The 56,221-nt window shown below is 71.0% G+C and carries 57 protein-coding genes and 1 pseudogene (2 of these 58 only partly in view); 25 read left to right on the top strand and 33 right to left on the bottom strand.

Annotated elements, in window-relative coordinates; translation table 11 throughout:
- The 20 genes from pyk to CT688_RS06820 form a co-directional block, all read right to left on the bottom strand.
- Window positions 1-960: the 5' portion of a pyruvate kinase gene (pyk, locus tag CT688_RS06910; protein ID WP_107756295.1), read on the bottom strand. The gene continues 459 nt to the left of window position 1, outside the view; 960 of the gene's 1,419 nt are visible here — the first part of the coding sequence; its start codon is at window positions 958-960; its stop codon lies off the left edge, out of view.
- A gap of 46 nt (window positions 961-1,006) precedes the next feature.
- Window positions 1,007-1,900, bottom strand: coding sequence for a prolipoprotein diacylglyceryl transferase (gene lgt, locus CT688_RS06905; protein ID WP_107756294.1), 894 nt, complete (start codon window positions 1,898-1,900; stop codon window positions 1,007-1,009).
- Complete coding sequence (trpA, locus tag CT688_RS06900) at window positions 1,897-2,688, bottom strand: tryptophan synthase subunit alpha (protein ID WP_107756293.1); 792 nt, start codon at window positions 2,686-2,688, stop codon at window positions 1,897-1,899. Before trpA ends, lgt begins: the two co-directional genes overlap by 4 nt.
- On the bottom strand, window positions 2,685-3,980 hold the full coding sequence (gene trpB / locus CT688_RS06895) for a tryptophan synthase subunit beta (RefSeq protein ID WP_107756292.1): 1,296 nt from the start codon (window positions 3,978-3,980) through the stop codon (window positions 2,685-2,687). The genes trpA and trpB overlap by 4 nt, the downstream gene beginning before the upstream one ends.
- Window positions 3,981-4,047: 67 nt before the next feature.
- Window positions 4,048-4,860 (bottom strand): indole-3-glycerol phosphate synthase TrpC, encoded by an 813-nt coding sequence (gene trpC, locus CT688_RS06890; RefSeq protein ID WP_107756291.1) that lies wholly within the window; start codon window positions 4,858-4,860, stop codon window positions 4,048-4,050.
- A 100-nt stretch (window positions 4,861-4,960) separates the two neighbouring features.
- Window positions 4,961-5,605, bottom strand: coding sequence for a TIGR02234 family membrane protein (locus tag CT688_RS06885; RefSeq protein WP_107756290.1), 645 nt, complete (start codon window positions 5,603-5,605; stop codon window positions 4,961-4,963).
- Window positions 5,602-7,170 (bottom strand): anthranilate synthase component I, encoded by a 1,569-nt coding sequence (locus CT688_RS06880; protein WP_107756289.1) that lies wholly within the window; start codon window positions 7,168-7,170, stop codon window positions 5,602-5,604. The genes CT688_RS06885 and CT688_RS06880 overlap by 4 nt, the downstream gene beginning before the upstream one ends.
- Window positions 7,167-7,346, bottom strand: coding sequence for a 4-oxalocrotonate tautomerase family protein (locus tag CT688_RS06875; RefSeq protein ID WP_017836066.1), 180 nt, complete (start codon window positions 7,344-7,346; stop codon window positions 7,167-7,169). The genes CT688_RS06880 and CT688_RS06875 overlap by 4 nt, the downstream gene beginning before the upstream one ends.
- 4 nt (window positions 7,347-7,350) lie before the next feature.
- A complete protein-coding gene (gene hisI, locus CT688_RS06870) occupies window positions 7,351-7,704 on the bottom strand; it encodes a phosphoribosyl-AMP cyclohydrolase (RefSeq protein ID WP_107756288.1) in 354 nt (117 codons plus the stop codon).
- Entirely contained in the window at window positions 7,701-8,474 is a 774-nt protein-coding gene (hisF, locus tag CT688_RS06865; protein ID WP_107756287.1) for an imidazole glycerol phosphate synthase subunit HisF, read from the bottom strand. Before hisF ends, hisI begins: the two co-directional genes overlap by 4 nt.
- A 7-nt stretch (window positions 8,475-8,481) precedes the next feature.
- Window positions 8,482-9,396, bottom strand: coding sequence for an inositol monophosphatase (locus CT688_RS06860; RefSeq protein WP_107756286.1), 915 nt, complete (start codon window positions 9,394-9,396; stop codon window positions 8,482-8,484).
- Between the two features lie 60 nt (window positions 9,397-9,456).
- Window positions 9,457-10,212, bottom strand: a complete 756-nt coding sequence (gene priA / locus CT688_RS06855; protein WP_107756285.1) for a bifunctional 1-(5-phosphoribosyl)-5-((5-phosphoribosylamino)methylideneamino)imidazole-4-carboxamide isomerase/phosphoribosylanthranilate isomerase PriA — start codon at window positions 10,210-10,212, stop codon at window positions 9,457-9,459.
- A complete protein-coding gene (locus CT688_RS06850) occupies window positions 10,212-10,541 on the bottom strand; it encodes a hypothetical protein (protein ID WP_107756284.1) in 330 nt (109 codons plus the stop codon). The genes priA and CT688_RS06850 overlap by 1 nt, the downstream gene beginning before the upstream one ends.
- Window positions 10,542-10,563: 22 nt before the next feature.
- Window positions 10,564-11,226, bottom strand: a complete 663-nt coding sequence (gene hisH, locus CT688_RS06845; RefSeq protein WP_107756283.1) for an imidazole glycerol phosphate synthase subunit HisH — start codon at window positions 11,224-11,226, stop codon at window positions 10,564-10,566.
- Window positions 11,223-12,107 (bottom strand): MFS transporter, encoded by an 885-nt coding sequence (locus CT688_RS06840; protein ID WP_234414854.1) that lies wholly within the window; start codon window positions 12,105-12,107, stop codon window positions 11,223-11,225. The genes hisH and CT688_RS06840 overlap by 4 nt, the downstream gene beginning before the upstream one ends.
- The gene (locus CT688_RS17690) at window positions 12,104-12,469 is read right to left on the bottom strand and encodes a hypothetical protein (RefSeq protein WP_234414853.1); all 366 of its coding nucleotides are present in this window, start codon (window positions 12,467-12,469) and stop codon (window positions 12,104-12,106) included. The genes CT688_RS06840 and CT688_RS17690 overlap by 4 nt, the downstream gene beginning before the upstream one ends.
- A 7-nt stretch (window positions 12,470-12,476) precedes the next feature.
- Window positions 12,477-13,100 carry an imidazoleglycerol-phosphate dehydratase HisB gene (hisB, locus tag CT688_RS06835; protein WP_107756282.1) on the bottom strand — a complete coding sequence of 208 codons (624 nt, stop codon included), beginning with the start codon at window positions 13,098-13,100 and terminating at the stop codon, window positions 12,477-12,479.
- On the bottom strand, window positions 13,097-14,233 hold the full coding sequence (locus CT688_RS06830; protein WP_107756281.1) for a histidinol-phosphate transaminase: 1,137 nt from the start codon (window positions 14,231-14,233) through the stop codon (window positions 13,097-13,099). The genes hisB and CT688_RS06830 overlap by 4 nt, the downstream gene beginning before the upstream one ends.
- Window positions 14,230-15,570, bottom strand: coding sequence for a histidinol dehydrogenase (gene hisD / locus CT688_RS06825; protein ID WP_107756280.1), 1,341 nt, complete (start codon window positions 15,568-15,570; stop codon window positions 14,230-14,232). Before hisD ends, CT688_RS06830 begins: the two co-directional genes overlap by 4 nt.
- 140 nt (window positions 15,571-15,710) lie before the next feature.
- Window positions 15,711-16,166, bottom strand: coding sequence for an ArsI/CadI family heavy metal resistance metalloenzyme (locus tag CT688_RS06820; protein ID WP_107756279.1), 456 nt, complete (start codon window positions 16,164-16,166; stop codon window positions 15,711-15,713).
- A 101-nt stretch (window positions 16,167-16,267) separates the two neighbouring features.
- On the opposite strand from CT688_RS06820, the gene CT688_RS06815 reads away from it, so the two are divergent.
- Complete coding sequence (locus CT688_RS06815) at window positions 16,268-16,627, top strand: Rv2640c family ArsR-like transcriptional regulator (RefSeq protein ID WP_107756278.1); 360 nt, start codon at window positions 16,268-16,270, stop codon at window positions 16,625-16,627.
- Here CT688_RS06815 and CT688_RS06810 read toward each other — a convergent pair.
- Together CT688_RS06810 and CT688_RS06805 are read right to left on the bottom strand one after the other, a co-directional pair.
- Window positions 16,624-17,370: an ABC transporter ATP-binding protein gene (locus CT688_RS06810; RefSeq protein WP_107756277.1), complete on the bottom strand. Its 747-nt coding sequence runs from the start codon at window positions 17,368-17,370 to the stop codon at window positions 16,624-16,626. The two genes, CT688_RS06815 and CT688_RS06810, sit on opposite strands and share 4 nt — an antisense overlap.
- Before the next feature lie 65 nt (window positions 17,371-17,435).
- Window positions 17,436-18,494: an FtsX-like permease family protein gene (locus CT688_RS06805; protein ID WP_107756276.1), complete on the bottom strand. Its 1,059-nt coding sequence runs from the start codon at window positions 18,492-18,494 to the stop codon at window positions 17,436-17,438.
- Between the two features lie 154 nt (window positions 18,495-18,648).
- On the opposite strand from CT688_RS06805, the gene CT688_RS06800 reads away from it, so the two are divergent.
- From CT688_RS06800 to CT688_RS06780, 5 genes are all read left to right on the top strand, one after another.
- A complete protein-coding gene (locus CT688_RS06800; protein ID WP_107756275.1) occupies window positions 18,649-19,875 on the top strand; it encodes a sensor histidine kinase in 1,227 nt (408 codons plus the stop codon).
- Entirely contained in the window at window positions 19,872-20,504 is a 633-nt protein-coding gene (locus CT688_RS06795) for a response regulator transcription factor (RefSeq protein WP_107756274.1), read from the top strand. Before CT688_RS06800 ends, CT688_RS06795 begins: the two co-directional genes overlap by 4 nt.
- An 82-nt stretch (window positions 20,505-20,586) precedes the next feature.
- Window positions 20,587-21,276 (top strand): YceI family protein, encoded by a 690-nt coding sequence (locus CT688_RS06790; RefSeq protein ID WP_107756273.1) that lies wholly within the window; start codon window positions 20,587-20,589, stop codon window positions 21,274-21,276.
- Between the two features lie 263 nt (window positions 21,277-21,539).
- Window positions 21,540-23,036: a lamin tail domain-containing protein gene (locus CT688_RS06785; protein ID WP_107756272.1), complete on the top strand. Its 1,497-nt coding sequence runs from the start codon at window positions 21,540-21,542 to the stop codon at window positions 23,034-23,036.
- Window positions 23,037-23,160: 124 nt separating this feature from the next.
- Complete coding sequence (locus CT688_RS06780; protein ID WP_107756271.1) at window positions 23,161-23,619, top strand: Hsp20/alpha crystallin family protein; 459 nt, start codon at window positions 23,161-23,163, stop codon at window positions 23,617-23,619.
- Window positions 23,620-23,727: 108 nt separating this feature from the next.
- Here the strand turns inward: CT688_RS06780 and CT688_RS06775 are convergent.
- Together CT688_RS06775 and CT688_RS17940 are read right to left on the bottom strand one after the other, a co-directional pair.
- A pseudogene (locus CT688_RS06775) lies at window positions 23,728-24,282 on the bottom strand (ATP-binding domain-containing protein); the annotation flags it as partial.
- Entirely contained in the window at window positions 24,272-24,406 is a 135-nt protein-coding gene (locus CT688_RS17940) for a hypothetical protein (protein ID WP_255412671.1), read from the bottom strand. The gene CT688_RS17940 and the pseudogene CT688_RS06775, both read right to left, overlap by 11 nt.
- Before the next feature lie 66 nt (window positions 24,407-24,472).
- Here CT688_RS17940 and CT688_RS06770 point away from each other — a divergent pair, with 66 nt between their 5' ends.
- From CT688_RS06770 to CT688_RS06760, 3 genes are all read left to right on the top strand, one after another.
- Window positions 24,473-25,600: an FtsX-like permease family protein gene (locus CT688_RS06770; protein WP_107756270.1), complete on the top strand. Its 1,128-nt coding sequence runs from the start codon at window positions 24,473-24,475 to the stop codon at window positions 25,598-25,600.
- On the top strand, window positions 25,597-26,301 hold the full coding sequence (locus tag CT688_RS06765) for an ABC transporter ATP-binding protein (RefSeq protein ID WP_107756269.1): 705 nt from the start codon (window positions 25,597-25,599) through the stop codon (window positions 26,299-26,301). The genes CT688_RS06770 and CT688_RS06765 overlap by 4 nt, the downstream gene beginning before the upstream one ends.
- A 77-nt stretch (window positions 26,302-26,378) precedes the next feature.
- A complete protein-coding gene (locus CT688_RS06760; RefSeq protein ID WP_107756268.1) occupies window positions 26,379-26,924 on the top strand; it encodes a TetR/AcrR family transcriptional regulator in 546 nt (181 codons plus the stop codon).
- 46 nt (window positions 26,925-26,970) lie between these two features.
- On the opposite strand, the gene CT688_RS06755 is transcribed toward CT688_RS06760, so the two are convergent.
- Window positions 26,971-28,218 (bottom strand): hypothetical protein, encoded by a 1,248-nt coding sequence (locus tag CT688_RS06755; RefSeq protein WP_107756267.1) that lies wholly within the window; start codon window positions 28,216-28,218, stop codon window positions 26,971-26,973.
- 168 nt (window positions 28,219-28,386) lie between these two features.
- Here CT688_RS06755 and CT688_RS06750 point away from each other — a divergent pair, with 168 nt between their 5' ends.
- The 8 genes from CT688_RS06750 to CT688_RS06715 all read left to right on the top strand — a co-directional run bounded on the left by CT688_RS06750 (window position 28,387) and on the right by CT688_RS06715 (window position 38,303).
- On the top strand, window positions 28,387-28,989 hold the full coding sequence (locus CT688_RS06750) for a biotin transporter BioY (RefSeq protein ID WP_107756266.1): 603 nt from the start codon (window positions 28,387-28,389) through the stop codon (window positions 28,987-28,989).
- Window positions 28,986-29,744, top strand: a complete 759-nt coding sequence (locus tag CT688_RS06745; protein WP_231750538.1) for an energy-coupling factor ABC transporter ATP-binding protein — start codon at window positions 28,986-28,988, stop codon at window positions 29,742-29,744. The genes CT688_RS06750 and CT688_RS06745 overlap by 4 nt, the downstream gene beginning before the upstream one ends.
- A complete protein-coding gene (locus CT688_RS06740; RefSeq protein WP_107756265.1) occupies window positions 29,745-30,344 on the top strand; it encodes an energy-coupling factor transporter transmembrane protein EcfT in 600 nt (199 codons plus the stop codon).
- Between the two features lie 143 nt (window positions 30,345-30,487).
- On the top strand, window positions 30,488-31,984 hold the full coding sequence (locus CT688_RS06735) for a DUF3375 domain-containing protein (RefSeq protein ID WP_107756264.1): 1,497 nt from the start codon (window positions 30,488-30,490) through the stop codon (window positions 31,982-31,984).
- Entirely contained in the window at window positions 31,981-32,694 is a 714-nt protein-coding gene (locus CT688_RS06730; RefSeq protein ID WP_370446337.1) for a DUF4194 domain-containing protein, read from the top strand. Before CT688_RS06735 ends, CT688_RS06730 begins: the two co-directional genes overlap by 4 nt.
- Complete coding sequence (locus CT688_RS06725; protein WP_159077994.1) at window positions 32,684-36,016, top strand: ATP-binding protein; 3,333 nt, start codon at window positions 32,684-32,686, stop codon at window positions 36,014-36,016. Before CT688_RS06730 ends, CT688_RS06725 begins: the two co-directional genes overlap by 11 nt.
- Entirely contained in the window at window positions 36,016-37,215 is a 1,200-nt protein-coding gene (locus CT688_RS06720) for a Wadjet anti-phage system protein JetD domain-containing protein (RefSeq protein ID WP_107756262.1), read from the top strand. The genes CT688_RS06725 and CT688_RS06720 overlap by 1 nt, the downstream gene beginning before the upstream one ends.
- Window positions 37,216-37,583: 368 nt before the next feature.
- Window positions 37,584-38,303: a phosphodiesterase gene (locus tag CT688_RS06715; RefSeq protein ID WP_187700890.1), complete on the top strand. Its 720-nt coding sequence runs from the start codon at window positions 37,584-37,586 to the stop codon at window positions 38,301-38,303.
- Window positions 38,304-38,316: 13 nt separating this feature from the next.
- Here CT688_RS06715 and CT688_RS06710 read toward each other — a convergent pair whose 3' ends face one another.
- Genes CT688_RS06710 through CT688_RS06690 form a run of 5 tightly spaced genes read right to left on the bottom strand, consistent with a single transcriptional unit; the run spans window position 38,317 to window position 43,392 of the window.
- Entirely contained in the window at window positions 38,317-39,240 is a 924-nt protein-coding gene (locus tag CT688_RS06710; protein ID WP_107756260.1) for a siderophore-interacting protein, read from the bottom strand.
- Window positions 39,237-40,121 carry an ABC transporter ATP-binding protein gene (locus tag CT688_RS06705; RefSeq protein ID WP_107756259.1) on the bottom strand — a complete coding sequence of 295 codons (885 nt, stop codon included), beginning with the start codon at window positions 40,119-40,121 and terminating at the stop codon, window positions 39,237-39,239. Before CT688_RS06705 ends, CT688_RS06710 begins: the two co-directional genes overlap by 4 nt.
- Window positions 40,121-41,182 carry an iron chelate uptake ABC transporter family permease subunit gene (locus tag CT688_RS06700; protein WP_107756258.1) on the bottom strand — a complete coding sequence of 354 codons (1,062 nt, stop codon included), beginning with the start codon at window positions 41,180-41,182 and terminating at the stop codon, window positions 40,121-40,123. Before CT688_RS06700 ends, CT688_RS06705 begins: the two co-directional genes overlap by 1 nt.
- A complete protein-coding gene (locus CT688_RS06695) occupies window positions 41,179-42,297 on the bottom strand; it encodes an iron ABC transporter permease (protein ID WP_107756257.1) in 1,119 nt (372 codons plus the stop codon). The genes CT688_RS06700 and CT688_RS06695 overlap by 4 nt, the downstream gene beginning before the upstream one ends.
- A gap of 3 nt (window positions 42,298-42,300) precedes the next feature.
- Complete coding sequence (locus tag CT688_RS06690; RefSeq protein ID WP_107756256.1) at window positions 42,301-43,392, bottom strand: iron-siderophore ABC transporter substrate-binding protein; 1,092 nt, start codon at window positions 43,390-43,392, stop codon at window positions 42,301-42,303.
- Between the two features lie 210 nt (window positions 43,393-43,602).
- On the opposite strand from CT688_RS06690, the gene CT688_RS06685 reads away from it, so the two are divergent.
- Genes CT688_RS06685 through CT688_RS06670 form a run of 4 tightly spaced genes read left to right on the top strand, consistent with a single transcriptional unit; the run spans window position 43,603 to window position 49,400 of the window.
- Window positions 43,603-45,093: a pyridoxal-dependent decarboxylase gene (locus tag CT688_RS06685; protein ID WP_107756255.1), complete on the top strand. Its 1,491-nt coding sequence runs from the start codon at window positions 43,603-43,605 to the stop codon at window positions 45,091-45,093.
- A complete protein-coding gene (locus CT688_RS06680; RefSeq protein WP_107756254.1) occupies window positions 45,090-46,520 on the top strand; it encodes a lysine N(6)-hydroxylase/L-ornithine N(5)-oxygenase family protein in 1,431 nt (476 codons plus the stop codon). Before CT688_RS06685 ends, CT688_RS06680 begins: the two co-directional genes overlap by 4 nt.
- Complete coding sequence (locus CT688_RS06675) at window positions 46,517-49,003, top strand: GNAT family N-acetyltransferase (protein WP_107756253.1); 2,487 nt, start codon at window positions 46,517-46,519, stop codon at window positions 49,001-49,003. The genes CT688_RS06680 and CT688_RS06675 overlap by 4 nt, the downstream gene beginning before the upstream one ends.
- 10 nt (window positions 49,004-49,013) lie before the next feature.
- The gene (locus CT688_RS06670; RefSeq protein ID WP_107756252.1) at window positions 49,014-49,400 is read left to right on the top strand and encodes an MmcQ/YjbR family DNA-binding protein; all 387 of its coding nucleotides are present in this window, start codon (window positions 49,014-49,016) and stop codon (window positions 49,398-49,400) included.
- 6 nt (window positions 49,401-49,406) lie between these two features.
- On the opposite strand, the gene CT688_RS06665 is transcribed toward CT688_RS06670, so the two are convergent.
- Window positions 49,407-49,979: a hypothetical protein gene (locus tag CT688_RS06665; RefSeq protein WP_107756251.1), complete on the bottom strand. Its 573-nt coding sequence runs from the start codon at window positions 49,977-49,979 to the stop codon at window positions 49,407-49,409.
- A gap of 198 nt (window positions 49,980-50,177) precedes the next feature.
- Between CT688_RS06665 and CT688_RS06660 the strand changes: the two genes are divergently transcribed.
- Window positions 50,178-51,323, top strand: coding sequence for an alkaline phosphatase family protein (locus CT688_RS06660; protein WP_107756250.1), 1,146 nt, complete (start codon window positions 50,178-50,180; stop codon window positions 51,321-51,323).
- Between the two features lie 13 nt (window positions 51,324-51,336).
- Here the strand turns inward: CT688_RS06660 and CT688_RS17685 are convergent, their stop codons facing one another.
- Entirely contained in the window at window positions 51,337-52,263 is a 927-nt protein-coding gene (locus tag CT688_RS17685) for a serine/threonine protein kinase (RefSeq protein ID WP_231750537.1), read from the bottom strand.
- 92 nt (window positions 52,264-52,355) lie between these two features.
- The gene (locus tag CT688_RS06650; protein ID WP_107756249.1) at window positions 52,356-53,831 is read right to left on the bottom strand and encodes an NAD(P)/FAD-dependent oxidoreductase; all 1,476 of its coding nucleotides are present in this window, start codon (window positions 53,829-53,831) and stop codon (window positions 52,356-52,358) included.
- Window positions 53,832-53,936: 105 nt separating this feature from the next.
- Between CT688_RS06650 and CT688_RS06645 the strand changes: the two genes are divergently transcribed.
- The 3 genes in view from CT688_RS06645 to CT688_RS06635 are tightly spaced (at most 40 nt apart) and all read left to right on the top strand, a layout consistent with a single transcriptional unit that may run on beyond the window.
- Window positions 53,937-55,118, top strand: a complete 1,182-nt coding sequence (locus CT688_RS06645) for a zinc-dependent alcohol dehydrogenase (RefSeq protein WP_107756248.1) — start codon at window positions 53,937-53,939, stop codon at window positions 55,116-55,118.
- A gap of 40 nt (window positions 55,119-55,158) precedes the next feature.
- Window positions 55,159-55,896: a histidine phosphatase family protein gene (locus CT688_RS06640; protein ID WP_107756247.1), complete on the top strand. Its 738-nt coding sequence runs from the start codon at window positions 55,159-55,161 to the stop codon at window positions 55,894-55,896.
- Window positions 55,893-56,221, top strand: partial view of an NAD(P)H-hydrate dehydratase gene (locus CT688_RS06635; RefSeq protein ID WP_107756246.1) — the 5' end (the start) only. The gene runs 565 nt beyond the window's last position; the window shows 329 of its 894 coding nt (coding positions 1-329); it begins with the start codon at window positions 55,893-55,895; the stop codon falls past the right edge of the window. The genes CT688_RS06640 and CT688_RS06635 overlap by 4 nt, the downstream gene beginning before the upstream one ends.

Below are 56,221 nucleotides of genomic sequence, written 5' to 3'. Positions count from 1 at the left end.
GATGGGGTACTTGCCCACCGAGGTCTCTCCCGAGAGCATCACCGCGTCGGCCCCGTCGAGCACGGCGTTGGCGACGTCCGACGCCTCCGCCCGGGTGGGCCGGGAGTTGGTGATCATGGACTCGAGCATCTGCGTGGCCACGATGACCGGCTTCGCGTTCTCCCGGGCGATCTGGATCGCCCGCTTCTGGACCAGCGGCACGTCCTGCAGGGGCAACTCCACTCCCAGGTCGCCTCGCGCGACCATGATCGCGTCGAAGGCCAGGACGATGGATTCGAGATTCTTGACCGCCTCGGGCTTCTCGAGCTTGGCGATCACAGGGACGTGCACCCCGACCTCATCCATGATCGCGTGCACCAGGTCGACGTCCGCCGGAGACCGGACGAAGGACAGGGCGATGAAATCGACGCCCAGGTCCAGGGCGAACCGGAGGTCCGCGACGTCCTTCTCGCTCAGCGCCGGGACCGAGACGTTCATCCCCGGCAGGGACACCCCCTTGTTGTTGGAGACCGTGCCGCCCTCGGTGACGACGCAGTGGACGTCGTCACCCTCGACCCGCTGCACGGTCAGACCGATGTTGCCGTCATCCACGAGCAGTCGGTCGCCGGGGCGGGCATCGGCCGCCAGCCCCTTGTAGGTGGTGGACACGCGCTCCTTGGTCCCCTCCACATCCGCGACGGTGATGGCGACCATGTCACCCTCCGCCCACTCGTGGCGGCCCTCGATGAAGCGGCCGAGCCGGATCTTGGGGCCCTGGAGGTCCGCGAGCACACCGACGGCGTGCCCCGACTCGTCCGAGGCCTGGCGGACCCAGCGGTAGTTCGCTTCGTGGTCGGCATGGTCCCCGTGGCTGAAGTTGAGCCGGGCGACGTTCATCCCGGCATCGACGAGTTCACGGATGCCGGCCTCCGAGGCGACGGCGGGACCCAGGGTGCAGACGATCTTGGTACGACGGTTCACCCGTACCAATCTAGACCCCTCGCCGGGATGACCGGTGAACGCGACGTCAACGACCGGCCAACGGGGGTGCGTCCCCCGGGGACTCCTCGGTCACGTCCTCGGGAGCACGCAGCTCGGACGGGTCCTCGCGGCCCCGGCGTGCCCGCCACACGTAGATCAGCGCGGCCAGCATGACGACGACGGAGACGACGGTGTTGATGCGCAGCCCGAAGATCTCGGTCGCCGCATCCGCACGGAGCAGCTCGACCCAGAACCTCCCGAAGCAGTACAGGGCCACATAGAGCGCGAAGAGTCGGCCGTGCCCGAGGCGGAACCTGCGGTCGATCAGCACCAACGCCACGGCCACCAGGACGTTCCACAGGAGCTCGTACAGGAACGTGGGGTGCACGGTCGAGAGCACCTGCCCGGTGGACCGACCGAGGGTCTGGGAGTATCCGTACGCCTCGTCGTACCGCTGGTAGATCTCCAGGGCCCAGGGCACGTCGGTCTCGCGACCGTAGAGCTCCTGGTTGAAGTAGTTCCCCAGTCGACCGATTCCCTGCGCCAGGACGATGCCCGGGGCGACCGCGTCGCCGAACGCGCCGATCGCCCGGATCCCCTGCTGCCGCAGGCCGATGTAGGCACCGATCGCGCCCAGCGCGACCGCTCCCCAGATCCCCAGACCGCCGTCCCAGATCTTCAGCGCGTCGACCGGGTTCCTGCCCTCCCCGAAGTAGCGGTACCAGTCCGTGGCCACGTGGTAGACGCGACCGCCCACGAGGCCGAAGGGGACGGCCCACAGCGCGGTGTCGAGAACGACCCCCGCGCGCCCCCCACGGGCGACCCACCGCTTCTCGCCCCACCAGATGGCCACGACGATGCCGAGGATGATCCACAGTGCGTACGCGCGCACGGGGAACGGACCGAGCTCCCAGACCCCCTGCGGAGGGCTGGGGATCACGAGTCGACTCCTCGCCGACGCACGCCCGACGCGAGATCGGCCGTCAACCGCGCGAGGGCGTCGCCTCCCTCGGTGGCGGCGGTGATGAGGGCGGAGCCCACGATCACCCCGTCGGCGTAGGAGGCGATCTCCGCTGCCTGGTCCCCGTTGCGCACACCGAGTCCGACTCCACACGGCAGGTCCGAGAGCTCGCGGACACGGGCGGTGAGGGTCCTGGGGGCATCCGAGACCACGTCCCGCGCCCCGGTGACCCCCATCACTGCCTGGACGTAGACGAATCCGCTCGTGTGGGACAGCGTCATGGCCAATCGTTCGGGCGTCGACGACGGCGCCACCAGGAAGACCCGGTCGACGCCGTGGGCGTCCGTCGCGGCGATCCACTCGTCCGCCTCGTCCGGGATCAGGTCCGGTGTGATGACCCCGGTCCCCCCGGCGGCCGCGAGGTCCGCCGCGAACCGGTCGACGCCGTATTGCAGGATCGGGTTCCAGTAGCTCATGACGACCGGGACCGCCCCGGCCTCGGCCACCGCGCGGACCACGTCGAAGGTGTCCCGGATGCGGAAGCCCGCCTCCAGTGCCACATCCGCGGCCGCCTGGATGGTGGGGCCGTCCATCATGGGATCCGAGTACGGGATCCCCACCTCGATGACGTCGCAGCCGCCGGCGACCATGGTGCGAACGGCCTGGACGGACCCCTCGACCGTGGGGTACCCCGCTGGGTAGTACCCGATGAGAGCGGCCCGGTTCTCCGCACGGCACCGCCCGAAGACCTCGCTCAGCGCGCTCATCCCTCGATCCCCCCGTCCGCGTACTCCCCCGCGCCGTCGTCCGCGCCCCGGCTCGAGTCCACCCCGGCCTCCGGGGGGGTCCCTCCGCCCAACAGGCCGAACCACCGGGCGGCGGTGTCGACGTCCTTGTCGCCTCGACCCGAGACGTTGACCAGTATCAGGTCGACGCCCTCGGCGGCGAGCTGCGCTGCTCCGGCGACCGCGTGGGCGGACTCGATGGCGGGGATGATCCCCTCGGTGCGGCACAGTTGGGCGAATGCGTCCATCGCCTGGGCGTCGGTCACCGGCCGGTATTCCGCGCGGCCGATGTCGGCGAGGTACGAGTGCTCGGGTCCCACACCCGGGTAGTCCAGCCCCGCCGAGATCGAGTGCGACTCGGTGGTCTGCCCGTCCTCGTCCTGCATGAGGTGCGCATAGGAGCCCTGGAAGACGCCCGGCCTGCCGGCGTTGACGGTCGCGGCGGTGCGACCGGACGCCACGCCGTCGCCGCCCGCCTCGCAGCCCACCAGGCGGACCGAGGAGTCGTCGATGAACGGGTGGAACAATCCGATCGCGTTGGACCCACCACCCACGCACGCCACCGCGGCGTCGGGCAGTCGTCCCACCCGCTCCAGCATCTGGGCGCGCGCCTCCGTACCCACCACCCGTTGGAAGTCGCGGACCATCGCGGGGAAGGGGTGTGGGCCGGCGGCGGTGCCGAACGCGTAGTACGTGTCGTCCGCACGGGAGACCCAGTCCCGCATCGCCTCGTTGATCGCGTCCTTGAGCGTCGCCGACCCCACCTCGACGGCCTCGACCTCCGCTCCGAGCAGCCGCATCCGGGCGACGTTCAGGGCCTGACGGCGGACGTCCACGGCACCCATGTAGATCTTGCACTCCAGTCCGAGCAGGGCGCACGCCGTGGCGGAGGCGACCCCGTGCTGTCCGGCCCCGGTCTCGGCGATCACACGCTTCTTGCCCATGCGGTGCGCGAGCAGCACCTGGCCGAGGACGTTGTTGATCTTGTGCGACCCGGTGTGGTTGAGGTCCTCCCGCTTGAGGAACACCCTGGCGCCGATCTCCGCCCCGAAACGTCCCGCCTCGTACAGGGGCGACGGCCGACCCGAGTAGTCGCGCTGGAGCCGGTCGAGCTCGTCGAGGTAGGCGTCGTCCGCGCGGGCCTTGGCGTAGGCGTCGGCGACCTCGTCGACGACCGCCATGAGCGCCTCGGGGACGTAGCGCCCACCGAATGCACCCCAGTGGCCCCGCTGGTCGGGCTCGTGTCCGGTGGTCGTCCGGAGCACGTCTCCCATCGAGGGCAGCGGTGTCAGCTCGTTAGAATTCACGGCTCCCAGTCTGCCGGAAGCGTGCGCCGGGGGCCTAGCGGGGTCCCTGCGGACACGACGGGTGGGAACCCGCCGTGGCCAGGGCGTTGCACGCCGCACGGGGGTCGCCTTTGGTCACCAGGCCCTCACCCACGAGGACCGCGTCCGCACCCACGCTGGCGTACGACAGGAGGTCGGACGCGTCACGGACGCCGGACTCGGCGATCTTGACCACTCCGGACGGCAGGCCCGGCGCGATGCGGGAGAACACATCACGGTCGACCTCGAGCGTCTTGAGATTCCGGGCGTTGACTCCGATCACGGTGGCACCGGCCTCGAGGGCGCGATCGGCCTCCTCCTCCGTGTGGACCTCCACCAGCGCCGTCATCCCCAGTGACTCCGTGCGGTCGAGCAGGGACACCAGGGCGTCCTGTTCCAGAGCCGCCACGATCAGCAGCACGAGATCGGCGCCGTGGGCCCGGGCCTCGTGGATCTGGTACGGCCCCACCACGAAATCCTTGCGGAGTACCAGGATGTCGACGGCCCGACGGACCGCGTCCAGGTCCGCCAGGCTGCCGTTGAAGCGGCGCTCCTCGGTCAGGCACGAGATGACGCGGGCACCACCCTCCTCGTACATCCGGGCGAGCACCGCGGGATCAGGGATGTCGGCGAGCGGACCCTTCGAGGGACTCGCGCGCTTGACCTCGGCGATGACGCCGACACCCGCCCCCCGGAGCGCCCTGAGCGCGTCCCGCGGCTCGGGCGCCGACCGGGCCGCCTTCTTGACCGCAGTGAGGTCGGTGACGGCCTCGCGGGCAGCGACGTCCTCGCGGACCCCGTCGATAATCGAGTCGAGCACGGTACCCACCGTGACCTCCCTCTGCAGTGTTCGGGCAGGAAGTGTGATCGAGATCAACAATAGAGGCAGCACATGGGGTTCTCAGAATCGGGACCCGCTCTCGCCGGGCTCACCCCGTGGGATCGCGACCCTCGTCGAGTTCCTGCCACAGGTCAGTGCCGGTGTCCACGGCGGACTCGCCGGTCCCCCGGCCCTGGCGACGTGCGGCGGGCGTCACGTAGCGATCGTCGCGCCGCACCCGACGGGTCGGCCAGATCATGGGGACGGCGCCCGCGGCGAGGAGTGCCGCTGCCCCGGCCCCGGTGAGCGCCGGCCCGGCCGAGCGCGTCGAGACCTCGGTGATCTCCGACCACTCCGGGATCGCCTGGGCGTCGGCGGAGCCCGGGCCGGCGTTGGTGCGTCCGAACTCCTCCTCGCCCGTCACCGTCGAGTGCACGCGGCCGGAGTCCACCCCGCCGACGGCCGAGAACAGCACCGCGCCGGTGGCCAGGCCGAGCAGGGCGATGACGGCGCCGACCACCCGAGCCCCCGTTCCCCTCACCAGGGCCACCGCGGCCACCGCGGCCAGAGCACCCAACGCCACCGCGACCAGCGCCGGCTGCCACTGGGAACCCGTCAGGGCCCGTCGGACCTCGCCCGACTGGTCGTTGAACGCGACCACGTCCACCCACACCATGCGGGAGGCGATCCACAACAGGGCGGCTCCGAGCACCAGCAGGACCACCGGGAGGCGGAGACGTGTGCTCTGACTCACCGGCCCTCCCCCGTGGGGTGGGTTCCACCCGTGGACCCCGCGGGCCGCAGGGTGTCCGCGGCCGCGACGGCCCGGAGGACGGCCATGGCCTTGTTGCGGCACTCCTGGTCCTCCGACGCCGCGACCGAATCGGCGACGATCCCGGCACCTGCCTGGACGTAGGCGGTGCCGTCCTTGAGCACGGCGGACCGGATGGCGATGGCCTGGTCGGTGTTCCCGGCGAAGTCGAGGTATCCGACCACTCCCCCGTAGACGCCGCGACGGGTGTCCTCGAGATCCTCGATGATCTGCAGCGCGCGGGGCTTGGGCGAGCCCGACAGGGTGCCCGCCGGGAAGCAGGCGGTCACGGCGTCGATGCCCGTGCGCCCCTCCGCCAGACGACCTGTCACGGTGGAGACCAGGTGCATGACGTGGCTGTACCGCTCGACCTGACGGAACTCGGTCACCACGACGGAGCCCGGCTCGCAGACCCGGCCGAGGTCGTTGCGGCCCAGATCGACCAGCATCAGATGTTCGGCGTTCTCCTTGGCGTCCTCCACCAGGTCCTTCGCGAGCAGGACGTCGTGCTCGTCGTCGTCACCCCTCGGCCGGGTTCCGGCGATCGGGTGGGTCGTGGCCAATCCGTCCTTCACCGTGACCAGGGCCTCGGGGCTCGATCCCACGATGGTGAACGCGGTGCCACCGAAACCGTCGTCTCCCGACCCGTCCGGCACCGTCATCAGGTACATGTAGGGACTCGGGTTGGTGGTGCGCAGGATGCGGTAGACGTCCCTCGGAGAGGCGGAGGTCTCCACCTCGAAGCGCTGGCTGAGCACCACCTGGAAGGCTTCGCCGGAGTAGATCTGCTCGATGATGTCGGCCACCCGCGCGTGATACGTCGACTCGTCGGTGCGACGGATCACCTGCGGGTCCGGGGTGTCGAACACGCTGACCCCGCCGCCGCCCGGCGCCGCGAGCCTCGCCGTCATCGCGTCCACCCTGGCCACCGCGTCGTCGTAGGCCTGCTCGATTCGATCGTCGCTCCCGTCCCAGTTGACGGCGTTGGCGATCAGGTGGATCCGGCCCTCGTGGTGGTCGAACGCGGCCAGGTCGGTGGCCAGCATCTGGACCAGCTCCGGAACGTGCAGGTCATCGGCGGTGTCAGGGGCGATCCGTTCGAGACGGCGCACGATGTCGTAGCCGAGGTACCCCACCAGCCCGGACGTCAGCGGTGGCAGGCCCGCGATCTGATCGGTTCGCAGCAGATCGAGGGTCCGGCGCAGGGCGTCGAGCGGGTCCCCTCCCGTCGGTGCGCCGGCGGGCACGTGTCCCCACCACATGGCCTCGCCCGTCTCGTCGACGGTCAGCGCGGCGGCCGAGCCACAGCCGATGAAGGACCACCGTGACCACGATCGACCGTGCTCGGCCGACTCGAGCAGGAAGGTCCCGGGTCGGTCGTCCGCGAGTTTGTCGTACGCGGACAGCGGGGTCTCGGAGTCGGCCAGCACCGTGCGCACCACGGGGACGACTCGGTGACCGGCGGCGAGCGCCCGGAACTGCTCGAAGGTGGTGGTCGTGGTACTCATCCGACGACCCGGCCGCCGATCCCGAACGAGTCGCGCGGCATGTCGTTGACGTGCACCCAGACTTTGGCCGGGTCCTTGCCCGAGGCCTCGGCGTAGGCGGCGGTGACGGCCTCGATCACCCGCGCCTTGGACTGCGGGTCCATCCCGTCGAGCTGGTTGATCTGGATGAAGGGCACAGGATCATTCCTCCCCGAGGAGTGTGTGGGTGTCAAAACAGCTCCGCGTGCCGTTGTGGCAGGCGGCCCCGGTCTGGTCCACCTTCAACAACACGGTGTCGCCGTCGCAGTCGATCTCCACGCTGCGCACGTGCTGGACGTGACCGGAGGTCTCCCCCTTGACCCACCGCGTCCCCCGCGAGCGCGAGAAGTACACCCCGCGCCGCGTGGCCAGGGTCTCGGCGAGAGCGGCGTCGTCCATCCACGCCATCATCAGGACCCGGCCGTCGGACGCGTCCTGCACCACCGCCGCGATCAGGCCGTCCGCGGTGCGCGTGAGCCGGTCGGCGACGGACGGGTCCAGGACCGGATCGCTCATCGGACCGTGACCCCCTCGGCCGCCATGGCCTTCTTGACGTCGCCGATGGTCATCTCACCGAAGTGGAAGACACTGGCCGCGAGGACCGCGTCGGCTCCGGCCGCGACGGCGGGAGCGAAGTGCTCCACCGCACCGGCCCCGCCCGAGGCGATCACGGGAATGGTCACCGCCGCACGCACCGCACGGATCATGTCCAGGTCGAATCCCGCCTTGGTGCCGTCGGCGTCCATCGAGTTGAGCAGGATCTCCCCCACCCCCAGGTCCTGTCCGCGACGGGCCCACTCGACGGCGTCGATGCCGGTGCCCCGACGGCCACCGTGGGTGGTGACCTCCCAGCCCGACGGCGTGGGTGGCTCTCCCTGGGGAACCGTTCGCGCATCGACCGACAGGACGATGCATTGCGAACCGAAGCGCCTGCTGAGCTCGTCGAGGAGCTCGGGACGCGCGATGGCGGCGGTGTTGACACTGACCTTGTCCGCGCCCGCCCGCAGGAGTTGGTCCACGTCCTCGGCGGTACGCACCCCGCCCCCCACCGTGAGGGGGATGAAGACCTGCTCGGCCGTGCGGGTGACCACGTCGAGCATGGTTCCGCGGCCCGAGGACGAGGCCGTGACGTCGAGGAAGGTCAGCTCGTCCGCGCCCTGCGCGTCGTAGGCGGCGGCCAGCTCGACCGGATCCCCGGCGTCCCGGAGGTCGAGGAAGTTCACGCCCTTGACCACGCGGCCCGCGTCGACGTCGAGGCACGGGATCACCCGGGTGGCGAGTGTCATACCCGGGTCACCGTTCCCCGTCGAGCCACGGGCGGTTGCCGTCCGGCCCGGGGGTGGCCCGGCGGCGTCCGGCCTCGAAGAAGTTCCCGGGCTCGCCCAGCTCGCGGATGGTGCCGAGCACCTCGGCGTGGGCCCGCGGGCCGGCCGCGAGGATCGACTGGGAGTCGATCGACCACGGCTCACCGGCCAGGTCGGTGACCACTCCACCCGCCGCGCGGATGTGGGAGGCGCCCGCCGCGTTGTCCCAGGCGTAGTTGCCGAAGCTCACGGCGGCGGACAACCGGCTCGAGCCCACGAACGACAGGTCGACTCCCGTCGACCCGAACTTGCGTGTGCGCGCGGCGTCGAGGGTGAGCTGCTCGAACACCTCCCGGCGGTAGGCCGGCGGATAGGTCGTGCGGGCCCCCGTGTTGAGCGACCCGAGGCCCAGCGCCACGTCGCGGATGGAGACGTCGGCGATCCGCGGGATCTCCTCGTCGTTCTCCTTGAGCGGACCCCCGGCGATCGAGGTGAACCGCATCCCGAGCAGCGGGAGCCAGGTCAGGCCCAGAACGGGCTGCCGCTCGTGAACCAGCGAGACGAGGATGCCGGTGGTGGGTATGCCGAGGGAGTAGTTGGCCGTGCCGTCGATCGGGTCGACCACCCAGAGGGTCCCCTCGTTGACCGGCGGCCCGCCGTACTCCTCCCCGTGGACCTCGAGGCCGGTCCCCTCGCGCAGGGCGTCGGAGATCCGGCGTTCGAGCTCGAGGTCGAGCTCGGTCGCGAAATCGTTGCGCGAGCCCTTGACGCGGGTGCCCTCGGCGCCGAGACCCTCGACGAAGCGGGGGGTGACCTCCTCGAGGACGCGGGCCGCCAGTGCCAGCGCCTCCGCGGGGTCGACGGACAGGTCCGTCGGCAGGGTGTTTCCGGTCTGATCGGTCATCTCGGGCCTCCTGCTCGAGGTCAAACGGTCGGATGGAGCCACCGGCTGGTCACCGGTGGCTCAGCGGGCGCTCACCGCGGCGAGCGCCTCGGGGAGGGTGAAACGGCCCGCGTAGAGGGCCTTGCCCACGATCGCACCCTCGACGCCCTGGGGCACCAGCGTCGCGATGGCCTCCAGGTCCGCCACGGACGACACCCCTCCCGACGCCACCACGGGCGCACCCGTGACCGCGCACACCTGGGAGAGCATCTCGAGGTTGGGGCCGTTCAGCATCCCGTCCTTGGAGACGTCGGTGACGACGTATCTCGCGCAGCCGTCCTTGTCGAGACGCTCCAGCACCTCCCAGAGATTGCCGCCGTCGGACACCCACCCGCGGCCACGGAGTCGGGGTTCGCCGTCGATCACGCGCACGTCCAGGCCCACCGCGATGCGGTCCCCGTGGCGGGCGATCGCGGAGGCGCACCACTCCGGGTTCTCCAGCGCGGCGGTCCCCAGGTTCACCCGCGCGCACCCGGTCGCGAGCGCGGCCTCCAACGAGTCGTCGTCGCGGATCCCCCCGGACATCTCGACCCTGACGTCGAGCGCGCCGACGACCTCGGCCAGGAGGTCGCGGTTGGTCCCGCGACCGAAGGCGGCGTCGAGGTCCACCAGGTGGACCCACTCGGCGCCGTCCCGCTGCCACTGCATCGCGGCCTCGAGCGGCGAACCGTACGAGGTCTCGGTTCCGGCCTCCCCCTGCACCAGACGGACGGCCTGCCCGTCGGCGACGTCCACGGCGGGCAGCAGTTCGAGGTAAGAAGCGTTGGTCACGGGCATCAGCGTAGTCCGTCCGCCCGGGGCGGCTCCCCATCGCCCTCGGCCGGTCCCGACGCGCACGGCGGCTCCTCGAGGTGCGTCTCGCCGCCGAACTCCGCCTCGTCACGTGGCTCATCCCCGGGCTCGTCTCCGTACTCGGCACGGATAGCCCGGTCGGTGAGCCGCGTGGACACCCCGCCCATCGCCACGACGGTCAGCAGCACACCGGCCACCGCGACCACGGCGCGACCGGCCGGCGGAAGCGGGAGCATCGCCACCGCCAGGGCGGTCAGACCGAGGGACACCACTCCCGCCCCGCAGACCCCCAGTGCGAGGGCCGCGAACGACACGGGCGCCGGGCGAGCCCGGCGGTCAGCCAACGGATCGGATCCAGTTCTCGAGCAGCTGCAGGCCGGCGTCACCCGATTTCTCGGGGTGGAACTGGGTGGCCGACAGGGGGCCGTTCTCCACGGCGGCGACGAACCTCGTGCCGTGCCGGGCCCAGGTGACATCCGGCGGGGTCAGGTGGTCGGACGGCTCCATCGCCCACCGTTGCACGCCGTACGAGTGGACGAAGTAGAAGCGCTCGTCCGAGGGCATTCCGGCGAACAGCACACTGTGCTCGGGCGCCTCGACGGTGTTCCACCCCATGTGCGGCAGCACCGGCGCCTCCAACCGCTCCACCACACCGGGCCACTCGCCGCATCCCGCCGCCCCGGACTCGGCGTGCTCGCCGTCCGAGAACTCGGTCCCCCGCTCGAACATGACCTGCATCCCGACGCAGATTCCCAGGACGGGCCGACCGCCGGCGAGGCGTTCGCCGATGATCCGTGGTCCCTTGACGGCCCGGAGGCCCTCCATACACGCCGCGAACGCTCCGACCCCCGGGACGACGAGGGCGTCCGCCTCGGTGGCCACCCCGGGGTCGGAGGTGAGCTCGACCCGCGCACCGACACGCTCCAGCGCGCGGTGGGCGGAGCGGAGGTTGCCCGAGCCGTAGTCGAGGAGCGCCACCTGCGGGGCCAGTGAGGTCATGACCCCACTTTATCGTCCCGATGCAGCACGGTCAGATCACGCGCGGGCCGGGTGCGCCGGGCGCCCACCGCCGCGGGGCCGCCCACGACGAGGACGATTCCCGCCGCCACCATGAACAGGACCACGTAGCCGAACCCGGCGACCGCTCCCATGACCACCGATCCGAGGCCCGTGCCGGCGTCGAAGGAGATGTTCCACGAGGCGGACGCGGTCCCCAGGCGCGAGCGCGGCATCCGCTCGAAGGACCCGACGAGCGCCTCGTTCTGCACGGCGCCGAACCCGAGTCCGAACACCACGGTGGGGGCGATGAACCACCACGGGTTCGCCGACAGCGTGAGCAGGCCGGCGATCCCGGCCATGCCGAGCGCCGAGAACGCGAGCCCGGGCCAGACCAGCGCGCCGGGCCCGCGCCGATCGGAGACGAGGCCGGCGAAGGTGCGGCCGACGATCACGCCCACCCCGAGGAGGCCGAGACCGACCCCCGCGACGACCGCTCCGCTCCCCGAGACGATCGAGTCCAGGGCGGGTGAGAGGAAGGACGCGGCGGCGCCGTAGGGCAGGGAGACCGCCACCATGACGAGGAACGGCCCGGCGAGCAGCACGATCATCGCCCGGCGGCCGAGCGCGGACGGGTCGGAGGGCCTCGCGGGGGCTGGGTGCACATCGGGGAGTCGTGCGGCGGCGAGCAGGCCGAGAACTCCGAAGGCCGTGGCGCTCCAGGCGACCGTGGCCAGACCGAACACCTCCAGCAGCCACAGCCCGACGGGCAGGAAGATCGCCTCGGAGATGCCCACCGCGAGGCCGATCAGCGAGGTGGCTCGGCCGAGCATCCCGGGTGGCGCGAGCTCCGCGACCAGCGCGGAGCCGGCGACCGTCATCATGCCGAAGCCCGCCCCCGGACACCACTGACCGCCAGCACCGCGACCGGCGCGTCGAACAGGGCGAGCAGACCCGACGGCAGACCGAGGAGCGCGCTCCCGCTCGCGAGCACCCACCGGTACCCGATCGCCGCGGTGATCCTCGGGGTGAGCAGCTGGACCAGCACGGTGACCGTCATGAACACACCGGTGGTCGCCCCGGCGACCAGGTCGCTCCCCCCTCCCCGCAGCACAGCGAGAGGCACCACGGGCAGGAGCAGGGAGAAACCGCCGAAGGCGAGCAGGACCAGGATGAACGCCGCGGGCACACCGCGGGTCCGGGCCAGTTGAGCGAACCCGCCCGGCGTGGTGACGCCGTGTGTCACTTCGCCATCACAGGGCGCCCTTGGTCGAGGGGATCCCACTGATGCGGGGATCCGGTTCGACCGCGGCGCGCAGCGCCCGGGCGACGGCCTTGTACTCCGCCTCGGTGATGTGGTGGGGGTCGCGCCCGTAGTGCACGCGGACGTGCAGCGCGATACGGGCGTGCGACGCGAGGGTCTCGAAGACGTGCCGGTTGAGCACGGTGCCGTACGGGGCGCTGTCGTGCCCCACGACGACGTACCCGATCATGACGTCGGGTTCTCCGCTGTGGACGCAGTACGGGCGGCCCGAGACGTCGACAACCGCCTCGGCGAGGGTCTCGTCCATGGGGATCGAACACTGGCCGAACCGGCGGATGCCCCGCTTGTCGCCCAGCGCCTTCCCGAGCGCCTGTCCCAGCACGATGGCGGTGTCCTCGACGGTGTGGTGCGCCTCGATCTCGACGTCGCCCGTCGCGCGCACGGTGAGGTCGAACGCGCCGTGCTGACCGAACGCGGTGAGCATGTGGTCGAAGAACGGGACGCCGGTGGCGATCTCCGTCCGGCCGGTGCCGTCGAGATCGATCTCGACGACGATCGACGACTCCCTGGTGGTGCGCTCGACGCGACCCACTCGTCCACCCTGCTCGCTCATCGTCTCTCCCTCGTGGTGGTGATCTCTGTTCCCGCCAGCTCGGCGCTCACCTGCAGCAGCCGGTCGTTCTCGCTCTCCAGCCCGATGGTCGCACGAAGACGGCCGGGGATGCCCACGTCGCGGATGAGCACGCCGGAGTCGAGGTAGCGGCGCCAGGCACGGGGCGCGTCCTCGAAGGGTCCGTAGAGCACGAAATTGGCCTCGCTGGGCAGCACGTCGTACCCGAGCGACTCGAGTCCCGCCGTGACACGCTTGCGCTCCTCGGCCAGCAGCGCGACCGAGGCCAGGGTCTCGTCGGCATGCCTCAGCGCGGCCGCGGCGGCCGCCTGCGCGATCACCGACAGGTGGTACGGCAGGCGGACGAGCAGAACCGCGTCGACGAACGCCGGGTCGGCCGCGAAGTACCCGAGCCGCCCGCCGGCGAACGCGAAGGCCTTGCTCATGGTGCGCGAGACGACCAGCTTCGCCGGGAACTCGGCCAGGAGCGTGCACGCGCTCGGCGAGGGGGAGAACTCCGCGTACGCCTCGTCGACCACGACGATCCCCGGTGCCGCGCCGATCAGCCGCCGCAGGTCGTCCAGCTCGATCACGTGGCCCGTCGGATTGTTGGGTGTCGTGAGGAAGACGATGTCGGGGCGGTGGCCGGCGATCGCCGCCAGCGCGGCCTCGACGTCGATCGCCAGGTCCGCACCCCGGTCGACCGGGATCCACTCGGTGTCCGTGCCCGCAGCGAGGATCGGGTGCATCGAGTAGCTGGGGACGAATCCCATCGCGCTGCGCCCGGGCCCGCCGAAGGCCTGCAGCAACTGCTGGAGGATCTCGTTGGAGCCGTTGGCCGCCCACACCATGTCCACGTCCACCTCCACGCCGGTCTGCCGGGTGAGGTAGGCGGCGAGGTCGGTGCGCAGGTCGACGGCGTCCCGGTCCGGGTAGCGGTTGAGGTCGGCCGCGGCCGCGGAGACCGCCTCCGCGATGTCGGCGACCAGCGCCGCGCTCGGCGGGTGCGGGTTCTCGTTGGTGTTGAGCTGCACCGGCACCTCGAGTTGTGGGGCTCCGTAGGCGCTCGTGCCGCGCAGGTTCTCGCGCAGTGGCAGCGCGTCCAGGCCGACGCCGCGACGGGGGGTGTCGTTCACTTCTGTCCCTCCTCGGCGGCGAGGTCCTCGAAGCGGGCCCGGACGGCCTCACCGTGGGCCGGCAGTCGCTCGGCGTCGGCGAGCGACACGACCGTCGGGGCGATCTCCTTGAGGGCGGCCCGGTCGTAGTCGATGACGTGGATACCGCGCAGGAAGGTCTGGACGCTCAACCCGGACGAGTGGCGTGCGGTCCCCGAGGTGGGCAGGACGTGGTTCGAGCCCGCCGCGTAGTCGCCGAGCGGCACCGGGGAGTAGGCACCCACGAAGATCGCCCCGGCGTTGCGGACGCGGGCGGCGTCGCCCGCCGGGTCACGGGTCTGCACCTCCAGGTGCTCGGCCGCGTACGCGTCCACCACGCGCAGGCCAGCGTCGATGTCGTCCACCAGGACGATGCCCGACTGCGGGCCCTCGAGCGCCTCGCGCACGCGGCCCGAGTTGAGGGTGACGGTGTAGCGGGCCCCGACCTCCCGGGCGACGGCGTCGGCGAGCTGCTCGGAGTCGGTGACCAGCACGCTCGCCGCGTTGGGGTCGTGCTCGGCCTGGCTGATGAGGTCGTAGGCGATGTGGACCGGGTCGGCCGTGTGGTCGGCCAGGACGGCGATCTCTGTGGGACCGGCCTCCGAATCGATCCCCACGACGCTGCGGCACAGTCGCTTGGCGGCGGTGACGTAGACGTTGCCGGGGCCGGTGACCATGTCGACGGGCTCGAGCTCGCGTCCGTCGGTGTCCTCGCCGCCGTGGGCGAGCAGGGCCACGGCCTGGGCGCCTCCGACGGCCCAGACCTCGTCCACCCCGAGCAGAGCACACGCGCCGAGGATGGTGGGGTGGGGCCAGCCACCGGAGTCGGCCTGGGGCGGGGAGGCCACCACGAGGGAACCGACCCCCGCGACCTGTGCCGGCACGACGTTCATGATGACGCTCGACGGGTACACGGCCTTGCCGCCGGGAACGTAGAGGCCCACCCGCTCGACGGGGACCCACTTCTCGGTGACGAAGCCGCCAGCGGCGACCTCGGTCACGGTGTCCGAGCGCCGCTGGGCGGAGTGGACGATCCTCGCGCGGCGGATGGCCTCGACCAGGGCCGCGCGCACGTCAGGGTCGAGGGCCTCGCCGGCCTCGGTGATGACCTCGGCGGGGACCCGCACCGAGGCGGGCCGCACCCGGTCGAACTTCTCGCCGTAGCCGAGCGCGGCTAAGGCCCCGTGCTCCCGGACCGCCTCGACCACCGGGCGGACGGTGCCGACGACGGAGTCGACGTCGGCGGCGCCTCGCGGGAGTGTGCGACGCAGCTCGGCGGTACCGAGGGTGCGACCGCGCAGGTCGATGCGGGAGAGCATGGTGTGGCCTTTCCTTTGATCACGGGACGTCGAGCAACCGGCCGACGGCCGCGAACCAGTCTAGGTGCGCCCGGGCCCGGGCCCGTGCCATGCCACCCTCGCGGGTGTCGTCGACGCGGTCGGGCGCACCCTCCGGCCGCTCACGCGCAGCAGGCGCCACCCTCGGAATCGGCGCCGGCCTCGTCGTCGTTCCTGGTGGTGTCACCCACCACCGGCGACGTCCCGAACGTCTCCGAGTCGGCCAGGACCGTGTAGATCTCCCACCGCTCGCCTCCCGGGCCGGTGACCCACACCTTGTCCTGGGTGGCGAAGCAGCAGGTCGTGCCGATCTCCTCGTCGGTGAACAGGCCGGCGTCGGTCAGTCGCGCGATCTCGCCGTGGACCTGCTCGCTGGACTCGACCTCGACGCCCAAGTGGTTGAGCGAGCCTCCCTGGCCCGGGTTCTCGAGCAGGACCAGCTTGAGGGGCGGCTGCTCCACCACGAAGTTGGCGTAGCCGGGCTTGCGCTTGGCTGGCTCGACGCGCAGCAGCGTCGAGTAGAACCGGACGGCCTCGTCGACGTCGTCGACGTTGAGGGCGAGTTGCACACGGGACATGGTCGGAACCTCCACCACTGAGATGTATATCGAAATTGTTGCACCGCCCAGGCAAGCAGCCTTTTCGATATTCGTCAAGAAGCTGGGTTAGACTCGCGGACATGCCCAAGGCCCTGCCCCTCCTCGACGTCAGCTCGCCGGTCTGCTGCGCGCCCGTATCGGCGGGGCCGATCGGCCACGAGGACGCCGTGGAGATCGCGCTGCGTCTCAAGGCCCTCGCCGACCCGGTCCGGATCCGACTGCTGTCGCTCCTTCTCACCAGTGACGACGGCGAGGTCCGCACCGGAGATCTGTCCGCCGCGACCGGCGTCGCGGAGTCGACCACCTCCCATCACCTGGGCCGGCTCCGCGAGGCCGGGATGATCGAGTCGGAGCGGCGCGGGATGAGCGTGTTCCACCGTGCCCGCGGGTCCGCGATCGACGCCCTGCGCGCCGCGCTCGACCCGAACTGTTGCACCTAGCCGAACCGGACCGCACCGTCCACCAGGTGTATGCGTGCGTCACATAGCGCCGCCACCCCCTCGTCGTGCGTGACCAGCATCAGCGCCACGTCGAACTCCCGCGCCGTGGCCAGGAGCAGGTCCATCACGACGGCGCCCGATTCCGAGTCCAGCGCACTGGTCGGCTCGTCCGCCAGGAGCATCGACGGACCGTGGACCAGCGCTCGTGCGACGGCCACCCGCTGGCGCTGCCCTCCCGACAGGGCTCCCACGGACCGATCGGCCATCGGCCCCAGGCCAACCCTGTCCAGGAGTTCGTCGGCTCGCACCCGCACCGCCGTCCGGCGCGCACGCGACGGCCGTCCCCCGAGCCAGGCCATGGCCTCGAGTTGCTCGCGCGCGGTGAGGGACTCGACCAGGTTGGACTGTTGGAAGACGATGCCGATCTCCGTCCGGCGCAGCTCGGCCGCCCGGCGGGCACTCACCGCCGCCAGGTCCACCTCGCCGTCGCGGGTCGCCAACCACACGTGACCGGAATCCGGCGGGGTGAGCGTGGCCGCGGCGGCCAGCAGACTGGACTTGCCCGAGCCGGAGGGCCCGGTCACCGCGAGACTGCGGCCGCGGTCGATCCCGCACGAGACGCGGTCCACGGCGGTGAGCCGGCCGTCGCCGTCGGGGTAGGTCAGGACGACGTCCTCCATCCGCAACCCGGCGGTCGCGGTGGGGTCGAGGCCAGCGGCACCGTGAACGGTGGCATGGGACATGGGGTTCTCCTGGAGAGGTAGAGGGTGTGACGACGAGGTCGCGCCGTCGCGGTGGGGACTCCGGATCACCGGAGCGCACCGAGGGCGGTGGACGGGTCCGCGGAGACGACGGGGCGCAGAGAGACGGCGGCTCCGGCCAGCCCGAGGACCGCCAGGAGGAGGGCGGGGAGCACGGTGGTGGCGGGCGAGACGACGTAGGGCACCGCCCCTGGCGCCACCACCCCGAACAGCGCGGCGATCCCCACGCCGCCTCCGATGCCCACCACCAGGACGATCGCCGCCTGGCCGACGGAGTCGCGCACCACCGCGGCGGTGGACGCACCCAGGGCCTTGAGCACCGCGACGTCACGGCGGCGCTGCAGGCCCCAGACAGCGAAGAACGCTCCCACGACCAGCGCGGTGACCGCCAGCAGCATGAACGTCATGGTGTTCAGCGAGGTGTTCTCGGCGCGGTGCGAGGGCAGCGAGGACACCAGGCCCTCGGCGTCGACCCCCGTCAGACCGGGCTGGGCCGCCGGGCCCCTGGACGCCCCCGGCCCCTCGGATGAGACGGCGACGGCGGTGGCCGCCCCACCGCGCGGGGCGAGCCCGCGCCACGTGGCCAAGTCGGTGACGACGACGGGGGTGTGCGAATGCCACAGGTCGCCGACCCCTCCGGTGACGCGCAGAGCGCTGCCGTCGACCCTGAGTACGGTCCCACCGGCGCCCACCTCGTCGTCGACGCCTGTAGAGGTCAGGACCTCCCCCGATGCGGGCGGCGTCAACGATCCCACGGGGCCGCCGAGACCCACGGCGACGGCCGAGGCGCCGGTCTCGGTCCCGTCGTCCACGCGGATGCGGGCAACGCCCAGGGGGACGGCTGAGGGGTCGGCTTCGGTCACCCGGTCCACCTGCTCGCCGGTGAGGGAGGCGCGATCGAGGTCCACGGCCCCGTCCTCGTCGGCAGGTAGGACGAAGGTCGAGTCGCCACTGCCCAGGGCCCGCAGCGCGGACACACTCTGGTGCGCCAGACCCGCGGTGAGCCCGAGCAGGCCGGCGACCAGTACGGACAGCAGCAGTACGACGCCCGTGATGAGCGCGAAGCGGCCCCGCGCGGTGCGCAGGTCGCGGAGTGCGAAGAACATGGGGTGTCCTCTCGTGGTGGTATGCGTCCAGGTTGGTCGCCGGCCGGGTCCCCCGAATCGCCCGAGCGGATGGTCTCGCGCACCCGGAAGGTCGATCGCCGCATCCATCCTTCGATGGATGCCCGGGGCGACGGCAACGGCTAGCGTCGACCGGGTGACCGGCCCGTCCCGCCCCCGAGCGAGCGCAGAGCTGCCTCCCGAGTCGGCCGGCGTCCGGGCGGTCTTCACCCAACTGCAGGTGGCCCTGCACACCCTCGTGGCGGCCCTGCTCGCGTTCACGCTGGTCAGCGCGCACCGGGACACCGCCGGCGAACCGGACCTCGTGGCGGTGGCGGCTGCGGTCGGATTCACCGCCGTGTACCTGGCCGGGACCGTGTGGGACCACCTACACGGGACCGGCCGGGCCGCGAGACTGTGGTGGCTCGCCGCTGTGCTGGCGCTGTGGTCGGTCCTGGTGATCCGGGTGCCGGAGGCCGCCTACCTGGCGTTTCCGCTGTTCTTCCTGGCCCAGTTCCTCCTGCCCGTGTGGGCCGGGATCGCGGCGGTCGCGGCACTCGCCACGGTGGCGATGATGGCCCTGGGGATGCACGGGGGGTTCACTCCCGCCGGGGTCGTGGGCCCCGCGGTGGGGGCGCTCGTCGCGGTGGGGCTGGGCACCGGCGTCCGGGCGCTCGACCGGGAGTCCCGGGCACGGCGCGAGGTGATCGCCGAGCTGGTCAGGACCCGCTCCGAGCTGGCTCATCGGGAGCGGGAGGTGGGCCGGGAAGCCGAGCGGGCCCGCCTTGCCGGCGAGATCCACGACACCGTCGCCCAGGGGCTCGCGAGCATCGGTATGTTGCTGCACGCCGTCGAGCGCGCGGACCCCTCGCACCCGGCCGTCGACCAGACCCGCCTCGCGCGAGAGGTGGCCGGCGAGAACCTCACCGAGACCCGCCGCCTCATCGCCGCGCTACGCCCGGCTCCGCTCGACGGCGTGTCGCTCGCGGGCGCACTGGGCCGTGTCGCGGAGCGGGCCCGCGCGGAGCATCCGGGGATCGAGGTGACCGCGGACTGCTCCCTCGAGGTCGACCCACCCCCCGAGGTCGCCGCCGTGCTCGTCCGCGTGGCGCAGGAGGCGTTGGCGAACGCGGTCACACACGCCTCACCCTCGAGGGTGGAGGTGACGCTGACCGGGTCATCCACCGCTGTCGCGCTCGAGGTACGCGATGACGGTCGGGGTTTCGACGTCGCCGCGCCTCGGCCCACCGCATCGTTCGGTCTGGACGGGATGGCGCGTCGGGTGTCCGGGCTGGGAGGAGAGTTCGACGTGAGCTCCGAGACCGGCGCGGGAACCACGATCCGCGCCGTGCTCCCGACGGTGGTGGGAGGCTCGGGGACATGACGACGACGAGCGTGCGCGTTCTGATCGCGGACGATCACGCGGTGGTCCGGACGGGACTTCGCGCGTTGGTCGCTTCGGACCCCGCCATCGAGGTGGTGGCCGACGTCCCCACCGCTGACGGCGCCGTCGAGCGGGCGCGGATCGGCGACGTGGACGTGGTGCTCATGGACCTGCGCTTCGCGGGTGACGCCTCCGCGGGCGTCAGGGCGACCCGGCGACTCCGCGCACTCGAGTCACCACCGCAGGTCTTGGTCCTGACCAGCCACGACACCGATGCGGACATCATCGGGGCGATCGAGGCCGGGGCCTGCGGGTACCTCCTCAAGGACGCCGGTCCCGACGAGCTGCTGGCCGCCGTCCGCGCCGCGGCGGCCGGGGAGAGCGCGCTCTCCCCGACCGTCGCCGCCACTCTGATGACCCGGCTGCGCGACCCACGGCCGGTGCTGACCGATCGCGAGGTGGAGGTGTTGCGGGCGGTGGCGACGGGCGAGACCAATCGGCAGGTCGCGACGTCCCTGCACGTGTCGGAGGCGACGGTCAAGACGCACCTCGTGCACGTCTTCGACAAACTCGGTGTGACGTCCCGGACGGCCGCGGTGGCCAGGGCCCGCGAGCTCGGGGTGGTGTAGCGACTACTGCGTGTCCTGACCTCGGCGTGATCTTCAGTCGATACTCATCCGCCCACCTCGCCGCAGTTTCTAAGCTCGTCCCATGCGGAGACTCCCCTGGATCATCGGCGCTGTCGTCGTCATCGTCGTCGTCGCGCTGATCGCAGCGCCCTACCTCTACAAGGCCGTGCGTGGAGGTGACGACGCGCCGGCCGCGACCGTCTCCGTCGACGGAGCCGAGGAGGCGACCGGCACCCTGGAGGGCACGTGGGTGGTGGTGCCGGGGACCGCGCCCAACGAGACGACCGCCGGGTACACGGTCAACGAGATCCTGCGGGGGGAGCCGGTCACCGTCGTCGGCAGCACCGACCAGGTGAGCGGGCGGGCGGTCGTGTCCGGGACCACCCTCGAGTCCGCATCGTTCGACGTGCAGGTGGCGGGAATCGAGACGGACATCGACCAGCGCGACGTTCAGGCCCGCTCCCCCCAGATCCTCGACACCGGGTCCCATCCCTCGGCGACACTCACCGTGGCCGAACCTGTGGATCTGGCTGCGGTGCCGTCGGACGGCACAACGGTATCGATCCCGATGGTGGTCGAGCTGACGATCAAGGGCACGACCGTGCGTGAGCACACCGAGGTGACCGTCCTGCGGACGGGCGACGCCCTGATCGCCTCCGGCGCGGTCCCCCTCACCTGGGCCGAGGTCGGGGTCGAGCCGCCGAGCCTCGGTTTCGTCGCCGTGGAACCGGCCGGAACGATCGACTTCCTGGTGAGCCTGGCCCGGCAGTAGCCGTGCCTCGGTTTCGATACGCTTCCTGCTCCCCCGTCGGAAGCGGATGCACCGCTCCCCCGGGCTAGGCCGCCAGGAAGAGAATCAGGCTCAGGGTGAGCACCGGTTCGGGCCGGCTCCCGGACCGGGCCCACTCGCCGTCGTGCGGCAGCCGACGACAACGACTGTTCAGCTGGTCGCCACCCCGCCGACAGGGACCCGGCACCAGACCCTCCTACGGTCACCTGGTCAGTCACTCAGCCATTGCCCAGGAAAGGCCCCCGATGCGCTCACGGACCATCTGCTCAGGCGTCCTCACGGTCGCTCTCGCCGCCGGCGCGGCGCTGGCGATACCCGCCGCCGCCCCCGCCGCTCCCGCCACCAGCGTGGTGATCAACGAGGTCGAGTCCAACGGTGACGCCGTGGGCGACTGGGTGGAGCTGGCCAACCTCGACACAGAGCAGGACGTGGATGTCTCGGGCTGGACGCTGATCGACGACGACCCCACGCACGATCCGATCGTCATCCCCGAGGGGACCACCATCGAGTCCGGTGGATACTGGTCCGTCCACACCGACGTGGACCCGGACTACTTCGGGCTCGGCGGCAACGATTCGGTGATCCTCCGGGACGCGGGCGGTGAGATCGTCGACTCCACCACCTGGTCGGGTCACTCGCCCACCACCTGGGGCCGTATCCCCGACATGACGGGCGGGTTCGCCGTGACCGGTGAACCCACCCGCAACGCCCGGAACGTCGCGGCAGTCGAGGATCAGCCCGTCATCACGTCTCCATGGCCCTTCGACCCGCTGACGATCACCCCCGTCGCGCTCGGTGGCGCCTTCGCCGAGGACGACGACATGTCGGGCGTCGACATCGCGGCCGACGGCACCGCCTACGTGGTGAACAACGGCACCGGCACGCTGTACGTCCTGGCCTACGATCCGGTCGCCGGCACGTACTCGCTCTCGCGCACCTTCGTCCTGAAGTACCCCGACGGCTCGGGGCGTCCCGATGCCGAAGGCGTCACCGTGGGTCCGGACGGCATGATCTACGTGGCCACCGAGCGTGACAACGAGTCCGGCAGCACCAGTCGCCCCTCGATCCTGCGCTTCGTCCTGCCCGCCGGCCGCGATTCCGGCACGCTCAGCGCCACGGACGAGTACTCGCTGACCTCACTCACCGGGCTGATCGGCGCGAACGCCGGCCTCGAGGCCATCGAGTACCTCCCCGAGGCATTCGGCGGAGCCTTCGCCGTGGGCGTCGAGGGGACCGGGAAGATCCACTTCGTGCGGCTGGGTGCCGAAGGTGCGGTGACCGAGATGCAGACGTATCCCTCCCCGTTCACGGGCGTGATGGCCCTCGACCACGACGAGGTGTCCGGCGTCCTGCGGGTGCTGTGCGACGAGGTCTGCGAGGGACGCTCGGTCGAGATGACCTACGACGGGACCGGGTTCGTCACCGACGGCACCCTCTACGCCCGGCCGGCCGGCATGCCCAACCTCGCCAACGAGGGCTTCGCCTCTCACCGCGAGACCGTCGAGTGCCACCTGGGAGGCGCCACCGGCACCGCCGAGCGGGTCCGGTTCCTGTGGGCCGACGACGCGGGCACCGCAGGGTTTGGTCTGCGTACCGCCGTTTCCGACGCCGGTGAGTGCACCGTGGAGGACGACGCGGACCCCGGCTCGGGATCGGCCTCCGGGTCAGTCTCCGGAGCCGGGCTCGGCGCCGGATCCCTCGCGGGGCTCCTACCCTTCATGCCAGCCGACGCGCTGATCTGAGTGCACCCGACTCAAGCCACATTTTGTGACCTGAGTCGGGAATACTCAACTACGGCGGTGAGTTGAACCGTGTGCGATCCCGGAGACGCCGGGCGCATCCCGACCAGTCCTGAAGGAGACCATCATGGCCACCACCACCCGTTTCGATCCGTTCCGTGAGCTCGATCGCCTCCTGGGCGAGGGGCTGCGCAGCGCGACCGCGTCCACCTCTCTGCCGATGGACCTGTACAAGGAGGGCGATCGCTTCGTGGGCCTCATCGACCTCCCGGGCGTCGATCCCTCCAGCATCGACATCGACGTGGAGGACCGCACCCTCACCGTCCGTGCCGAACGCCGCGCGCCGGCGGAGGGTGATGCCCAGTGGCTCATGCATGAGCGTCAGTCGGGCACCTTCGCCCGGCAGCTCGCCCTGGGCAAGGGCCTGGCGACCGACAAGATCGAGGCCGACTACAGCGACGGCGTGCTGCGCCTGGTGATCCCCGTGGCCGAGGAGGCCCAGCCGCGCAAGATCTCCGTCTCCCACGGCGCCCGGAAGGCCGAGCAGGCAGAGATCGTCGAAGGTTCCGCCGACCTCGGGAGCTGACCGCGATTCTCGTGGCCACCTGACCACCGCCCGGCCCCACACCAGGCCGGGCGGTGGTTTTCCTTCGGCTCGCGCACCCCGGCAACGTCCACGCGCTCACCTGCCGCCTCACGGCGCACCGGGATCACCCACCACCACCAGGACATCCGTCGCGCGAGACAGCCCCACGTACACCCTCTCGCGGACCCGGTCCATGCCGTCGTGGTGGTTGCACACCAGCACCACGGCGCGGCGCTCCAGGCCCTTGAACCCGAGCACGTGGCCGTAGACGATGTCCTCGCCACTCCAGAACGTCTCCCAGTAGGGGTCATTCCCGCTTTCCTGCGCCTCGACCTGCATCGGGTGCCGCGATCCGGTGGTCAGCAACGCGACGTCCCGCGGTTCCCAGCCCTCGTCGAGCAGTCGCATGGCCTCGTCGTCACCGGCCGCTACGGCGTCAGTGCCCTCCGGCACCTCGACGTAACGGACCGCGGGCCCCGAGCCGCCGCGCAGCTCCATCCGTTGTCCCACCAGGGGCAGGAAGGCACTCGCGATCTGACGCGTGTTTCGCAGATTGTGATCGAGCACCAGCGGCACCAGGTCGACGGGCGGCCGACCGGTCCGATGGACCACGCTCTGCCCGGCGTCGCCGACGATCATCAGACGGCCGCGCTCACGATCGCGCCTTGAGCTCGATCGCCACGATCCCCGCCCCGGGCATGGCCACGAGGACGTCCACCTCGTGTTCCTTCTCCGCAGTGGAGACGCGCTGCCCCACCACACCGGGGTGAGATCTTCGCGACACCATGTCAGCATGATACTGACATGATGTTAGCATATTCTCCGTTCCCGATGTCGATGCCGGAAGGCCTCCATGTTCCTCGCCCTACGCGAACTGACCTTCGCGCGATCCCGATTCACCCTGATGGGCTCCGTCGTGGCCTTGATCAGCGTCCTCATGGTTCTCCTCGCCGGGCTGTCCTCGGGACTGGTCAACGACGGCGTCTCCGGCCTGCAGCGCATGCCCGTCCAGGCCGTCGCGTTCGCTCCCGAGACCCGCACCGACTCGGCGTTCACCCGATCCGTGGTCGGGCCCGACCAGGTCGAGGCCTGGGCCGCACGACCCGACGTATCGGTGGCCACACCGATGGGACTGTCGATCATCAACGCCAGGACCTCCGCCGGGACCCCGGTTGACCTCACCCTCATCGGGGCGGACCCCGAGGGCCCGCTCGTTCCCGAGGTGGCCGAAGGCCGTGCGCCCCAGTCCGACGGGGAGATCCTCATCAGCGCCACCGCCGCCGATTCCGTCGGCCCGGGCGACACGGTGACGGTCGACCGACTGGGGATCCCCCTCGAGGTCGTCGGCATCGCGGCCGCCCAACACACCTTCGGCCACGTCGACATGGCCTTCACCACCCTGGCCACGTGGCAGGACGTGCACGCGGGCACCCGCTTCGGCGAGGAGTCGCGCGCCGGCGCCCGTGAGGAGTACAGCGTCGTGGCCCTCGCCGGGGTCGACGGCGAGTTGCCCGACCTGGCCACCGGCGATGCCGCGGCCGACACCTCGGCGCGCACCCTGGAGGAGTCGTTCGACTCCTCGCCCGGATACCAGGCCGAGATGATGACGATGTCGATGATCACCTGGTTCCTCTACGCCATCTCAGCGCTGGTCGTCGGTGCGTTCTTCGCCATCCTCACCGTCCAGCGATCCCGCGAGATCGCTGTCCTGCGCGCCATGGGCGCCTCGACCGTGCGACTCCTGGGCGACGCGATCGGGCAGGCCTTCATCCTGCTGGCGGGGTCCATCGCGGTCGGTGTGGCCATCGGCGTGGGAGTGGGGTCGTTCCTGGTGGGCACCGGCATGCCGTTCGCCCTCGAGACCGGACCCATCGCACTCGGAGCCGTCCTCCTCCTGGCACTGGGACTGGTCGGTGCCACCCTCGCCACCATCCGCATCACCGCCGTCGACCCGCACAGCGCACTGGGAGAGAACCGATGACCACCACCACACGCACCGGCGACGCCTCCGCCCCGGGCCTTCGCCTGAATGGCGTCGAGTTGACCTTCCGGGACGGCGACCAGACCCTCTACGCACTGGACGGTGTCGACGTCGAGGTGGCCCGTGGTGAGGTATTGGCCGTGGTCGGCCCCTCCGGAGCCGGCAAATCGAGCCTCCTGGCCGTGGCCGGCGGACTGCTGTCCCCGACCTCCGGCACCGTCGAGGTGGGCGGGCGCGACATCACCGGTCTCGGTCGCCGGGACCTCACCCGGTTCCGGCGCGACCACGTCGGGTTCGTGTTCCAGTCCGGCAACCTGGTGCCCGCTCTCACCGCGCGCGACCAACTCCGGCTCGTGCGAACACTCGGCGGAGACCGGTCCCGGCGTCGCGATCCCGACCACCTGCTCGAGGCCGTCGGTCTGACCCACCGCGCGCGCCGCCGCCCGGCCACCATGTCCGGCGGCGAGCGTCAGCGGGTGGGCATCGCCCGCGCCCTGATGTCCTCGCCCGATCTGCTGCTCGTGGACGAACCCACCGCGGCGCTGGACCGCAGGACCAGCCACGACGTGGTGCGCCTACTCGCGGAGGAGACCCATCAGAACGGCGTCGCGACGGTTCTGGTCACACACGACCACGAGATCCTCGAACACTGCGACCGGGTCCTGGAGATGGTCGACGGCCGGCTGCACGCGCACGTGTGACCTGAAGGACACGTATGATCGGGCCTCCGCCGAGAAGGTGACGGGAGACCGACATTCCACGTATCGACGCCCCCACCGTGGGCGAACACCGGGACGCCAAGCGTCGGGCCCTGCTCGACGCGGCCCGGTCGATGCTCTCCGAGGCCCCCGGTACCCCTCCCGACATCAACGAGCTGACCACCCGGGCGGGCATGACACGGTCGAACTTCTACACTTACTTCTCCTCGCGCGCGGAGTTGGTCGTCGCCGTGGCGGAGGATCTCATGCCACGGTGGATCGACACCGTCACGGGAGCAGTGCGTGACGCGGGCGGCGGCCGTCGGGGGGTCGTGGCCTACGTGCACACCACCCTGGATCTGGTCGCCGCCGGTGACCACGCGATCCTCACCGCGCTGGCCGCGCAGCTCCCCGACGGTCCGGCACGGGAGCGGCTGACCCGGATGCACACCGAGATGACCACCCCACTGCGCGAGTCGCTCGCCGAGTCCTCCCGCTCCGATCCACAGTTGACGACCGAGCTGGTCATGGCCGTGACGTTCAAGGCCTCCGAACTCATCGAGGGCGGGCGGCCACTGGACGAGGTTCTCACCGCGGTGGACGCCCTGATCGATCGGCCCGGGTGACCGGTGAGGTGGCACGGCGACGGGGTCGCCTCCGACGGGTCGCGCCTCACCCCGACCCGATCGCCCACCCCGTCGTCATCTGCCCGGCGAACACCGGCAGCCGCGCGAGGATCCGGTTCTGCTCGGCCCGCGGCCGGAAGTCCACGTCCAGGTAGCCCGGTGCCTCCGCCGGCCGGTCGCGCACGAGCGACCGGAACGCCGGCACGAGATCCTGCTCGATGTACTCCCAGCGTGGCTCCCTATCGGCCCAGTTGAACGCGGGAAGCGGGGTGTGCAGCACCGTCGGCCGGCCGTTGACATCCGCGCGCACCGACAGCGGGCGGAAACCACCCAGAGTGGAGGCCCCGGGAATATCGGGGGAGCCGCCCACCGTGGTGACGTAGGTGAGCACCCGACCGACGTCCCCTCGGCCGGCCGCCGTCGCGTCCCACTGGTCGGCGATGATCTGGTTCTGCTCCCGCGACGCCATCCGCAGCAGCGCCTCCGACCTGCCCTCCGGTGAGCCCTCGTCGAGCCTCCGCCAGGCCTCGAGCGCGTACTGGTCATACGCCCCGCCCGCCGCGAGCTCCCTGACCGCCGGCAACCCCCCTGCCAGGTAGGCCTCGTGCATCGGGATCATGTCCATGAAGATGTTGCGCTGCATGATCAGCAGCCGGTGCAGGTACCAGTCCGCGTCGGCGCGCGTGAGAGTCGGGCCCGCCGTGGCCAGCAGTCGCACATCGCGCGGCATCCCGGCCGCCAGCTCCCACGGCACTCCACTCAGCGCGTCACCGACCCCGGTCCCCACCTCGTGCAGCCCGGGCACGCTGAGCACGCCCCCCACCTCGTCGAGGTCCCAGAACCCGGCGGCGAACGACATCCCGGCCAGCCCGGCCATCCCGGTCCACCAGAAACCGTCGTGGGAGTTGTACAGCCGCAGGTAGTTCACGTACACCTTGTCGACCGTCTCCAGGTTCGCCTCCAGCCCCCGGGCCGGCTCCCACTCGGCGAGGTCGATCCCCGCGTTCTGAGCACCGACCGCCAGCCAGTACTGGCGCGTGAGGGTCGCGTATCGCTCCGGTGCGACGCCCGCGGCGCGCACCACGGCGAGCGCCGCGGCCAGCTCCTCGCGGTCGGTGGTCATGGAGGTGGAGAAGCCTCCCGCCGACTCACCGTGCGGATTGTCGGCCACGACGTCCAGGTAGACGGCAAAGGGTTGCGCGCTGACGTGAGCCGGCAGGTGGACGAAGGCCAGGACGGCCACGAGGAATGCGGCGATGACCTCGCCGAAGACGCGCTGGGATCGAGTCGTCACTGGCCCCCCGAACCAAAAGATGTGATGCAGATCACTCTAAGCCAATCCGGCCGGGCCCGCGCCCGAACACGCGGAGCCTCCCACCCCGATGACGCGAATCGGCGGGTCAGGGACAACAATGAACGGCGTACAGTGTCGATCCACTCTCCAGGTGACAAGGAAGTCCACGTGAGCACCTCCATCGATCAGGCCCCGGCCCGGAGCGCAACCCGAGATCTCGCCCAGATCGCGGTGTTCGCCGCCCTCATCGTCGTCCTCGGCCTGCCCGGGCAGATCAGCATCGGCTCCGCGGGCGTTCCGATCACGCTGCAGACGCTCGGCGTCATGCTCGCCGGCGCGCTGCTGGGCTGGCGCAAGGGTCTGCTCTCGGTGCTCGCGGTCATCGTCATCGGTCTCGCGCTCCCCGTCCTCGCCGGCGGCCGCACCACTCTGACCGCGCTGGCGAGCCCCACCGCGGGGTTCCTCCTCGGCTGGCTCCCGGCCGTCGTCGTGATCGGGCTTCTCACCGCCCTGATGATGCCCCGCTACCGTCTGATCCCCGGGTTGCTCATCAACATCCTCGGTGGCATCGTGGTCATCTACGCCTTCGGCGTGGTGGGCATGCTCATCCGCACCGAGCTGACACTGACGGCCGCGATCGCGGCGAACGGCGTCTTCGTCCCCGGCGACCTCGTCAAGGCGGTCGTCACCGCCGTCGTCGCCGTACAGGTCCACAAGGCGCGGCCCGGTCTGATCGCTCCGCTGCGTGGGCAGCGTCCGACCCCCGCGTGACCGGCCCCCGCGTGGCCGACGACCGCGGCACCGAGATCCGGTTCGACGGGGTCTCCCACTCCTACGGCGACAGGTCAGTCCTCACCGACATCGATCTGGTGTTGACCGAGAGGCGTATCGGGATCGTCGGCGTCAACGGTGGCGGCAAGTCGACGCTCGCGCGGATGATCAACGGTCTGGTGGTCCCCTCCTCGGGCACGGTGACCGTCGACGGCCTCGACACCCACCGCAAAGGCGCCCGGGTCCGCCGCCGGGTCGGCTTCTGCTTCACCGATCCCGACACCCAGATCGTCATGCCCACCGTGGCGGAGGACGTCGACTTCTCCCTGCGCCGGTCGGGCCTGAGCCGCGAGGATCGACGACGACGGGTCGAGCAGGTGCTCGCCACCTACAACCTCTCCGACCACGCCGATCACCCCTGCCACCTGCTGTCCGGCGGCCAGAAGCAACTCCTCGCCCTGGCGGCGGTGTTGGTGATCGAGCCCTCGGTGATCGTGGCCGACGAACCCACCACCCTGCTCGACCTGCGCAACCGCGCGCTGGTGGCCGAGACCTTCGCGGGTCTCTCCCAACAACTCGTGGTGGTGACCCACGACCTGGGGCTGGTCGCCGACTTCGACCGTGTGCTGGTGGTGGACGGTGGGCGGGTGGTGATCGACGACGCCCCCGCGGCCGCGCTGTCCGGGTACCGCCGGATCGCGTTGCGCTCGGGCTCGGGCTCGGGCTCGGATACCGGATCGGGCACGGAGATCTAGGTGTTCGCCACCTACCAGCCCGGCGATTCGTTGCTCCACCGTCTGCCGGCGGGGGTGAAGATCCTCCTGGTCTGCGCCCTGATCCTCGCGGTGTCACTGTCAGTGCGCCAGGCCTGGCACGTCCTGCCCGCACTGGGGTTCGCCGCTGCGCTCTACGCGGTCGGGCGGATTCGTCCGGGCGCGGCCTGGGACCAGGTTCGTCCCGTGCTGCCGATGCTGATCGCGATCCTGGTGCTGCAGTGGATCGTCGCCGACCTCGACACCGCGATCCGGGTGAGCGGCGCGCTTCTGGTGGCGGTGGCGGTCGCGGGCCTCGTCGCGCTGACCACCAGGGTCTCGGACATGCTCGACGCGGTCACCAGGGCCGCCCAGCCACTGCGCCGCGTCGGGGTCTCGCCGGATCGGGTGGCGCTCGTACTGGTCCTGACGATCCGGGCGATCCCCCTGCTCGCCCGGCAGCTCCGGCAGGTGACCGAGGCCCGCAGGGCGCGCGGTCTGGGCATGTCGATCAGGGCGCTGGTCGTACCCACCGTCCTCGGGGCGCTCACCACGGCCGACCAGCTCGGCGACGCGTTGGCGGCCCGCGGCGTCGACGACTGAGCGCCCCGGCGGGGCGAACTCCGGGGCCGAGCCCACCCTCCTCGGCGAGTGGTCGCAAATACGCCGAGCGGGAGAATTCGCCCTGGGCAAACGCGATCGAAATCGACCACTCGCTGCCGCTGGCGTCGTACCCACATGCCACCATGAACGCCATGTCCGCGCTGGCCCGCTTCTTTGCCCTCACCCGGCTGAACGCGGAGTCTCCGACCCTCGCGCTGCTGCGCAGCCCGCTTTGGCCGCTGATTGTGGCGGTTCTGAGGGAGATGTTCGAGGGCTCCTCCCGCCGGGTGCCGTCAGCGGAGCTCTACGAGTTCCTCGACAGGACGTTGCTGGCGGTGCGCGACTCCGGTGCGGATCTTCCCGGGACCGCACAGTCCTACGTGCGGGCGTGGGTGGACGCCGGCTGGATGCTCAGGCGTCCAGGAACCGCCGCGACCGGCGAGACGGTAGAGCCCACACAGTCAGCCCTGGTGGCCGTGGACTTCCTCGACGGTCTGCAGACCCCGCGTCGCGGACTCACCGTGTCACGGGTCGAGACTCTGACCCGCCAGCTCGAGGACCTCGCCCGGGACACCGATCCATCGATCCAGGGCCGACTCGCGTCCCTCACCCGGAAGCGGGAGCGGATCGATGCCGCGATCGCACGCGTCGAGGCGGGCGAGGTCGAACTCGCGGATCCCGAGCAGGTCCGGGAGAAGGTGGCCGAGATCCTGCACGGCGCGGACGACATCCCCGCCGACTTCGCACGGGTCCGCGCTGAGTTCGACTCGCTCAACCAGGATCTTCGTCGTCGTCTCCTGGACCAGGACGGTGCCCGCGGCGACGTGCTCGACGCGGTCTTCGGGGGTGTCGATCTCATCGGTGACTCGGAGGCGGGTCGGAGTTTCTCGTCGTTCTACTCGGTCCTCCTCGACCCCGAGCGCTCCGCTTCGGTCGACGCGTGGATCAACGACATCCTGAGCCGACCGCAGGTGGCGGACCTCCCGCCGGCCGCGCGCCGCGAACTGCGCTCGCTGTTCGAGGAGATGGAATTGGCGGGCGCCGAGGTCAACGGTGTCCTCACGTCCCTGTCGCGGAGCCTTCGGCACTTCGTCGCGACCGATGCCTACGTCGAACACCGTCAGATGATCGCCCTGATCCGGTCGGCCCGGTCCGCCGCGGCCGAAGCCAGCAGGACGAATGCTGCCCAACCGACCACGTCGATGTCCGTCCCGCTCCGCCGGATCGGCATGTCCGTCCGATCGGTGAGCGCCCTGCGCCTGAGGAACCCCGGGGAGGAACGCGTGGCGGCGGAGGTCTCCCACCACGACACGGGCATGGCCGACCTCTCCGCACTCACCGCGCTCGTGCGCGCCTCGGAGATCGACGAGGTCGAACTCCGCGCCCATGTCGACGACGTGGTGAGCCGACTCGGACCGTCGTCCATCGGCACCGTCCTGCGCGAACACCCCGCCACCCAGGGCGTGGCCAGTGTGGTGGGCCTGCTCAACCTGGCCATCAGGGGCCACATGCAGGCCCCACCGGACGCCCCGGACGCGACGGAGACCATCACGTGGACAGGCGCGGCCGGTTCCGAGCACACCGCCCGGATCCCTACGCTGGTGTTCACCGCCGACCGATCGAACGAGGAGAACACGTGACGGCTCCCCCGGGAGACGGTGCCCCGCCCACCGCCGCGTCGACCGATGCCCCGGCCGACGACCGCGAGGCGTTGTGGCCCGGAGACACCGGGACGCTGTCCTTCGCGTCCCGACGCGCGCTCGCCCGCCTGCTCACGGGTCCACTGGTGCAGGCGCATCACCAGCCGGAGATCTGGGCAGCGGTCGTGTCCGACGAGCCCGCGCTCCGCTCAAGGCTCGCGGACGTGTTCCTCGACCTTGTCCTGGACCACGACGCCGGGATCGCGTTCACCCGTCAGGTCGACACCTCCGTCCACGTCGAGGTACCCGCTGTACTCCGAACCGAGACCCTCTCCCATATGGACACCGTCCTACTCCTGCACCTGCGGTCGGAGTTGTCAGTGGCCCAGCCCGGCGAACGGGTGATCGTCGACCGCACCGACGTCGCCGAACAGATCGACGTCTATCGCCAGGTGATCGACTCCGACCGGGCCCGCTACACCCGAAAGTTCGACGCCTCGTGGAACCGGCTCAAGACGTACTCGCTGCTCACCGAGACCGAGACCGAGGGACGTGCCGAGGTGTCTCCGGTCCTCCGGCACCTCTTCGATGCCGACGTGGTGGCGGGTATCCGCGACGAGTACCGGGGGTTGATCGCCGCGCACGGCGATGCCTCCGACGAGGGCGCCTCCCTGTTCGACGACGACGAGGCGGACGACGATGCCGGATGATCTGAAGTTGCCCGGTATGCCGGAGCACCCCGGGCAGAGGCGGCTCTCGCGAATCCAGGTGTGCAACTGGGGCACGCTCGACGGGTATCACGACGTCGCGGTCCCCAGGAAGGGCTTCCTGGTCACCGGCGGTTCCGGCTCCGGCAAGTCGACCCTGATAGACGCGGTCTCCGCCGTACTCGTCCCGCCCGCTCACCTCCGGTTCAATGCGGCGGCCCAGGAAGAGGCCGGCCGGGGCTCCGGGCGCACGCTCGTCTCGTATCTCCGCGGCGCGTGGCGCCGAGGGGCCGACGGCGAGACGGGCGACCTCGCCTCCGTCTACCTTCGCCCCAAGGCCACTTTCTCGGCCATCGCGCTCACCTACTCGAACGGGACGGGGAGCAGTGTGACGCTGCTGCTCCTGCTCTACGCCCGTTCGGGCGACAACTCCGCGACCGGGATCAAGCGCCTCCACGGCGTCGCCGAGCACCCCTCCGACTCCCCCCTTGATCTGACGGAGATGTTCGGTCACCTGCGCAACGGGATCGACAAGCGAGCGCTCAAGCGCGAGTTCCCGGACATCAGGTTCCACGACAGCTATTTGGCCTTCGCCGCGGCGTTCCGGCGCCGGCTGGGCATCGCGTCGGAGGCCGCGCAGTTGCTCCTCCACCGGACTCTGTCCGCCAAATCCCTGTCCAGCCTCGATCAGCTCTTCCGGGACTTCATGCTCGACGAGCCGGACACGTTCGCCGTGGCCGACCGGGCTGTCGAGCAGTTCGCCGAACTGCGGGAAGCGCACCGGTCGGTGGTCGACGTCCGTAGACAGATCTCTCACCTCGAGCCGCTCGCGGACCTGAGTGCCTCACGGATCCAGGTGCTGGGGAGGGCCGAGGAACTCGACGCCGAGAGCTCGGCCTTCCCGGCCGTGCAGGTGGCCGTTACCACCGCGCTGGTCGAGGAGGAGCTGTCGACCGCGCGCGGAGCCCTCGTCGCCGCCGAGGCCGCCGTCGCCACTGCCCGTGATCAGCTCGACTCAGCCAGAACGACCAGCGACGACCTCCGCTCCCGGTTGCGGGGCAGTGCGGGCGCCGGGCGCGACGAGCTCGCGCGGGAGCTGGGCCGCGCGCTCGACCACGCAACGTCGGTGACCTCCCGTCGCGAACGGGCGGCCACGGAGCTCGAGCGACTCGGCGGCACACTTCCGGCCACCGCCGAGGACTTCGCCGTCCTCCTCGCCAGGCTCGACCGGGACGACGCGGACCAGGAAGCCGAGCGAGCGCGTGATCGGAAGAAGCTCCGCGAGGTCGCCGGGGACCTCATCGAGGAGTCGAGCACCCTCGCCCGTGTGACGGCCGACCTCCAGGCGCTGCTCCGTCACCGCTCGAACATTGATTCGCGCCTCTTGGCAGCGCGGGACCTGGTCTGTCGTGCGGCTGGGGCCAATCCCCGCGAACTCCCGTTCGCGGGCGAGTTGCTCGATGTGTCCTCCGAGCATGCGAGGTGGCGGCCGGCAGCCGAACGGGTGCTCTCCGGCTTCGCGCGGACGATGCTCGTCCCCGACCATCTCCGCGCCGCGGTCACGCGCGCGGTCAACGACACGCATCTGGGCATTCGGCTGGTCTACGAGGTCGTCGACACCACCGATGACTCGCCTGCCAAGAGGACCGGCCCGGACAGCCTGGTCCGAAAGATGGAGCCCGCCCCCGGTCCGTTCCAGCAGTGGATGCGTCGTCGACTCGCGAGCGAGTTCGACCTGACCTGCGTCGAGTCCTCCGACGAATTGGGCGCCCTGGAGCGGGCGGTCACCCTGCACGGCCTCATCAAGCGTGGTCGGAGGTTCGAGAAGGACGACCGACGCAGCATCGACGATCCGGCGGTCTTCCAGCTGGGTGGTCTCAACGACGCCAAGGTGGAGGCGCTCACCGCTCGGCGCGATCAGATCAAGTCCCGGATCGACTCCGCGGAGAGCCGGTGGGCGGCGCTGGAGAACCTCGACGCCGATCGACGCTCCCGGCAGCAGGCGGGAGCTGCGCTCCGCGGACTGCGGTGGGAGGAGATCGACTCGACCACCGCCCAACGACGGGCCGACGACGCCCGAGAGCGGCTCGACCGGTGGCGCGAGGCGCACCCGGAGGTTGCCGAGATGGAGCGGGAACTACGTGATGCCGAGGAGTTCCAGTCGCGGGCGCAATCGACATACGATGCGGCCACCGGTGACCGAGCAGTCGCGGCGAACCACGTCGCCGGGCTGCAGGCCCGCCTCGCGCAATTGGCCGAGCGTAGTGCCTCCGAAGAGTCCCACGGTGCTGCCGATCCCGACGCCGCCGACCGGATCCGCGCGCGCCTGTCCGCCGCCACACGCAGGCTGACGGCCGACAACGTGCAGGACGTGTGTCAGCGGGCCGAACGCGCGATCGCGGTGGAGCAGTCGGCCACCGCCACCGAGCGCGACCGCATCCACCGGCGCATCACGGCGATCCTCACCTCATATCTCGAGATCTGGCCCACGATGAAGGCCGACCTCAAGTCGGACCCGGAGTTCGTCGGTGAGGCGGTGGAGGTGCTCGTCCGCCTGCGGCGGGACAGGTTGGCCGATTTCGAGGAACGCTTCCTCGGCCTCATCGGCGAGATGCAGACCCGCAACCTGGGCGAGCTCGCCCGCCGCATCCGCCGGGCCCGGTCGGAGATCGAAGCCAAGATCCGACCCGTCAACGAGTCCCTTCATCGATCGGAATTCCAGTCGGGACGCTGGTTGCAGATCGAGGTGCGGGACCGGCGCTCGGAGACCGTCACCGACTTCCTCGGTGACCTGGAAACGGCCCTGACCGGCGCACTCGACAGCCGCACCGTGGACGCCGCGGAGGCGGGTTTCGCCGTGATGTCACGTCTGCTCGACAAGCTCGGGTCGGCGGACGCCGGCGACCGTCGCTGGCGGCAGACGGTGCTGGACACCCGCAAGCACGTGGGGTTCATCGGCATCGAAATCGACGCCGACGGCGCCCCGACCAACTACCACGATTCCTCGTCCGGGCTGTCCGGCGGGCAGGCGCAGAAGCTGGTGTTCTTCTGCCTCGCCGCGGCGCTGCGCTTCCAGCTGGCCGACATCGACGCCGACGTCCCCGGCTACGGGACGGTCGTTCTGGACGAGGCGTTCGACCGCGCCGATCCCGAGTACACGCGTCGGGCGATGGACGTGTTCACCGACTTCGGTTTCCACATGGTCCTGGCCACCCCGCTCAAGCTCCTGCAGACCCTCGAGCCGTACATCGGCGGACTCGTGGTGGTGGGCAACGACGACGGCAGCCACTCCCGGATCGAGCGCGTCACCTGGGACGAGGCCTGATGGTGGCTACCCGCTCGGAGCCGCGCGACCCAGACCAACTGACGGCCGCGTGTGCCACCCGGTTCGCCCGGGTCCACCGTCGGTGGCTCGCCGACCCCTTCGGCGGGGACGCCGAGGTCGTCCGGTTCAGCACGGCGCCGCCGACCGCCGCGAACGCAGCCGAAGACCCCAGTGGGACAGCGGCGTGGATCAGGCGATGGCGCGAGTTCGAGAGCACCCATGGAGGACCCGATGTCCGGCTGACCTGGGCGGACCGCCGCCTGCCCGGGTTCGGGGTCGTACCGCTCCCGCAACGCGTTGAAGTGGTCGGCGCCGACACCATCGCCCACATCGCGGACCGGGCGTCGCGGTGGGCTCGGCTGCTGAACCGCACGCTCCGGATCATCGACCTCGGGCCCGATCACTCCATGCTGCGCCGCGCCGCCGCAGAGACCTCGGCCACCTGGGAGGACTGGGAGGAGGGCGCGTTCGACCAGCTCCTGGCAGTGTGCCGCTGGGCACTCGCGAACCCCACCGCCGGGCGTCGTGCCCGCGAGATCGCGGTCCCGGGGGTCGACACCAAGTGGATCGAGACCCGGACCCGGGTGGTCGAGGCTGTGCTCGACGCCGCTCGGGCCGGCGTCGACGACGCGGTCCGCGGGACGGCCACCGGGCTGGGATTGCTGGGCCCGGACGTCCGCATCCGCATGAGGGTGCTTGATCCGGACATCGCGTTCCCGTTGCGTGACGTCGAGAGCCCGGTCGATCAGCTCGCCACTCTGTGGCGTACCTCGGGGGGACCGCCTCACCTCGTCGTCGTCGAGAACCTCACCACCTTCCTCGCCCTGCCGGACCTCCCCGAGACCGTCGCGTTGTTCGGCCGGGGGTTCGCGGTCGACGCCGTCGCCGCCCTGCCCTGGGCACTCCGCGCTCACATCGCGTACTGGGGCGACCTCGACTCGCACGGCTTCGCGATCCTCGACCGTCTACGCCATCACGCCCCGCACGCCGTGAGCGTTCTCATGGACACCGAGACCCTGGACGCATGGCGCGAGTATGCGGTGCCCGACCCCTCGCCGACCCGGGCCGCGCCATCGCGCCTCACACCGGATGAGCTCGACGCGCTCGAGGCGCTGACGACCGGCGGGGACCTCCGGCTCGAGCAGGAGCGCATCCCCTGGGACTGGGCGCTCCCGCGCCTCCACGCAGTGTGGAGCTGAGCCCGGACACCGTCGGCCAGGTCCCCTGGGGTCGTCAGGGCAGTCCGCGGACCCACCACTCGCCCACCATCTTCTGAACGCTTCACGCGACGCGGTGAGTTGCGGTGATCGGGTCGCGTCGCCCGCAGGGTCGATGACTGGATCAATCGGCACGCCTAACTCCGGGGCCGAGTCCACCCTTTTCGGCGAGTGGTCGCAAGTACGCCGAGCGGGAGAATTCGCCCTGCGCAAACGCGATCGGAATCGACCACTCGGCGGGGCGGGGTCGGCGGGGCGCGGTCGGCGCGGCGGTGCGGACGAGGCGCGGTCGGTCGAGCACTGCACGTAGCGCCGCTGTGTGAGACGCGGCGCTGAGTATCGTTGGGATCATGCCCCGCACCCATCGGAGAACCGCCCGCGGCACCTCCGCCCACGCCCCAGTCGACCGTCGCCCGGAGGCTTCCGCGGAGGTGGCTGTGCGCTCGTCCCCCGTCGCGGGTCTTCTCGGTTCGGTCTTCGGGGTCGCGGCGGCGGTGACGCGCCTGGCACGACCCAAGGCCCTGCACCCCAAGGGCATCGTCGCCCAGGCGACCCTGAGCGTGACCGGGGTCGGCCGAACCGGTTCACCGCTCCTGGACATCACGGGCAGGTGGCCGGCGACGATCCGTTTCTCGCGCGCCGTGGGTCTGCCGGACGTCGTCCCCGACATCGGCGGGATGGCCATCCGCATCCACGCCGACCGCCCCGTCGACATCCTGCTCGCGAGCACGGGCCTGGGTCCGATCAGTCGTTACGTGCTGACCACGGGATGGCGCACGACCGGCCGCACCATGACCTCGATGTTCCCCGTCAGGGTCGCCGGGCGGCAGCTGTTGTTGGCCGCCATCCCGACAGGCGACGGCGGCACGTGGACCCTCCAGCACGCCACTCCGCTGGGCAGATGGGAGACCCTCGGGCGTGTGACGGTGGACACCTGGGAGGACGACGACGAGAACCTGCACTTCGATCCGGTCGGGAACCGCCTGCCCGGATCGCGGTATCCGCGTCTGCTCGGCGCGTTGCGGGATCCGTCGTACCCGGCGCCCGACGAGGGCCCGGAGACGACCTGATCCGCCCGAGCGCTCAGGATTCGGCCGCACCCCTGCGCCAGTAGCCCATGAACGACACGGCCCCCTTGGGGATCCCGGCGCCGTCCACGGCGAGGCGGCGCATCGCGCGGACCAGCCCCGCCTCCCCGGCCAGGAACACATACGGGTCCCCGGCGGAGACGGTGGTGGCCGTCTGCCATTCCCGCTCGGCGGGACGGCGCCCGTCGAGGACCGACTCGACGCATCCCTGACCCACGCCCAACACTCCGCCGAGGTGATGGACGAGCGCGTGTCCCCGCTCACCGGACCGCGAGAGCAGGGTGACGGTCTCCGGCGCCTCGGCCGACAGCGCGCGCACATCGGCCGGTGTCGGCAACTCCAGGACGATCCGGACCTCTCTCGTCCCCCGTGGCTCCGCGGCCAGCTCCCCGGCGATGGACAGCAGGGCCGGCGCCGCGGTCTCGTCACCCGCGCACACCACCCGGCCGGCGGCTCCGGGAGCCCACGCCGCCCACGGGGCGTGGCCCCGCCCGGGGCCGGCCAGGTGCACGGTGTCCCCGGGCCGGACCGACCGCGCCCATCCCGAGCCCGGTCCCTCGTCCGCACCGGGATGCACCACCACGTCCACGGTCAGCGCGGGGACGTGCTCGCCGTCGAGCTCCACCGAGTCGGCCCGGCGCACGGTGTAGGTCCGCATCCAGCCCCGCTCCTGCTCCGGGAGGGTCAACCACTCCCGGATGGCGAGCGGGTCGGGGACGATCCCCCGCCCACCCGGCGGGGGGACGAACACCTTGATGTACGCGTCTCGCACCGTGCCCGGGTCCACGACGTCGCGAGACCACCTCGAGAGGTCCGGGCCGGCCAACACCAGGCGCAGGTAGGACTCCCCCAGTTCACGGACCCGGACCACCCGGGTCTGCGCGACGAGGATCGGGGCCTCTACGGCGATAGCGGTCATACTGTCCCCTTCGTTCGTCCCCGCGGCAGCACCACGGGATGGCCGGTGAGCGGGTCGCTGATGATGTCGGCCTCCAGATCGAACACCCGGCGCAGGGTCTCGGGGTTGATCACCTGATCGGGCGGCCCCGCGGCCACCACCCCACCCTCGGCCACGGCCACCAGGTGGTCGGCCACACGCGCGGCCAGGGTGAGCTCGTGGAGGACGGCCACCACCGTCCGGCGACCCGCCCCGGGGCCGTCTGGATCCGGGTCGTGACCGGCGGGCAGCGGCAGATCGCGGACCAGGTCCAGCACGTCCAGCTGGTGGGCCAGGTCGAGAAACGAGCACGGTTCGTCGAGCAGGAGCGCGGGGGTCGCCTGGGCCAGCACCAACGCCACCCACACCCGCTGGCGCTGGCCGCCGGAGAGTTCGTCGACCCGGCGGTGGGCGAAGCCCGCGGTGCCGGTGAGGTCCAGCGCCTCGGCGACCGCCACGTCGTCGCCGTTCGCCGATCCCCACCACCGTCGGTGCGGGTGGCGCCCGCGGGCCACCAACTCCGCCACCGTGAGGCCCTCGGGAACCAGTGGAGACTGCGGGAGAAACGCCACCGATCTGGCGTGCTCGCGCGACCTGACGGTGGCCAGGTCCCGCCCGGCCACCTCGATCGATCCGGCGAGCGGGGCGAGTTGGCGGCCCAGCGCCCGCAGGATGGTGGACTTGCCACAGCCGTTGGCGCCGATCAGCACCGTGGTGCGGCCGCTGGGGATGTCCAGATCGAGATCCCGAATCACGGGGTCGGCCCCGTAGCCCAGGGTCAGCCCTCGCAGGCGGAAGGCGGGCGCGGAACCGGGCGGTGATTCCATGGGCAACGCGGTGGCGACGGGCGTGGTGATACTCATCAGGCGACCTTTCGGGAGCGCAGGAGGATCCAGAGCATGGCGGGGGCGCCGAGCGCGCCGGTCACCACACCGGTGGGGAGGTCCACGGTGGTCAGGGCCTCGGAGGCAACGATGTCGGCCACCACCACGATCACCGCGCCAGTGAGTGCGGCGGCGACGATCCGCGGGCGTCCGCGGCCGAGTGCGGTGGCGATCGGCGTGGCGAGCAGGGCCACGAACGCGAGGGGGCCGGCCACCGCGGTCGCGGCCGCCGCGAGCACGGTGCCCACCCCGAGGGCGGCCGCGCGCGTCGGGACGGGCCGGGAGCCCAACCCCACCGCGAGCTCGGGCCCCAGCTCCGCGGGCCGGAGTGCGGAGTGCAACCAGACGGCCAGTGGCAGCAGGAGCGCCAGGGTCACCGCGAGCCACCCGATGCGCTGGGCCGAGGCACCGGAGAGCGAGCCGACGGTCCAGACCGCGGCCTCCTGCGCTCCCGCCAGAGGGAGGCGCGCGATGAGCTGGGTCACCACGGCGGTGCCCAGTGCGGCCACCGCCACGCCGCCGAGCAGGAATCGTTGGCCGACGATCCCGGTGTGACGCCCCGCGGAGGCGCTCAGGACGAGGGCCAGCGCCACCGCTGATCCGAGGAGCGCCGCGGGGATGATCGCCACCCCGCGCAGCCCCCAGAACGCCATCCCGGCGACGGCCCCCGCGGATGCCCCGTGGGAGATGCCCAGGATGTCGGGGCTGGCCAGTGGGTTGCCCAGGACGCGACGGAACAGGGCTCCGGAGGCGCCGAACGCCAGCCCCGCCAGTGCGCCCAACACCGCGCGGGGAAGCTTGTCCTCCATCACCACGAAGGTCGCGCCGGGAATGGTCGCCCCTCCGAGGATGGCGAGGAAGTCGGGGATGGTCACCGTGTACCGACCCAGGAGGACGCGGACGGCCATGGCCGCCACGAGGGCGGCGACGAGCGCGAGCACAAGGAGCAGGGCTCGTCTCCGGCGACCGGCGGCGAGTGTCCGGACGAGCTCGTCCGTCTCCACCCGGTCGGCGGGTCGGTCGAGGACTGCGGAACTCATGAGGCGCTCACCCCCCGGTTCAGACGCAGCATCGCGATGAGGAACGGCACGCCCATCGCCACGGTCATCACTCCGACGGCGATCTCACCCGGTGGTGCGATGACGCGCCCCACGGTGTCGGCGAGGAGCAACACGACGGGGCCGATGACCACGGACAGACCCAGGACCACCCTGCTGCCCACGCCGACGAGCCGGCGCAGCAGATGCGGGACGAGGAGACCGAGGAAGGCGATCGGACCCGCCAACGCGGTCGCGACCCCGGACAGGATCACCACTCCCCCCAGGACGACCGCCCGGCCGGCCACCGGCACGACCCCGAGACCGCGCGCCAGATCGTCGCCCAGGGCGAGCGCGTCGAGCGACGCCGCCCCCGCGAGGACGAGGGCGAGGCCCAGGAGGATGAACGGCAACGCGGCGGTGATCTCCGGGGCACCAGATCGGGCCACCGACCCGAGTCCCCAGAAGCGGAACCGGTCGAGCACGCCGGGGAGCGCGATGACCAACGACGCGGTCATCGCCGTGCATCCGGCGGTCACCGCCGCTCCGGCCAGGACCAGACCGGTGCCGGAATCGGCGCCGAGACGCCCGGCTCCCACGACCACCATCCCGGCGGCGAGCGACCCGACGACGGCGAAGATCGCGACCGCGGTCGGGCCGGACGTGGGTGCCAGGGCCAGCCCGAGCACCACCCCGAGGGCGGCGCCCGCGGTCAACCCGAGAAGTCCCGGGTCACCGAGCGGGTTGCGGGTGGCACCCTGCAACCCGGCGCCCGCGACCGCGAGTGCCGCGCCCACGACGATCGCGGTGATCGTGCGGGGGACGCGGGCGCTCACCACCGCCTCGTCCATCCCCGCCCCGGCCCCGGGCGCCACGGCCGCGGCGAGATCACCGGACATCAACTGGGACGGCAGTCCGGCCAGGACCGACAGGACGACAGCGGGATCGACCGACCGGGAACCGAGGAAGAGGGACGCGGCCACCGATGCGACGAAGAGCACCGCCGCCGACACGCAGCCGACCACCACGCGGCGGCGCGCCGGAGCGGTGGGGCTCGCGGGGGCGTCGGACGGCCCCGCGGTGGCGGGGCCGTCACGGCGCGTCGCGGTCACCTGCATCTGTCAGTTCTGCTCCGCGGCGGTGATGATCTCCGGCACCACGTTGTCGAGCGCCCAGGGCAGGCTGAGCGGCGACGCGGCCGAGATGGACAACACCTGCTGCTCGTCCGTCTGGACCACCATCCGACCCGCCTCGACCGCGGGGATGCGGCCCAGCAACGGGTCCGCCTCGATGGCGGCGCGGACGTCGGGCGAGGCGGCGTAGGTGACGAGGATGTCCGAGACCAGTTCGTCTGCCCGTTCAGGCGACCATGTCACGGCGAACTGGTCGGGGGCCCCGGTCGAGGCCTCGGAGATCACGGGAGCCTGGACCATGCCCAGCTGCTCGAGGAACCGCGGCCGGTTGTCCACGTCGGTGAAGGCATAGATCTTCTCCGCCGCGCCGGGGTCGACCGTCCCGTAGATGAAGGTGGTCCCCCGGAGACCCGAATGGTCGTCAGCGACCTGGGCGATCCGGCCCTCGACCTCGTCGATCAACTCCTCGGCGCGTTCCGAGCGGCCGAGCGCCTCGCCGATGAGGCGCGTGGACTCCTGCCACGGGGTGCCGAAGGCCACGTCGCCCTCCGGCATCGCGATGGTGGGGGCGATCTTGGACAGGGTCTCGTACTCCTCGGCGGTCATCCCGGAGTAGACACCCAGGATGATGTCGGGCTGGAGGGCGGCGATGGCCTCGGTGTTGATGCCGTCCGTCTCCGAGTACAACTCGGGCATCTGACCCCCAGCCGCCTCGAGTTCGGCGTCGAACCAATCGGTGGATCCCTCGGCGTTCCCGCCGAACGAGTTCCGCGGCATGCCCACGGGCACCACTCCCAGCGCCAGGGAGACGTCGGCGTTGACCCAGGAGATCGTGGCCACCCGCTGGGGCGGCTCGGTGATCTCCGTCTGCCCGTAGGCGTGCGTGATGGTGCGGGGGAACTCCCCGTCACGCTCGACCTCGGACGCCGAGCCCGATTCCTGCGGGTCACCCACCGAACCTGTGGTGCACCCTGCCAGAACAGCCAGTACGGCGACGAGCGCGGTCAGGATCAGCACGACCCGTGCTCGGCCAGGAGTGTCGACCGCTGTCAGACGGGACGGGATGGCGGGTGAACTCATGGGGTCTCCGAAGTGGACTCGTGGCCGTTAGGCATGGCTTACCTTATCGGGAGAACAGTAGGGCCGGGGAGGGCCGCGGCGCAAGGCCGAGCCGTCCCGACCCCACCGAGCCTGGGCCGCAACGTGATTCATATCACCCTACTGTTGATTAGGGTAGCCTAGCCTTTTACGGTTCGCCGGTACCCATGTCCCCGATCGGTCGGAGCGCCCGTGAACGAACATCTGCTGAGCCAGCGGACCCGGAAGGACCATGCCGCCGCCGTGGCCGCGGCGGCCGCCGAGGTGGGAAGGTTCCTCGACGGTCGCACCACTCCCCGCTCGCCGGCCTCCCCCGCGCACCTCGCATCCCTGACGGAGGCGGTGGACCTGTCGACACCCCTCGGGGCGCTCGACAAGGCGCTGCTGGAGGTTCGCGGGCTCTACCTCGATCACGCCGTCGGCTACCACCATCCCCGGTACCTCTCTCATCTCAACTGCCCGATCACCATCCCGTCACTGGCCGCCGAGACGCTGGCAACCTCGGTCAACACCGCGGTGGAGACCTGGGACCAGGGCACCTCCGCGTGCCTCATCGAACAGAAGCTCATCGACTGGGTCGCCGACCTCATCGACTTCGATCGTCCGGATCGCCTCACTCCAGACGGCGTGTTCACGACCGGTGGCTCGCAGTCCAACCTCCAGGCGCTGTTCACCGCGCGGGAGGATCGACTCTCCCGCCCCGACCCCCGGGGGACCGCACCCGGGGACCGCGGGAGGCGGTTGTCCCGGCTGAGGATCGTCACGGGCGAACACGCACACCTCAGTGTGGTCAAGTCCGCGCGGCTGCTGGGCCTGGCCCCGGACGCGGTGATCACCCTTCCCGGCGAGGGAGACCGCATGGATCCCGCCACCCTGGACCGGGCCCTGTCGTCCGTGGCCGATGCCGGCGACGAGGTCGCCGCGGTCGTCGCCCTGGCCGGCACCACCGATCACGGCGCGATCGATCCGCTGCGCGCGGTAGGCGAGGTCTGTCGCCGTCATGATGTCTGGTTGCACGTGGACGCCGCCTACGGCGGGGGGCTACTGGTCTCGCCGACCCGCCGCGATCTCCTCGACGGGATCGGATCGGCGGACTCGGTGACCGTCGACTTCCACAAGACCTTCTTCCTTCCGGTCGCCGCGTCCGCGCTGCTCCTCCGCGACGGCTCCGGCTTCCGCCACTCCACCGTGAGCGCCGACTACCTCAACCCCGCCGACGGTGACGACCACGCGGTGGACAAGTCGTTGCAGACGACCCGCCGCTTCGACGCTCTCAAACTCTGGATGACGCTGCGGGTCCTCGGCGCGGACGGGATCGGCCGCATGCTCGACGACGCGATCGACGTGGCCCGGCGCATCGGCCGGACCATCGACTCCGCTGACGATTTCGAGCTCGTCCGCCGACCGGCGCTGTCGACCGTGCTGTTCCGCCCGCGGCCCGAGGGGTGCGACGCCGACGAATCCGACGCCCTGGTCCGTCCCGTGAGGGACGCGCTGTTCGCCGAGGGACGCTCGGTTGTCGCGGCGACGGTGGTGGACGGCAGGCCCTGCCTCAAGTTCACCGTCCTGGACCCCGAGTTGTCGGACCACGACGTGACCGCCGTCCTCGCCAACGTCCGGGAGGCCGCTCGGTACCTCGCCGACGGGATGCGGCAGGCCACCTCCGCGGGGGTGTTGTCATGAGCGGGACGATCCACGACGTACTGGGGGTGGGTATCGGTCCGTTCAACCTCGGTCTGGCCTGCCTGGCCGAGCCGGCGGGGGTGGACGCCGTCTTCCTCGACGCCCGCCAGGGCTTCACGTGGCACCACGGACTCATGTTCGACGACGCGACCATCCAGGTCCCCTTTCTCGCCGATCTGGTGACGCTGGCCGATCCCACCTCGCCGTACTCGTTCCTGTCGTATCTGAAGCAGGCCGGACGGTTGTACCCGTTCTACATCCGTGAGAACTTCCAGCCGCTGCGCGCGGAGTACGACGCGTACTGCCGTTGGGCCTCCGATCGGGTCAGTGGGCTCCGCTGGGGTCGGGAGGTGGTCGACGTCCGGCGCGAGACGGGCGACGAACCCGTCTACAGGGTCACGGCGATCACGTCCGACGGCACGGAGACCTACCGTGCCCGGCACCTGGTGCTCGGCATCGGCACCACCCCGTGGTCGCCGGTCGACACCACCTCCCTCGACGGTGGTTCGCCAGACACCGGCCGACGGGTGGCGCTGCACGCCGCCGACTACCTGCACCGGCGCGAGGAGCTGTTCGAGCTGGACTCGGTGACCGTCGTGGGCAGCGGCCAGTCGGCCGCCGAGATCTACCAGGACCTGCTGGCCACGTCGGGGGACTCCGGGCCCCGCGTGGACTGGATCACCCGCTCCCCGCGGTTCTTCCCCATGGAATACACCAAGCTCACACTGGAGATGACGTCCCCGGAGTACATCGACCACTTCCACGGACTCGACGCCGGGACGCGTGACCGCATGCTGCGCGACCAGCGCTCGCTCTACAAGGGCATCGACGCCGAATTGATCAACCAGATCCACGACCTGCTCTACCGCCGGTCCGCCCACGGGCTGGACACCGGCTTGTTGGTGGCGGCGACCGCCCTGGAGGGCGCCACCCCCGTCGGCTCGCACATCCGACTGGACCTGCGCTGCACAGACACCGCGCGGACCTGGACGCACCAGACCCAGGGGCTGGTGATGGCCACGGGGTACTCACCCACCACCCCGCGGTTCCTCGACGGGATCGCCTCGGAGATCGACTGGGAGGACCCCGGTCCCGAACAGAGCCGCGAGGGTCGGCCCCGCCGATACCGGGTGGCACGGGACCACACCATCGACCTCGCTCACCGGCGGATCCACGTGCAGAACGCGGAGGAGCACACCCACGGCCTGAGCGCGCCGGACCTCGGGATGGGGGCGATGCGCAACAGCATCATCCTGCGGTCCGTGACCGGTCGCGAGGTATACCCCGTCGAGTCACGTATCGCGTTCCAGCGGTTCGGCCCCCCGGCCGACGAGATCCCAGGGGCCCGCGATGCCGACCGGGCGCGGACCGACGCGCCCGCCGGACGACGCACCCCCGCCGACCAGCAGGCCCAGGAGACCCGATGACCCACACCGTCAGTACGCCCGCCGGACTCGTCTCGCTCGCGAGCCTGCCCACGGACCCCGACACCACCGGGACACTCCACGCGTGGCTCTCCCATCCCGGATCGGCCTACTGGGGCATGCGACACATGACACCCGGACAGATCTCGGAGTTCTTCCACGACTGGCAGTCGAGCCGGCACCGACAGGTCCACATGGTGCGTATCGACGGGCTGCGGGCGGGGCTGGCAGTGTTCTACGACCCGGCCGCGGTCGAGCTCGACGGAAAGTACCCCCATCAACCCGGGGACCTGGGCATGCACCTGCTGGTCGCACCGTCGCGGACCCCCGTTCCGGGCACCACCGCCGCCGTGATCGGCGCCATCTGCGAGACCGCCTTCGGGCCGCTGGGTGCCCGGCGCATCGTGGTGGAACCGGACATCGACAACACCGCCGTCCACCGGCTCAACGCCCGCGCGGGATTCCGGGAGGACGGGCCGCTCCGCCTGCCGGACAAGACCGCTCTGCTCTCCTTCTGCGAGCTCGACGACTTCCGCGCCTCGGAGATCGGCCGGACCACGCGGCCCGTACCGTCGTCCACTCGATCACCCGGCGCCGCACCTCACGCGCATCTCTCCGGCCACGCGATGCGCCGGGCGCACCGTCACCTGTGCGCCAAGGCGCTGGCCGAGTTCTCCCACGAGCGGCTACTCACCCCGCAGGCCACGGCGGAGCCCGGGGTGTACGAGGTGCGCGCGGGGTCCGAGACCTGGACTTTCCGCGCGCGGGTCCTGCCACTCGAGCACTGGGTGGTGGACGAGGGGTCGCTGCGGCGCGAGGTCGGGGGTGAGCCGGCCGAGCCCGACGCCCAGGCCCTCGTCACCGCGTTCGCTCCCGTGCTCGGGATCCCCGGGGCGCTGGTGGGGATCTATCTGGAGGAGATCGCGGCCACCCTCGGCTCCGCCGCGTTCTGCCTGCACCACCGCGACCGACCGGTCCAGGAACTCGCCACGGCGGACCTGCAGGAGGTCGAGGCCGCGATGACCGAGGGGCACCCCGGCTTCGTGGCGAACAACGGACGCATCGGCCTCGGCCTGTCCGACCGGCACCGCTACGCGCCGGAGGCCCCCGGGACGGTGCGCCTGGTCTGGCTGGCCGCGCGCCGCGACCGCAGTCACCTAGCCACGGTGACAGGCCTCGAGGAGCGCGAGCACTATCTCCGCGAGTTCGGCCGTGACGCCCTGGACGGGTGCGACGACCGCCTCCGTGAACTGGGCCTCGACCCGGACGGGTACCGCCTCCTCCCCGTCCACCCGTGGCAGTGGGAGCACAAGATCTCCGTGGCGTTCGGCCCCGACCTGGCGCGTCGCGACCTCGTCCACCTGGGTGAGTCCCACAGTGAGTACCGCCCGCAGCAGTCCGTACGCACGTTCTTCGACGTGACCCGTCCCGAGCGCGGGTACGTCAAGACGGCACTGGCGGTGCAGAACATGGGCTTCACCCGCGGACTGTCTCCTCGGTACATGCGTGACACCCCGGCGGTCAACGACTGGGTGGCCGGTCTGGTGGCCGGGGACCCCGTGCTCCGAGCACTCGACTTCGGGATCCTGCGCGAGGTCGCCGCAGTGGGATACACCGGCGACGCCTACCACCGTGCAGCGGAGTACGGCGTCTCGGACGAGGGGCCGCACACCAAGATGATCGCGGCCCTGTGGCGTGAGAGCCCGGTGCCGCGACTGGCGGAGGGCGAGCGGGCCTTCACGCTGGCCTCCCTCCTGCACCTCGACCTGCACGGGCGCCCCCTCGTCGTCGAACACCTGGAGCGGTCAGGGTCGGACGCCCGCACGTGGCTCCGCGCGCTGCTCGACGCCTACGTCCTGCCGGTGGCCCGCTGTCTGCTCGCGCACGGACTGGTGTTCATGCCCCACGGGGAGAACGTGATCGTCGTGATCGGCCCGGACCACCTGCCGCGACGGGTGCTGTTCAAGGACATCGGGGAGGAGGTGGCCGTGGTGACCGACCGACCGCTGCCCGAGGAGATCGAGCGGATCCGGCACGTCGTGGACGCCGAGACGGCCGCGTTGAGCATCCACACCGACGTGATGGACGGGGTACTGCGTCACCTCGCCGCGATCTGCGACGAGGCCGGTGTCCTACCGGCATGGGAGTTCTGGGACGAGACCCGCCGTTGCCTGTCGGCGCTGGACCGCGACGGGCGGAACGAGGCGACCTGGCAGGCGCTCTTCGCGCCGCGGTTCAAGCACTCGTGCCTCAACCGGCTGCAGTTGCGCGACACCCGGCAGATGGTGGATCTGACCGATCAGGCGGGCTCGCTCCAGTTCGCGGGCACCCTCGCCAACCCCCTCGCCAACCCCCTCGCATCGACCCCGACCGGCCCCGCGGGTCGCGGCGAGCGCACGAGTCGCGACGAGCGTTCCGGACACGTCGGCCGAGAAGGGGGCGTGCGGAACGCTCTTATCGATGACGGAGCCCGCAGCGTGTCGTAGCGTCACTGGGATGAACGGGCGGGAACTCCAGAAGTGTGCGGCGCTGCGAGCGCGCGAGCTACCGGCGACCACCCTGGAGTTCCCGTTCGGGCCGGACGTCGACGTCTACAAGGTCCGCGGCAAGGTGTTCATGATCCACACCGTGGTCGACGACGAGCCCCTCGTGGTGATCAAGGCATCACCCTCGGACGGCCTCGCCCTCCGTGACGCGCACCCGGACATCACTCCCGGCTACCACATGGACAAGAGGCACTGGATCTCACTGCACCCCGGGGGGAGCCTCGGCCACGACGTGGTCGAGGAATTGGTCACGGAGTCCTACCGACTCGTGGTGGCCGGGCTCCCCAGCGCGCAGCGACCGGTCGAGCCGCACTCCTTCGGGCGCGGGCAGCGCTGATCCGGCTCAGTTCGCCGGCGCGATCTCCGGCGAACCCTCGGGCGACACCGAGGACCCGGTGATCGAACCGAGCCGCTCCTCGCCCAGCGAGCCCTCCACGGCGTCCGTCGCCGAGCCCGTGTCGACGGCTCCGGCCAGCGAGCCGCCCACCACGGGCACCCCGCCGATGACGGCGTCGACCGACCCCGGGACGTCCCCGCGCATCAGGAAGTCGACGGACTCCGCGACGGGCTTGACGACCATGCACACGACCCCGATGGGCGGAAGCGGGATGCCCGCCAGGTTGGCAGCCGCGCCGGCCACGGTGCCGACGCCACAGACGGCGCTGGCGACGGAACCGACCGGACCGGAGGTGTAACCGGGCAGCGAACCGGTGACGGAGGCCGGAAGCAGGTCACCGGCGGAGCCGAGGCCGCCGCCGGTGTCCGCGTCGGTCTCCGTTCCGGCGGAGCCGGTGAGCGACGACGAGTCGAGGGCGCCAGACGACAGGCCGTCTGCGCTCTGGGCTGCCGCGGCGCCGGTCGAGAAGACGAGAAGTGCGGCGGCCAGCGCACCGGCGCAGGCGATGGATCTGGTCACAGTGATCTCCGAGCATGACGGGGGCGCGAGCCCCACGATGAGTTGAGGATTCTTGAGTCCATCACATATACGTCACGAGCGGGGCGGTGTTACGTCACGACCACCACGTCGTCACGTCACGCCGCCTCGCCTTGGTGCCGTCTGCCCGGACGGCGCCGGTCCGCACCGTTCGCGGGCGCGATGAGGGAGAGTGGAGCCATGACCGGGATCCCGACCACCCCCGCCGACCACTCGCTGGCCGACGTCATGCCGTCGATCGCCGCCTCGCTGGGCGTCAACCTCCGCAACCCACTGGCTCTCCCGCCCACGCGGGATACGGTGCTCGTCCTGGTCGACGGCCTCGGCGCCGAGCTCATCCGGCAGCACGCCGAGGTCGCCCCCACCCTCTCGGCGATGACCACGCGGATGATCTCCGCGGGATTCCCCGCCACCACGGCCACGAGTCTGACCAGCCTGGCGGTGGGAGCGCCGTGCTCCCGCCACGGGATCGTCGGGTACAGCTTCGCGCTCCCGGACGAGGGTGCGGAGACACCTACCGTCTTCAACTCGCTCCGGTGGACCACGGGGTCGGCGGAGGGGCCCTCCGCACTGGACCGGTTCCCTCCCCGTGAGGTGCAGGCGCTGCCGAGTCTTCTCGAACTGCTCACCGAGGAGGGGGTCGACGTCACCTACGTCATGCGCGAGGACTTCCGGGCATCCGGACTCACCCGCGCCGCGTTCCGGGCGGAGGGCGAGTACCGCCCGGCGATCTCACTGCAGGAGATCCGCGAGGCGATACTCGCTGTCGTCGCCGCTCCCTCGAAGTCCAGACGGTTCGTCTATTCCTACTTCGGAGACCTCGATCTCATCGGACACATCCACGGTCCGGGCTCTCCGGAGTGGGTTCAGTCGTTGCGCGAGGTGGACGCCTTCATCGCCGACCTGGCGACGGATCTGCCCCCCGGCTGCGGGTTGCTCGTCACCGCCGACCACGGCATGGTGGCCGCGGAGACCGTGATCGATATCGATGCCACACCGTCGCTCCTCACGGACGTCGAGGTGCTCGCCGGCGAGGCCCGGGTACGGCACGTGCACGCACGAGCCGGGGCGGAAACGGCGGTGTTGGCCGCCTGGCGCGAGGAGTTGGCGGGGCACGCGCGGGTGCTGAGCCGGGAACAGGCGCTGGACGAGCAGTTGTTCGGGCCGGGCCGGGACCATGCGGACCGTCTGGGTCACGTCATCGCGGTCGCCACCGGCGGCGTCATCCTCGCCCGCACCCACCACGAGAAGATGGAGTCGGGCCTCCTCGGTCATCACGGGGCCAATACCGCGGCTGAGCAGCACATCCCACTCATCCTGCGGTGAGCCGCCGGCCTGCTCAGCAGGTGACCGGCGTCGACGGGTCGCTGGTGGAGTCCAGCCAGCGACCGTACGCAGGCGGTCCCTCTGCTCGCACGTCTGCGCACAGCTCCTGACGGGAATACCCGGAAGCGCGGTAGACGGCGTAGATGACGTTGCCGTTCTCGTCCCTCGCGCGCAGCGAGGGGCACGCCATGTCGGTGCGCAAGTAGGACGCTCCCGGGTTCTGCGCCAGCGCGGCAGCGATCTCCTGCGCGTATGCACCCGGGGTGACGGCGGAGTACAGGACCACGATCCCCCGACCGTCGCACGCGGGACGGGACATGGGGACACGCAGTCCCAGATCGCCGGTCAGTGCGGCCGAGGACCGACAGTCGTCCAGGACCGCTGCGATCTCAGCGGGCATGCCGTCGGCCTCCGCCTCCTGACGGCACGTGGTGGACGGGATCCCGGTGTATCGCTTCCAACTCCCCCCCACGCGGCTCACTATGTACTGCGTATCCCCGGCGGGTTCACCCTGCGGTACGAAGACGTGCGCCAGTGCCCACGCCCCCGCGCACCGGTCCACGTTGACGTTCCGACGGGTGATACCCGCCTCGCTCGCGATCTCGTCCGGGTCGCAGTCGGCGGACCGCACGGATGGAGCACCGGTTGCAGCGGGCATCGTCTCCGGGACGGGGGTCGCCGTCTCCGGTTCCACGGAGGTCGTCGTCGGCGCTGGTGCGGCACCCGGTTCGCCGCCGTCCGAGGCGACGAGGTAGCCGACCGCGCCGGCGAGGACGACGAGCAGCACCACGATGAGCCCACCCATCACCCACATGAGGCCGTTGCGAGAGGGAGCCCGCAAACCCGTTCCGTAGGGGTCCTGGCCCCACCCCCCGTCGTTGCCCCGGTAACCGTCCCGGCTGGAACCGTCCCGCCCGGAGCCACCTGACGGATCGCTCATAGTCACCACCATCGACACGGCCGACGAGGCGGCCTACGTCCGGAGAATGACAGTCACTTTATCCACCTGGCGACCGGCAACGCACCACGTTCTCAGGAGCCGAGCAGGACCTGCGTGAAGTCCTGCTCGTCGGGGTGGTCGAGCATCTCCTCCATCCGCTTCCGGTCGAAGGGCCAGAGATCGATCTCACCGCCGGCTGTCTGGTACCAGGACGTGCACCCGGTGTTCCACACCGTCGGCCCCATCGCCGCGCCCACCGCGCGCGCGAAATCGGCGGTCGCCCTCTCCGTCACCTCGACCGCGTCGAACCGCCCGAGTCGCCATTGCTCGATCCACTGCGCGATGTACCGCGAGGTGAGTTCCGCCGAGTACTGCAGTGAGATCGACCCGGTCGGCGAGTTGGGACCGAGAACGGTGAAGAGGTTGGGGAAACCAGGGATCGCGGTCATCCGGTATGCACGCGGGCCGGTCGCCCAGGCCTCATCGAGACCCAGCCCGTCGCGGCCGGTGATCCGCATGGGGCGCATGTACTCGTGGGATCGGAAACCCGTGGCCAGGACGATCACGTCGGCGTCGTGATGGGCGCCGTCATCGGTGCGGATACCGGTGGGCGTGACCTCGGTGATCGGACTCGTCACCAGCTGGGCGTTGGGGGCGGTGATGGCGCCGTAGTAAGTGCCCGAGACGACCTGCCGCTTACACAGCGGCTCGTCATCGGGAGTCAACCTCGCCCGGAGCCGGGCGTCGCGGACCTGCCGGCGGAGACTCGACCTCGCGTACGCCTGCACCGCCCGGCGACGCCAGGTCGGCTTGAGCACCACGTCCGCCAGAATCCCCGACGCCCACAGTGCGGCCGCGTACAGACCCCGCTGCAGTCCCGGCATCCGGCGGAGCAGGGCGGTGAACAGCTCGGGTTGGCGGACGCCCATCGGCGCCCAGAGGATCCACTGCGGGGAGCGGGTGAAGTGCAGTAGACGCGAGGCCTCGGGCTGAAGCGCGGAGACGATCTGCACCCCCGTGGATCCGGACCCGATCACCGCGACCCGCGATCCACCGGTCTCGAGCTCCGGGTCCCAGCGGGCGGTGTGCACGACAGGGCCGGCGAAGGAGTCGAGTCCGTCGATGTCGGGCACATGGGGGTGGTGGAGCACCCCGGTCGCACACACGACGAAGTCCGCGAGGAGGATCTCCCCTGCCGCGGTGGTAAGAGTCCAGGTTGCGGACTCGTCGTCGTACACCGCATCCGTCACCTCGGTTTCGAGCCGCAACCATCCGTCCAACCCGCACCGCTCCACGACTTCCCGGTGGTAGAGCCGGATCTCCTCGCCGGATGCCCAGACGTGCGACCAGTCGGCTTTCGGTGCGAACCCGAACTGATAGAGCTGTGACGGGACGTCGCAGGTCAGGCCCGGGTAGCGATTCCAGTGCCACACCCCGCCGACGTCGGTGCCCTTCTCGCAGATCAGCACGTCGCTCAGCCCGGCCTGTCGGAACGTGTGCGCGGCGGCGATGCCCGCGAGTCCCGCGCCGATGATCACCACGCGGGGTTGTCGCAGACCGGTCACCACTTCAGGTCTACAGCCTCGGGCGACCGGATGCGATGGTTCGCCCGGCCTCGTAGCGTCGGCGATATGCGTGAGCGCGCATGACACGACCAGCGAGAGGAGCCTGACATGAAGGCAGTCACCTGGCACGGCAAGCGCGATGTCCGCGTGGATGACGTACCCGATCCCAGGATCGAGGAAGCCACCGACGCGATCGTCAGGATCACCAGCACGAACATCTGCGGGTCCGATCTGCACCTGTACGAGGTGCTCGGGCCGTTCATGAACGAGGGCGACGTCCTCGGTCACGAACCGATGGGGATCGTCGAGGACGTGGGGTCCGGACTCACCGATCTCTCCCCCGGCGACCGGGTGGTGATGCCGTTCCAGATCTCGTGCGGCCACTGCTACATGTGCGACAAGGGCCTGAACACCCAGTGCGAGACCACCCAGGTCCGTGACCAGGGGATGGGAGCGGCGTTGTTCGGCTACTCGGAGCTGTACGGAAGTGTCTCCGGCGGTCAGGCGGAGTATCTGCGGGTGCCGCAGGCCCAGAACACGACCATCAAGGTGCCGCACGAGCACACCGACGACCGGTACCTGTACCTGTCCGACGTCTTGCCGACGGCCTGGCAGGCGGTCGAGTACGCGAAGATCCCCGATGGCGGGACCGTCGTGGTACTGGGACTGGGACCGATCGGCGACATGGCGGCCCGGATCGCCGCCCACCGCGGACACCGCGTCATCGGAGTGGACCCGGTCGCCGAACGCCGGGCCCGCCAGGCGCATCGGGGAGTCGAGGTCCTCGACCCCACCGGCGTCCCCGGTGAACTGGGGGACGTGATCCGCGACATGACCGACGGGCGCGGGCCGGATTCGGTGATCGACGCGGTGGGCATGGAGGCACACGGCTCCCCCGTGGCCACCGCGGCCCACGCAACCGTGGGGATGCTGCCCAAGTTCCTCGGCAAGAAGGTGATGGAGCACTCGGGCGTGGACAGGCTCTCCGCGTTCTACTCCGCTATCGACATCGTGCGCCGGGGCGGGACCATCTCCCTGTCCGGCGTGTACGGCGGCACCGCCGACCCCTTGCCGATGCTGACGATGTTCGACAAGCAGCTCACGCTCACGATGGGGCAGGCCAACGTCAAGCGCTGGGTGCCGGACATCATGCCGCTTCTCAGCGATGACGACCCGCTGGGAGTGGACGACTTCGCCACCCACCGGCTCCCCCTCGCGGACGCCCCCCACGCCTACGAGATCTTCCAGAAGAAGCAGGACGGGGCCGTGAAGATCGTCCTCACCCCGTGAGGTCGGGGCCCGGCGGGAGGCGGACGGGTAGGTTCCGGGCATGACGGAACTCGCCCGCCTCCTGCTCGTCCGCCACGGGCAGAGCGTGGGGAACATCGCTGACGACGAGGCCCGCGCCGCCGGGGCGCACCGCCTCGATCTGGATTACCGGGATGCCGACACCCCGCTGTCGGAGACCGGACTCACCCAGGCGTCGGCCGTCGGCACGTGGTTGGCCGCACTACCGGACGAGCGCCGGCCGACGGTGTGGCTGACCTCCCCGTACCGACGAGCGGCGGACACGGCCGCCGCCGCGTTGGAAGCGGCCCGCCTGGATGCCACTCTCCTCACCGACGAGCGGCTGCGTGAGCGGGACCTCGGGATCCTCGACGGGTTCACCGGGCACGGGATCCGTGACCGCTTCCCGGCGGAGGCGGAGCGGCGCGACCGGATCGGCAAGTTCTACTACCGACCCCCGGGTGGGGAGAGCTGGACGGACGTGGTCCTGCGCGTGCGCTACCTGCTCACCGATCTCCGGCAGCAGTACGCCGGTCAGCGGCTGTGCATCTTCAGCCACCAAGCGGTGATCATGGGATTCCGGGTGGCGTTGGAACATATGGCTGAACAGGACATCCTCCACGTCGACCGTGAGGACCCCCTGCCCAATTGCTCGGTGACGACATACCGGAACGGCGACGGGTCACTGCGCCTCGAGCGGTATGCCGACACCACGGCCGTAGAGCGGGCCGAGGCCCCCACCACCCGCGAGGGTTCAGCAGCGGACGAGGACGGCCGGTGACCACCGGCCAGGAGGGCGAGGCGCTCGTGCTCACCTCCCACCGCCTGCGGGGGTGGGCGCTTCCCACGCCGGACGGCGGCAAGGAGAGCCGCGGCCGGGTGCTCGTCGTGGGAGGCGGTCGCACCACACCGGGCGGGGTGCTCCTCGCGGCGGAAGCGGCGCTGCGCGCCGGGGCGGGCAAACTCCAGATCGCGACGGCATCCTCCGTGGCGCCGGGGTTGGCCCTGCAGATACCGGAATCGATGACGGTGGGGCTCCCGGAGGACGAGGCGGGCGAACTGTCGCCGGACGGCGCGGAGACGGTCGCCGAGCTGGCGCAGGGGTG

This window comes from Dietzia sp. JS16-p6b, from assembly GCF_003052165.1.
In the GTDB taxonomy this organism is placed as follows: Bacteria; Actinomycetota; Actinomycetes; order Mycobacteriales; family Mycobacteriaceae; genus Dietzia.
Note: the sequence above shows the minus strand (reverse complement) of the source record. Positions and strands in the feature narration are given on the sequence as shown.

What these genes read in the sequence shown, in the direction of transcription:
- trpA (WP_107756293.1), bottom strand. Translation starts at nt 2,688, where the DNA reads ATGAGCGCGCTGAGCGAGGTCTTCGGGCGGTGCCGTGCGGAGAACCGG.
- trpB (WP_107756292.1), bottom strand. Translation starts at nt 3,980, where the DNA reads ATGGGAGACGTGCTCCGGACGACCACCGGACACGAGCCCGACCAGCGG.
- CT688_RS06880 (WP_107756289.1), bottom strand. Translation starts at nt 7,170, where the DNA reads ATGAGTACCACGACCACCACCTTCGAGCAGTTCCGGGCGCTCGCCGCC.
- hisI (WP_107756288.1), bottom strand. Translation starts at nt 7,704, where the DNA reads ATGAGCGATCCGGTCCTGGACCCGTCCGTCGCCGACCGGCTCACGCGC.
- hisF (WP_107756287.1), bottom strand. Translation starts at nt 8,474, where the DNA reads ATGACACTCGCCACCCGGGTGATCCCGTGCCTCGACGTCGACGCGGGC.
- CT688_RS06860 (WP_107756286.1), bottom strand. Translation starts at nt 9,396, where the DNA reads ATGACCGATCAGACCGGAAACACCCTGCCGACGGACCTGTCCGTCGAC.
- priA (WP_107756285.1), bottom strand. Translation starts at nt 10,212, where the DNA reads ATGCCCGTGACCAACGCTTCTTACCTCGAACTGCTGCCCGCCGTGGAC.
- hisH (WP_107756283.1), bottom strand. Translation starts at nt 11,226, where the DNA reads ATGACCTCACTGGCCCCGCAGGTGGCGCTCCTCGACTACGGCTCGGGC.
- CT688_RS06840 (WP_234414854.1), bottom strand. Translation starts at nt 12,107, where the DNA reads ATGATGACGGTCGCCGGCTCCGCGCTGGTCGCGGAGCTCGCGCCACCC.
- hisB (WP_107756282.1), bottom strand. Translation starts at nt 13,100, where the DNA reads ATGAGCGAGCAGGGTGGACGAGTGGGTCGCGTCGAGCGCACCACCAGG.
- hisD (WP_107756280.1), bottom strand. Translation starts at nt 15,570, where the DNA reads ATGCTCTCCCGCATCGACCTGCGCGGTCGCACCCTCGGTACCGCCGAG.
- CT688_RS06820 (WP_107756279.1), bottom strand. Translation starts at nt 16,166, where the DNA reads ATGTCCCGTGTGCAACTCGCCCTCAACGTCGACGACGTCGACGAGGCC.
- CT688_RS06815 (WP_107756278.1), top strand. Translation starts at nt 16,268, where the DNA reads ATGCCCAAGGCCCTGCCCCTCCTCGACGTCAGCTCGCCGGTCTGCTGC.
- CT688_RS06810 (WP_107756277.1), bottom strand. Translation starts at nt 17,370, where the DNA reads ATGTCCCATGCCACCGTTCACGGTGCCGCTGGCCTCGACCCCACCGCG.
- CT688_RS06805 (WP_107756276.1), bottom strand. Translation starts at nt 18,494, where the DNA reads ATGTTCTTCGCACTCCGCGACCTGCGCACCGCGCGGGGCCGCTTCGCG.
- CT688_RS06795 (WP_107756274.1), top strand. Translation starts at nt 19,872, where the DNA reads ATGACGACGACGAGCGTGCGCGTTCTGATCGCGGACGATCACGCGGTG.
- CT688_RS06790 (WP_107756273.1), top strand. Translation starts at nt 20,587, where the DNA reads ATGCGGAGACTCCCCTGGATCATCGGCGCTGTCGTCGTCATCGTCGTC.
- CT688_RS06785 (WP_107756272.1), top strand. Translation starts at nt 21,540, where the DNA reads ATGCGCTCACGGACCATCTGCTCAGGCGTCCTCACGGTCGCTCTCGCC.
- CT688_RS06780 (WP_107756271.1), top strand. Translation starts at nt 23,161, where the DNA reads ATGGCCACCACCACCCGTTTCGATCCGTTCCGTGAGCTCGATCGCCTC.
- CT688_RS17940 (WP_255412671.1), bottom strand. Translation starts at nt 24,406, where the DNA reads ATGGTGTCGCGAAGATCTCACCCCGGTGTGGTGGGGCAGCGCGTCTCC.
- CT688_RS06770 (WP_107756270.1), top strand. Translation starts at nt 24,473, where the DNA reads ATGTTCCTCGCCCTACGCGAACTGACCTTCGCGCGATCCCGATTCACC.
- CT688_RS06765 (WP_107756269.1), top strand. Translation starts at nt 25,597, where the DNA reads ATGACCACCACCACACGCACCGGCGACGCCTCCGCCCCGGGCCTTCGC.
- CT688_RS06735 (WP_107756264.1), top strand. Translation starts at nt 30,488, where the DNA reads ATGAACGCCATGTCCGCGCTGGCCCGCTTCTTTGCCCTCACCCGGCTG.
- CT688_RS06725 (WP_159077994.1), top strand. Translation starts at nt 32,684, where the DNA reads ATGCCGGATGATCTGAAGTTGCCCGGTATGCCGGAGCACCCCGGGCAG.
- CT688_RS06720 (WP_107756262.1), top strand. Translation starts at nt 36,016, where the DNA reads ATGGTGGCTACCCGCTCGGAGCCGCGCGACCCAGACCAACTGACGGCC.
- CT688_RS06715 (WP_187700890.1), top strand. Translation starts at nt 37,584, where the DNA reads ATGCCCCGCACCCATCGGAGAACCGCCCGCGGCACCTCCGCCCACGCC.
- CT688_RS06710 (WP_107756260.1), bottom strand. Translation starts at nt 39,240, where the DNA reads ATGACCGCTATCGCCGTAGAGGCCCCGATCCTCGTCGCGCAGACCCGG.
- CT688_RS06705 (WP_107756259.1), bottom strand. Translation starts at nt 40,121, where the DNA reads ATGAGTATCACCACGCCCGTCGCCACCGCGTTGCCCATGGAATCACCG.
- CT688_RS06700 (WP_107756258.1), bottom strand. Translation starts at nt 41,182, where the DNA reads ATGAGTTCCGCAGTCCTCGACCGACCCGCCGACCGGGTGGAGACGGAC.
- CT688_RS06695 (WP_107756257.1), bottom strand. Translation starts at nt 42,297, where the DNA reads ATGCAGGTGACCGCGACGCGCCGTGACGGCCCCGCCACCGCGGGGCCG.
- CT688_RS06690 (WP_107756256.1), bottom strand. Translation starts at nt 43,392, where the DNA reads ATGAGTTCACCCGCCATCCCGTCCCGTCTGACAGCGGTCGACACTCCT.
- CT688_RS06680 (WP_107756254.1), top strand. Translation starts at nt 45,090, where the DNA reads ATGAGCGGGACGATCCACGACGTACTGGGGGTGGGTATCGGTCCGTTC.
- CT688_RS06675 (WP_107756253.1), top strand. Translation starts at nt 46,517, where the DNA reads ATGACCCACACCGTCAGTACGCCCGCCGGACTCGTCTCGCTCGCGAGC.
- CT688_RS06670 (WP_107756252.1), top strand. Translation starts at nt 49,014, where the DNA reads ATGAACGGGCGGGAACTCCAGAAGTGTGCGGCGCTGCGAGCGCGCGAG.
- CT688_RS06660 (WP_107756250.1), top strand. Translation starts at nt 50,178, where the DNA reads ATGACCGGGATCCCGACCACCCCCGCCGACCACTCGCTGGCCGACGTC.
- CT688_RS17685 (WP_231750537.1), bottom strand. Translation starts at nt 52,263, where the DNA reads ATGAGCGATCCGTCAGGTGGCTCCGGGCGGGACGGTTCCAGCCGGGAC.
- CT688_RS06645 (WP_107756248.1), top strand. Translation starts at nt 53,937, where the DNA reads ATGAAGGCAGTCACCTGGCACGGCAAGCGCGATGTCCGCGTGGATGAC.
- CT688_RS06640 (WP_107756247.1), top strand. Translation starts at nt 55,159, where the DNA reads ATGACGGAACTCGCCCGCCTCCTGCTCGTCCGCCACGGGCAGAGCGTG.